This window comes from Mesorhizobium sp., from assembly GCF_004963255.1.
In the GTDB taxonomy this organism is placed as follows: Bacteria; Pseudomonadota; Alphaproteobacteria; order Rhizobiales; family Rhizobiaceae; genus Mesorhizobium.
In genome coordinates, this window is sequence record NZ_SUGA01000005.1 from 99,144 (window position 1) to 156,814 (window position 57,671).

Annotated in this window: 49 protein-coding genes and 1 tRNA gene (1 of these 50 only partly in view); 28 read left to right on the plus strand and 22 right to left on the minus strand. The window is 63.1% G+C overall.

All coding sequences use genetic code 11. The annotated features are described in order from the left end of the window. On the plus strand, nt 1-1,650 hold a 1,650-nt coding region (locus tag E5X34_RS08415), incomplete at its 5' end, for a chromosome segregation SMC family protein (protein ID WP_292562995.1). Between the two features lie 28 nt (nt 1,651-1,678). On the opposite strand, the gene E5X34_RS08420 is transcribed toward E5X34_RS08415, so the two are convergent. Beyond that, nucleotides 1,679-3,391, minus strand: a complete 1,713-nt coding sequence (locus E5X34_RS08420; RefSeq protein WP_292562997.1) for an HAD family hydrolase — start codon at nt 3,389-3,391, stop codon at nt 1,679-1,681. Nucleotides 3,392-3,620: 229 nt separating this feature from the next. Between E5X34_RS08420 and E5X34_RS08425 the strand changes: the two genes are divergently transcribed. Beyond that, nucleotides 3,621-4,544 carry an acetamidase/formamidase family protein gene (locus E5X34_RS08425; RefSeq protein WP_292563282.1) on the plus strand — a complete coding sequence of 308 codons (924 nt, stop codon included), beginning with the start codon at nt 3,621-3,623 and terminating at the stop codon, nt 4,542-4,544. Between the two features lie 52 nt (nt 4,545-4,596). Here E5X34_RS08425 and E5X34_RS08430 read toward each other — a convergent pair whose 3' ends face one another. Next, nucleotides 4,597-5,514, minus strand: coding sequence for an aldose 1-epimerase (locus tag E5X34_RS08430; protein ID WP_292562999.1), 918 nt, complete (start codon nt 5,512-5,514; stop codon nt 4,597-4,599). Between the two features lie 51 nt (nt 5,515-5,565). Here E5X34_RS08430 and E5X34_RS08435 point away from each other — a divergent pair, with 51 nt between their 5' ends. The 8 genes from E5X34_RS08435 to E5X34_RS08470 all read left to right on the plus strand — a co-directional run bounded on the left by E5X34_RS08435 (nt 5,566) and on the right by E5X34_RS08470 (nt 13,817). Beyond that, nucleotides 5,566-6,360 (plus strand): FadR/GntR family transcriptional regulator, encoded by a 795-nt coding sequence (locus E5X34_RS08435; RefSeq protein ID WP_292563001.1) that lies wholly within the window; start codon nt 5,566-5,568, stop codon nt 6,358-6,360. After that, nucleotides 6,354-8,081: an IlvD/Edd family dehydratase gene (locus tag E5X34_RS08440; RefSeq protein ID WP_292563285.1), complete on the plus strand. Its 1,728-nt coding sequence runs from the start codon at nt 6,354-6,356 to the stop codon at nt 8,079-8,081. The genes E5X34_RS08435 and E5X34_RS08440 overlap by 7 nt, the downstream gene beginning before the upstream one ends. 8 nt (nt 8,082-8,089) lie before the next feature. Next, the gene (locus tag E5X34_RS08445; protein WP_292563003.1) at nt 8,090-8,869 is read left to right on the plus strand and encodes an SDR family oxidoreductase; all 780 of its coding nucleotides are present in this window, start codon (nt 8,090-8,092) and stop codon (nt 8,867-8,869) included. A gap of 27 nt (nt 8,870-8,896) precedes the next feature. Next, nucleotides 8,897-9,895, plus strand: coding sequence for an AraD1 family protein (gene araD1, locus E5X34_RS08450; RefSeq protein ID WP_292563005.1), 999 nt, complete (start codon nt 8,897-8,899; stop codon nt 9,893-9,895). Nucleotides 9,896-9,947: 52 nt separating this feature from the next. Then, complete coding sequence (locus E5X34_RS08455) at nt 9,948-10,973, plus strand: ABC transporter substrate-binding protein (RefSeq protein ID WP_292563006.1); 1,026 nt, start codon at nt 9,948-9,950, stop codon at nt 10,971-10,973. 77 nt (nt 10,974-11,050) lie between these two features. Further along, a complete protein-coding gene (locus tag E5X34_RS08460; protein ID WP_292563008.1) occupies nt 11,051-12,151 on the plus strand; it encodes an ABC transporter ATP-binding protein in 1,101 nt (366 codons plus the stop codon). Then, complete coding sequence (locus E5X34_RS08465; protein ID WP_292563010.1) at nt 12,148-13,020, plus strand: ABC transporter permease; 873 nt, start codon at nt 12,148-12,150, stop codon at nt 13,018-13,020. Before E5X34_RS08460 ends, E5X34_RS08465 begins: the two co-directional genes overlap by 4 nt. Further along, on the plus strand, nt 13,017-13,817 hold the full coding sequence (locus E5X34_RS08470; protein ID WP_292563012.1) for an ABC transporter permease: 801 nt from the start codon (nt 13,017-13,019) through the stop codon (nt 13,815-13,817). The genes E5X34_RS08465 and E5X34_RS08470 overlap by 4 nt, the downstream gene beginning before the upstream one ends. Nucleotides 13,818-13,877: 60 nt before the next feature. Here the strand turns inward: E5X34_RS08470 and E5X34_RS08475 are convergent. The 5 genes from E5X34_RS08475 to E5X34_RS08495 form a co-directional block, all read right to left on the minus strand. Then, nucleotides 13,878-13,952, minus strand: a tRNA-Gln gene (locus E5X34_RS08475). A gap of 226 nt (nt 13,953-14,178) precedes the next feature. Then, complete coding sequence (locus E5X34_RS08480) at nt 14,179-15,135, minus strand: GDP-mannose 4,6-dehydratase (protein ID WP_292563013.1); 957 nt, start codon at nt 15,133-15,135, stop codon at nt 14,179-14,181. A 75-nt stretch (nt 15,136-15,210) separates the two neighbouring features. Beyond that, entirely contained in the window at nt 15,211-16,194 is a 984-nt protein-coding gene (gmd, locus tag E5X34_RS08485; protein ID WP_292563014.1) for a GDP-mannose 4,6-dehydratase, read from the minus strand. 99 nt (nt 16,195-16,293) lie between these two features. Then, complete coding sequence (locus E5X34_RS08490) at nt 16,294-17,718, minus strand: phosphomannomutase (RefSeq protein ID WP_292563015.1); 1,425 nt, start codon at nt 17,716-17,718, stop codon at nt 16,294-16,296. Nucleotides 17,719-17,816: 98 nt separating this feature from the next. Then, nucleotides 17,817-18,161 (minus strand): VOC family protein, encoded by a 345-nt coding sequence (locus E5X34_RS08495; RefSeq protein ID WP_042641814.1) that lies wholly within the window; start codon nt 18,159-18,161, stop codon nt 17,817-17,819. 215 nt (nt 18,162-18,376) lie between these two features. Here E5X34_RS08495 and ppdK point away from each other — a divergent pair, with 215 nt between their 5' ends. The 4 genes from ppdK to E5X34_RS08515 all read left to right on the plus strand — a co-directional run bounded on the left by ppdK (nt 18,377) and on the right by E5X34_RS08515 (nt 24,537). Next, nucleotides 18,377-21,061, plus strand: a complete 2,685-nt coding sequence (gene ppdK, locus E5X34_RS08500) for a pyruvate, phosphate dikinase (RefSeq protein WP_292563017.1) — start codon at nt 18,377-18,379, stop codon at nt 21,059-21,061. Between the two features lie 141 nt (nt 21,062-21,202). Next, entirely contained in the window at nt 21,203-22,369 is a 1,167-nt protein-coding gene (locus tag E5X34_RS08505; protein ID WP_292563019.1) for a glycosyltransferase family 9 protein, read from the plus strand. Between the two features lie 129 nt (nt 22,370-22,498). Next, entirely contained in the window at nt 22,499-23,659 is a 1,161-nt protein-coding gene (locus E5X34_RS08510) for a glycosyltransferase family 9 protein (protein ID WP_292563021.1), read from the plus strand. 134 nt (nt 23,660-23,793) lie between these two features. After that, nucleotides 23,794-24,537 (plus strand): polysaccharide deacetylase family protein, encoded by a 744-nt coding sequence (locus E5X34_RS08515; protein WP_292563023.1) that lies wholly within the window; start codon nt 23,794-23,796, stop codon nt 24,535-24,537. Nucleotides 24,538-24,674: 137 nt separating this feature from the next. Here the strand turns inward: E5X34_RS08515 and E5X34_RS08520 are convergent, their stop codons facing one another. Together E5X34_RS08520 and E5X34_RS08525 are read right to left on the minus strand one after the other, a co-directional pair. Further along, complete coding sequence (locus tag E5X34_RS08520) at nt 24,675-25,064, minus strand: DUF427 domain-containing protein (protein ID WP_292563025.1); 390 nt, start codon at nt 25,062-25,064, stop codon at nt 24,675-24,677. Nucleotides 25,065-25,267: 203 nt separating this feature from the next. After that, on the minus strand, nt 25,268-25,624 hold the full coding sequence (locus E5X34_RS08525) for a hypothetical protein (protein WP_292563027.1): 357 nt from the start codon (nt 25,622-25,624) through the stop codon (nt 25,268-25,270). Nucleotides 25,625-25,814: 190 nt separating this feature from the next. Between E5X34_RS08525 and E5X34_RS08530 the strand changes: the two genes are divergently transcribed. Together E5X34_RS08530 and E5X34_RS08535 are read left to right on the plus strand one after the other, a co-directional pair. Further along, complete coding sequence (locus tag E5X34_RS08530) at nt 25,815-27,443, plus strand: fatty-acid--CoA ligase (RefSeq protein ID WP_292563028.1); 1,629 nt, start codon at nt 25,815-25,817, stop codon at nt 27,441-27,443. Nucleotides 27,444-27,524: 81 nt separating this feature from the next. After that, entirely contained in the window at nt 27,525-28,310 is a 786-nt protein-coding gene (locus tag E5X34_RS08535; protein WP_292563030.1) for a DUF1499 domain-containing protein, read from the plus strand. Here the strand turns inward: E5X34_RS08535 and E5X34_RS08540 are convergent, their stop codons facing one another. Beyond that, the gene (locus tag E5X34_RS08540; RefSeq protein WP_292563032.1) at nt 28,311-29,219 is read right to left on the minus strand and encodes an MBL fold metallo-hydrolase; all 909 of its coding nucleotides are present in this window, start codon (nt 29,217-29,219) and stop codon (nt 28,311-28,313) included. Between the two features lie 238 nt (nt 29,220-29,457). Between E5X34_RS08540 and E5X34_RS08545 the strand changes: the two genes are divergently transcribed. The 6 genes from E5X34_RS08545 to E5X34_RS08570 all read left to right on the plus strand — a co-directional run bounded on the left by E5X34_RS08545 (nt 29,458) and on the right by E5X34_RS08570 (nt 37,126). Further along, nucleotides 29,458-30,048 carry a biotin transporter BioY gene (locus E5X34_RS08545; protein WP_292563035.1) on the plus strand — a complete coding sequence of 197 codons (591 nt, stop codon included), beginning with the start codon at nt 29,458-29,460 and terminating at the stop codon, nt 30,046-30,048. A 219-nt stretch (nt 30,049-30,267) separates the two neighbouring features. Further along, nucleotides 30,268-31,158: a glucose-1-phosphate thymidylyltransferase RfbA gene (rfbA, locus tag E5X34_RS08550; RefSeq protein ID WP_292563037.1), complete on the plus strand. Its 891-nt coding sequence runs from the start codon at nt 30,268-30,270 to the stop codon at nt 31,156-31,158. Then, nucleotides 31,151-31,723: a dTDP-4-dehydrorhamnose 3,5-epimerase gene (rfbC, locus tag E5X34_RS08555; protein WP_292563039.1), complete on the plus strand. Its 573-nt coding sequence runs from the start codon at nt 31,151-31,153 to the stop codon at nt 31,721-31,723. The genes rfbA and rfbC overlap by 8 nt, the downstream gene beginning before the upstream one ends. Then, nucleotides 31,720-32,838, plus strand: a complete 1,119-nt coding sequence (rfbB, locus tag E5X34_RS08560; protein ID WP_292563041.1) for a dTDP-glucose 4,6-dehydratase — start codon at nt 31,720-31,722, stop codon at nt 32,836-32,838. The genes rfbC and rfbB overlap by 4 nt, the downstream gene beginning before the upstream one ends. After that, nucleotides 32,835-33,782, plus strand: a complete 948-nt coding sequence (rfbD, locus tag E5X34_RS08565; RefSeq protein WP_292563043.1) for a dTDP-4-dehydrorhamnose reductase — start codon at nt 32,835-32,837, stop codon at nt 33,780-33,782. The genes rfbB and rfbD overlap by 4 nt, the downstream gene beginning before the upstream one ends. A gap of 74 nt (nt 33,783-33,856) precedes the next feature. Continuing rightward, entirely contained in the window at nt 33,857-37,126 is a 3,270-nt protein-coding gene (locus E5X34_RS08570) for a glycosyltransferase (protein ID WP_292563044.1), read from the plus strand. Between the two features lie 84 nt (nt 37,127-37,210). Here the strand turns inward: E5X34_RS08570 and E5X34_RS08575 are convergent, their stop codons facing one another. The 8 genes from E5X34_RS08575 to E5X34_RS08610 all read right to left on the minus strand — a co-directional run bounded on the left by E5X34_RS08575 (nt 37,211) and on the right by E5X34_RS08610 (nt 45,406). Continuing rightward, nucleotides 37,211-38,056 carry a hypothetical protein gene (locus E5X34_RS08575; RefSeq protein ID WP_292563046.1) on the minus strand — a complete coding sequence of 282 codons (846 nt, stop codon included), beginning with the start codon at nt 38,054-38,056 and terminating at the stop codon, nt 37,211-37,213. A 301-nt stretch (nt 38,057-38,357) separates the two neighbouring features. Beyond that, the gene (locus E5X34_RS08580; protein WP_292563048.1) at nt 38,358-40,286 is read right to left on the minus strand and encodes a hypothetical protein; all 1,929 of its coding nucleotides are present in this window, start codon (nt 40,284-40,286) and stop codon (nt 38,358-38,360) included. After that, entirely contained in the window at nt 40,286-40,663 is a 378-nt protein-coding gene (locus tag E5X34_RS08585) for a GtrA family protein (protein ID WP_292563050.1), read from the minus strand. Before E5X34_RS08585 ends, E5X34_RS08580 begins: the two co-directional genes overlap by 1 nt. Further along, nucleotides 40,653-41,603 carry a WxcM-like domain-containing protein gene (locus tag E5X34_RS08590; RefSeq protein WP_292563052.1) on the minus strand — a complete coding sequence of 317 codons (951 nt, stop codon included), beginning with the start codon at nt 41,601-41,603 and terminating at the stop codon, nt 40,653-40,655. Before E5X34_RS08590 ends, E5X34_RS08585 begins: the two co-directional genes overlap by 11 nt. After that, nucleotides 41,600-42,538: a glycosyltransferase family 2 protein gene (locus E5X34_RS08595; protein ID WP_292563054.1), complete on the minus strand. Its 939-nt coding sequence runs from the start codon at nt 42,536-42,538 to the stop codon at nt 41,600-41,602. Before E5X34_RS08595 ends, E5X34_RS08590 begins: the two co-directional genes overlap by 4 nt. Next, nucleotides 42,535-43,665 carry a DegT/DnrJ/EryC1/StrS family aminotransferase gene (locus E5X34_RS08600; protein ID WP_292563056.1) on the minus strand — a complete coding sequence of 377 codons (1,131 nt, stop codon included), beginning with the start codon at nt 43,663-43,665 and terminating at the stop codon, nt 42,535-42,537. Before E5X34_RS08600 ends, E5X34_RS08595 begins: the two co-directional genes overlap by 4 nt. Nucleotides 43,666-43,863: 198 nt before the next feature. Next, nucleotides 43,864-44,607, minus strand: coding sequence for an ABC transporter ATP-binding protein (locus tag E5X34_RS08605; RefSeq protein ID WP_292563058.1), 744 nt, complete (start codon nt 44,605-44,607; stop codon nt 43,864-43,866). A 7-nt stretch (nt 44,608-44,614) separates the two neighbouring features. After that, nucleotides 44,615-45,406: an ABC transporter permease gene (locus E5X34_RS08610; RefSeq protein WP_292563059.1), complete on the minus strand. Its 792-nt coding sequence runs from the start codon at nt 45,404-45,406 to the stop codon at nt 44,615-44,617. A gap of 395 nt (nt 45,407-45,801) precedes the next feature. Between E5X34_RS08610 and E5X34_RS08615 the strand changes: the two genes are divergently transcribed. From E5X34_RS08615 to E5X34_RS08625, 3 genes are all read left to right on the plus strand, one after another. Further along, the gene (locus E5X34_RS08615) at nt 45,802-47,829 is read left to right on the plus strand and encodes a nucleoside-diphosphate sugar epimerase/dehydratase (RefSeq protein ID WP_292563061.1); all 2,028 of its coding nucleotides are present in this window, start codon (nt 45,802-45,804) and stop codon (nt 47,827-47,829) included. 66 nt (nt 47,830-47,895) lie between these two features. Next, nucleotides 47,896-48,828: a glycosyltransferase family 2 protein gene (locus tag E5X34_RS08620; RefSeq protein ID WP_292563063.1), complete on the plus strand. Its 933-nt coding sequence runs from the start codon at nt 47,896-47,898 to the stop codon at nt 48,826-48,828. Nucleotides 48,829-48,831: 3 nt separating this feature from the next. After that, nucleotides 48,832-49,368 (plus strand): sugar transferase, encoded by a 537-nt coding sequence (locus E5X34_RS08625; protein WP_292563065.1) that lies wholly within the window; start codon nt 48,832-48,834, stop codon nt 49,366-49,368. A 59-nt stretch (nt 49,369-49,427) separates the two neighbouring features. Here E5X34_RS08625 and E5X34_RS08630 read toward each other — a convergent pair whose 3' ends face one another. Continuing rightward, nucleotides 49,428-50,357: an NAD-dependent epimerase/dehydratase family protein gene (locus E5X34_RS08630; protein WP_292563067.1), complete on the minus strand. Its 930-nt coding sequence runs from the start codon at nt 50,355-50,357 to the stop codon at nt 49,428-49,430. Continuing rightward, nucleotides 50,354-51,646: an O-antigen ligase family protein gene (locus E5X34_RS08635; protein ID WP_292563069.1), complete on the minus strand. Its 1,293-nt coding sequence runs from the start codon at nt 51,644-51,646 to the stop codon at nt 50,354-50,356. The genes E5X34_RS08630 and E5X34_RS08635 overlap by 4 nt, the downstream gene beginning before the upstream one ends. A 439-nt stretch (nt 51,647-52,085) precedes the next feature. Here E5X34_RS08635 and cysD point away from each other — a divergent pair, with 439 nt between their 5' ends. From cysD to cysQ, 3 genes are read left to right on the plus strand one after another with little or no spacing between them, the layout of a single operon-like run. Then, entirely contained in the window at nt 52,086-52,991 is a 906-nt protein-coding gene (gene cysD / locus E5X34_RS08640) for a sulfate adenylyltransferase subunit CysD (protein WP_292563071.1), read from the plus strand. Nucleotides 52,992-52,993: 2 nt separating this feature from the next. Beyond that, nucleotides 52,994-54,931: a sulfate adenylyltransferase subunit CysN gene (gene cysN / locus E5X34_RS08645; protein WP_292563072.1), complete on the plus strand. Its 1,938-nt coding sequence runs from the start codon at nt 52,994-52,996 to the stop codon at nt 54,929-54,931. Nucleotides 54,932-54,941: 10 nt separating this feature from the next. Next, the gene (cysQ, locus tag E5X34_RS08650) at nt 54,942-55,724 is read left to right on the plus strand and encodes a 3'(2'),5'-bisphosphate nucleotidase CysQ (protein ID WP_292563289.1); all 783 of its coding nucleotides are present in this window, start codon (nt 54,942-54,944) and stop codon (nt 55,722-55,724) included. Between the two features lie 201 nt (nt 55,725-55,925). Here the strand turns inward: cysQ and E5X34_RS08655 are convergent, their stop codons facing one another. Beyond that, the gene (locus E5X34_RS08655; RefSeq protein ID WP_292563074.1) at nt 55,926-57,068 is read right to left on the minus strand and encodes a DegT/DnrJ/EryC1/StrS aminotransferase family protein; all 1,143 of its coding nucleotides are present in this window, start codon (nt 57,066-57,068) and stop codon (nt 55,926-55,928) included. 242 nt (nt 57,069-57,310) lie between these two features. Further along, nucleotides 57,311-57,671, minus strand: partial view of a carbohydrate kinase gene (locus E5X34_RS08660; protein WP_292563076.1) — the 3' end only. It continues 563 nt past the right edge of the window; the window shows 361 of its 924 coding nt (coding positions 564-924); the start codon falls outside the window, past its right edge; the stop codon is at nt 57,311-57,313.

The window sequence follows — 57,671 nt, forward strand, 5'->3', positions numbered from 1 at the left end:
CTGGTCAGCCGCGATGGCGCGCTCTGGCGTTGGGACGGCCTGACGGCCAGCGCCGACGCCCCGACCCCCGCCGCGCTGCGGCTGGCGCAGAAGAACCGCCTGGCCGAGCTTGATGCCGAAGCCGTGCAGGCGACGCGCGTCGTGCGCGAGGCGGAGGATGCGCTGGCGCATGCGGAGCAGGCGATGCGCCTCGCAAGCGAGGCCGAGCGCAATGCGCGCCAGGCCGCCCGCGACGCCCAGCATGCGCTCGATGCCGCCCGCAATGCGCTGGCCGAGGCCGAGAAGGCCGGCGGCGAGTTGGTGAGCCGCCGCGCTGCCTTGGACGACGCCCGCGCGCGCATCGTCGAAAGCCATGAGGAGACGCAGGCTGCCTTCCTCGAAGCCGAGGAGATGCTGAAGGACGCGCCCGATCTCGGCGATCTTCAGCTGCAGCTCGAACAGGCCTCGGCCAATGTCTCGCGCGACCGCGCCACGCTTGCCGACGCGCGCGCCGTGCATGAGGGGCTTCGCCGCGAGGCCGAGGCGCGCATGCGCCGGCTCGACGCCATCGGCGCCGAGCGCAGGAACTGGGTGGAGCGCGCCGAGAACGCCTCGACGCAGATCGCCGCGCTTGGCGAGCGCAAGGCGGAGGCCGAAGCCGAGCGCGAGCGGCTGGCGGATGCGCCGGACGAGATCGACGCCAAGCGCCGCGCTTTGCTGACGCAGCTTTCCGAGGCGGAGGCGCTGCGCCAGACGGCGAGCGACCGCCTGCAGGAGGCGGAAAACAAGCAGGCCGAGCTCGACAAGGCGGCCACCGCCGCGATCCAGTCGCTTGCCGAGGCGCGCGAGACCCGCGTGCGCGCCGAGGAGCGGCTCACCGCTGCCGACGAGCGCCGCGCCGAGGTCGAGGCGCGCATCCAGGAAGCGCTGAACACGCCGCCGCACCTCGTCATCAAGCATACTGGCCTCGAAGCCGACGATCCGATGCCCGACATGGCCGAGATCGAACGCCAGCTCGACCGGCTGAAGATCGAGCGCGAGCGGCTCGGCGCCGTCAATCTGCGCGCCGAGGAAGAGCAGCGGGAGCTATCGGAGCGGCTGGAGACCATCGTTTCCGAGCGCGAGGACATCATCGAGGCGATCAGGAAACTGCGCCAGGCAATCCAGAGCCTCAACCGTGAAGGCCGCGAGCGGCTGCTCTCCGCCTTCGAGGTGGTCAACGGTCATTTCCAGCGGCTGTTCTCGCATCTGTTCGGCGGCGGCACGGCCGAATTGCAGCTGATCGAGTCGGAAGATCCGCTGGAAGCGGGCCTGGAAATCCTCGCCCGTCCGCCCGGCAAGAAGCCGCAGACCATGACGCTGCTCTCCGGCGGCGAGCAGGCGCTGACGGCGATGTCGCTGATCTTCGCCGTCTTCCTCACCAATCCGGCGCCGATCTGCGTGCTAGACGAAGTCGACGCGCCGCTCGACGACCATAATGTCGAGCGCTTCTGCAACCTGATGGAGGAGATGGCGAAGACGACGGAGACCCGTTTCGTCATCATCACCCACAACCCGATCACCATGGCCCGCATGGACCGCCTGTTCGGCGTCACCATGGCCGAGCAGGGCGTCAGTCAGCTGGTCTCGGTTGACCTGCAGGCCGCCGAGGCGATGCGCGAGGCGAGCTGAGCTCACCTCTCAGGTTCGACGACCAATCCTACTTTTCCGGAGCTGTCGCCGGAGCAGTATATCTGCGCCGCACGGCGTCGATCACCAGCTTGCGGCTTTCCTCGGCCGACAACGCCTTGTTCTTCTCCGCCTCCGCCGTTTCTCGGGCGAGGTCCTTGTCCCTGATCTGCTGGCGGAACCATTTCGAATAATCGCCGGCGCGCAAATGGTGTTCCCATGTCTTGTCGTCGATGCCTTCCGCCATCTGCGCGAAGATGATGAGGTTGTGGGCTCTGAGGTTCATCGCCTTCTTCGGTCCGGTGAAATAGAAGCTGCCCGCCTCGTCGAGCTCGCCCTCGGCATATTTGCGGCTGTGCCGCTTCAGCGACTGGGCGGGCTCGATCGCCTTGACCGTGACCGGCGTCTTGCCGTTATGCGGCCGCCAGAACAGCACGCGGTCGCCCTTGGGCGATGAAATGTCTTTCGGCGCCTGGAGCCCTGTTTCCTTGCAGAAGGTCTTGATCACGCCCTTGGCCTTGGGACCAAGCGCAATTACCGCCGTTACCAGGCCGAGCGCGTCAGTGGAGATTGCTTCGGGATGGACGGTGATCAGCACCGTGCCGGGCAGCTCGATCGAAAGCACGGATCGCGTGTCCCCGCGCCGCTTCGGCATCAGATGATGCGCCTCGTCGAAGATCAGCCAGTGCGGCCTTGCCGTTCGGTAGCGGACATTGCCGAGGCCGGGCAGCAATTCGGCGAAGAAATCGGGCCGCTCATCGACCTTCAGCGCCAGGCCGTTGACCACGACATTGGTCTGCGGCTTCTCGATCAGTTCCAGCAATTGCTCCTTGTTAGGCGCGGTCGTGCCGTTGCCGAGCGGCACCGCGCCGTTCAGCCCGTCATAGTCGCCCTCGGGGTCGAAAATGCAGAACTGCAGACCCTTCTCGACCAGCCGCTCGGTGAGCGCCGTGGCCAGGGTCGATTTGCCGATGCCTGAGCTGCCGGCGATCAGCACTGTTTCCATTGGCGACAGATAGATGTCCTTGCCGCGCGACGTTCCGAGCAGCACGCCGCCCAAGCGCTTCTTGGCAATGAGGTGGTCGTGCTTGATCAGCTTGCGGATCAGTTCCTCGACGCCCTTGCCGCGCGCCTCCTTGGTGATGAGATCCGCGGTTTCCTTGACGGCGGGCAGCGCGTTGGCCACCGCGACGCTGCAGCCGGAAGCCCTGAGGAAGGCGTGGTCGTTCTCGGCGTCGCCGACCGCCACGACATTGTGCGGCGACAGCTTCAGGTCTTCGAGCGCCGCCGCCAGCCCGGTCGCCTTGTTGACGCCCGAGGGCAGGATCATCACCGCGCCCTTGTTGAAGATGATCTCCAGCTCCAGCCCGAGCTTCTTGATGACGTCGAGCACGGTGGCTTGGTGCGGCTCCCAGGTGGCGACGATCGAGCGGCCGACCGAGAGCGGCTTGACCCCACGCTTCTTCAGCCTGTCGACAAGATCCTTGGAAGGCGAAGGCGAGATTGTGCGCTCCTCCTCGCTGGCCGGCGTGTAGATCAACGCGCCGTTCTCGGCGACCACCTTGTCGAACAGGGAAAGTTCGGGAAAGACTTCCTTCAGATCGGGCAACTCGCGCCCGGTGACCAGGATGAGCTTTCGCCCGGATTTCTTCAGCTTCTCCAGCGCCGAGATCGTGCTCGCGGTGACCAGCCCGTCATGCGCAAGCGTGCCGTCATAGTCAGTGGCCAATGCCATGAAATACATTGGTTGAGCCTCTCCATCGTCCGTTTTGCCGGTCGCCTGGAAAAACCAGCCGGGTGGACAACAACGCCTGTTGGCGGAAAAGGTTTAGGCTGGGCACTGGATTTGTCGGGCTGGCGCCAGGTCCGTCCTGCATCGTGGCGGTCAACTCGCCGATACCATGGAACGATCGGGCGCCAGGATCTCGATCGGCCCACTTGCCGCGCGGCAACGCCTTCGCTACTGCCATTCCATGGCAACGCACAAGCTCATCAACACCACGTGGCACAATGTCCTCGGGACGGTCGCGCCGGCGCTCACAATTGCGTCCGGCGATGTCGTGATCACGGAGACGCTCGACGCTAGGGGCTTCGACAAGAACGGTGCGCGACCGGCTCATGGTCCAAACCCGATGAACGGCCCGGTCTTCGTGACGGGAGCCGAACCGGGCGACGCGCTCCGCGTGGACATCCTGAGCATGGATCCTATCCGCCCCTCCGGCTGGACGATCTCGTCGCTGGCCGCGAACGTTGTCGATCCCGAGGCTGCTCGCCAATTACCGGCGCGGGACAGAGCCGACTGGCTGATCGATCTGGAATCGCGAACAGTGAAGCTGCAGGAGCCGCCGCCAGGCCTTGAGAACTTCGTGCTGCCGCTCGAACCGATGATCGGCTGCTTTGGCGTGGCGCCCGCGATGGGCCAGGCTTTCTCCACGGCGACAAGCGCGGAGAATGGCGGGAACATGGATTATCGCGGCTTTCGGCCCGGCGCGACCGTTTGGTTTCCCGTTGCGGTGGAGGGTGCGCTCTTCTTCGCGGGCGATTGCCATGCAACGCAGGGCGATGGGGAGATCGTCGGAACCGGGATCGAGACCTGTTTTGAAGTGCAGCTACGCCTTAGCGTGGAAAAGAACAGGCAATTGACATGGCCTCGCGGTGAAAACGAAACGCACATTTTCTCGGTCGGCAACGCTCGGCCGCTCGATCAGGCCCTTCAGCATGCGACCACGGACATGCTCAACTGGCTGACCAGCGATTATGGATTGTCCGCCGCCGCCGCATCGCATCTGATGGGACAGGTTGTCCGGTATCACGTCGGAAACGTCTTTGATCCTGCCTACACGATGGTCTGCCTTGTCGAAAAGCGATGGCTTCCGACACCGGCATCCGTCGGCTGAGGAGCGCACTGTCCAAGGTGCGCCAACCGGCACCCGCTGCGGGCGGCATGCATCAGATTGTCTGTGACGGCATGAAGCGGACGCTTGCCGAGCGGCTCTCGCCAGGCGCGAGCACCATGCAGCCTGTGTCTTCGTCCAACCGGTTGAAGGCGTCGGTGATGTTGCTGACCGGCTCGGCGCAGAAGAAAGGCTCGCCTGGCGGTGTGTAAAGCACCAGGAAATCGAGTGGTGGTTCGGCCTCGATGTCCAGCAGCCGATCTTCATCCGGCCAGGTGGTGCGCGCCCGGCGTGTCCATCCGGTGAAGACGGTGTCGAATGCGGCCTCGGCGACGTCGAAGCCCGTGGTCGGATTGGCACCCGCCGGCGGCGAAACATGGCGCGTCGGCAGAACCTCGGCGTCGGTTTCCCACATGCCAGCGACATCGGCCTGGATATGCGTCCACGGCGTGGCGGGAAAATAGGGATGAAGTCCGAACCCGGCCGGCATGGGCGTGTCCGAGAGGTTGCGCAATGAGATCCGGATGCTCAGGCAACCCCGCACGAGTCCGATCCTCTGCTCGGCCTCGTAGCTCCAAGGCCAGGAATCGGCATCGTGGCGATAGCGCAGGATCACCACCCTGCCTTGCTGGTGTCCTTCCAGCGTCCACGGCCGTCGCCAGCCATGGCCGTGCTCATAATGCGGGTCGTCTGGGCGCGTCGGCAACTCGATGGTCCGGCCGGCGAAGCTGAAGCGGCCGCCCCTTACGCGATTGGAGTAGGGGACCAGCGGAAAGCAGGCCATCGCGCCCGCGTCGCGGCTGTCGAGCGCGGCGGGCAGGGCGGGACGTAGCCAATCGACGGCATGCCCATTTTTCCGCCAGCGATATGACGCCAGCGCGCCGCCGGCGGCCGGGGCGATCTCGAGCGTCGCCACCCCGTCGGTGATCGTGACCAGGCCGTCCGCGCCCCTAGTCTCAAAATTTCCGTCCATCCTCTCTCCAGCGGCTTGACTCTCATCGATGGCTGGATAAAGACATATCATATGAATAGTATGAAGAATACAAAATCCTTCAGCACCGCCCGCACGTCGCGGGTCGTCGCGGCGGTCGCCAGCGGCTCGACGGCGCTGCATGCGACGGTCGTCGAGCAGATCGGGCTGCGCATCGTCCAAGGCGATTTCCTGCCAGGCGAGGCGCTCCCCAATGCGGATGATTCCAGTGAGATGCTGGGCGTCAGCCGCACCGTGCTGCGCGAGGCCATCAAGGTCCTGGCGGGCAAGGGGCTGGTCGAGTCGCGGCCGAAGACCGGCACCCGGGTGCGCCCACGCTCCGACTGGAATTTCCTCGATCCGGACGTCCTTTCATGGCGCTACGCGGCGGGCGTTAGCGCCGAGGACGTCACGGCCCTTTTCGAGCTGCGCCGGGCGATCGAGCCGATGTCGGCCGCGCTCGCGGCCAAGCGCGCGACGCCGGCGCAGCTTGCCGACCTCAACGCCGCGCTTGCCGAAATGGAAGCCGTGGGCGACGACGGCGACCGCTTTGCCAAGCCCGACCTCATCTTCCACCAGACCATCCTGCGCATGACGGGCAACGAGCTGATCGGCTCGCTGGCGGCGCTGGTGGAAACGGCCCTGGTGATGAGCTTCCGTCTCTCCAACGACAATCCGGAAGGGCAGCGTCACTCGCTGCCGCTGCATCGCGAGGTGGCCGAGAAGATCGCCGCCGGCGATGGAAGCGGCGCGCAGCAGGCGCTTCTCGTCCTCATCGACAATGCCGAGGAAGACGTTCGCCGCAGCGTCGAGAACCGCAACAGGCGCCGGAAGGAGCAGAGATCGTGAGCGAAAGACGAAAGCTGCGGTCGACAGCTTGGTTCGGCGGTGAAGGCAAGAACGCCTTCATGCACCGCAGCTGGATGAAGAACCAGGGCATTCCGGACGATGCGTTCGACGGTCGCCCGGTGATCGGCATCTGCAACACTTGGTCGGAGCTGACTCCGTGCAATGCGCATTTGCGGGCGCTCGCCGATCACGTCAAGCGTGGCGTCTATGAGGCCGGCGGCCTGCCGGTCGAATTTCCCGTGACATCGCTCGGCGAAAGCAACATGCGCCCGACCGCGATGCTGTTCCGCAATCTGGCGAGCATGGACGTCGAAGAGTCCATTCGCGGCAACCCCATCGACGGCGTCGTGCTCATGGTCGGCTGCGACAAGACCACGCCGTCGCTGCTGATGGGGGCGGCGTCCTGCAACCTGCCGACCATCGCCGTGTCGGGCGGCCCAATGCTGAACGGCAAGTTCCGCGGCCAGGACATCGGCTCAGGCACCCATGTCTGGAAATTCGCGGAGGACGTGAAGGCGGGGCGCATGAAGGTCGAGGACTTCCTCGCCGCGGAGCAGGGCCAGAGCCGGTCGGCCGGCAGCTGCATGACCATGGGCACCGCGTCCACCATGGCCAGCATGGTCGAGGCGCTGGGCATCGGCATGCCGGACAATGCCGCCATACCGGCGGTCGACTCGCGCCGTGGCGTGCTTGCGCAGCTTGCCGGACGGCAGATCGTCGACCTTGTGCACAAGGACGTGACGATATCGCAGATCCTCACCCGGCAGGCCTTCGAGAACGCCATCCGGGTCAACGGCGCCATCGGCGGATCGACCAACGCCGTGCTGCACCTCATAGCGATCGCGCATCGCGTCGGCGTCGATCTCAGCCTCGACGACTGGGATCGCCTCGGCCGCGATGTGCCGACGATCGTCGATCTGATGCCGTCGGGCCGGTTCCTGATGGAAGATTTCTACTACGCCGGGGGGCTGGCTGCGGTCATGGCGTCGCTGGATGGGGCGGGGTTTCTCCATCGCGACGCCATGACCGTCAGTGGAAAGACGATCGGCGAGCTGGTCGACGGCGCGCCGAACTACAACAGCGAGGTGATCCGGCCGCTTGACCGGCCGCTGACCAGGGAAGGCGGCATATCGGTGCTGCGCGGCAACCTTGCGCCCAACGGCGCCGTCATAAAGCCGTCGGCGGCGACGCCGGCGCTGATGCAGCACCGGGGCAGGGCGGTGGTCTTCGAGAACATCGAGCACTACTACGCCCGCATCGACGACCCGGACCTCGACATCGACGCCTCGTCGGTGATGGTGCTCAAGAATTGCGGGCCGCGCGGCTATCCGGGCATGGCCGAGGTCGGCAACATGCCGCTGCCGGCGAAGCTCCTGAAACAGGGCGTTTCCGACATGGTCCGCATCTCCGATGCGCGCATGAGCGGCACCGCATACGGCACCGTGGTCCTGCATGTTGCTCCGGAGGCTGCGGCGGGTGGCGCGCTTGCCCTGGTTCGCGACGGCGATCTCATCGATCTCGACGTGGCCGGCAGGCGTCTCGAGTTGCTGGTTTCCGAAGAGGAGCTTGCCGCCCGCCGCCGCGACTGGAAGCCGCCGGCGCCGCCCGAGGGCGGCTACCAGAGCCTCTATGTCGAGCGCGTCCTGCAGGCCGATCAGGGCTGCGATTTCGATTTCCTTGTCGGGCGCCGCGATGCCGGCATCCCCCGCCATTCGCATTAGGTGCCGCAATGAGCGACGAGACCGGGAGCTATGCGATCTACCCCAGCCTGCGGGGCCGCAGCGTCTTCATAACCGGCGGCGGCAGCGGCATCGGCGAGAGCCTCGTGCGCCATTTCTGCGCGCAAGGCAGCCGCGTCGCCTTCGTCGACATGGCGGTGGAGCCGTCCCGGCAGTTGGTGGCGGCGATCGCGGCGCAAGGCCATCCCGAACCGCTCTTCATTCCCTGCGATTTGCGCAATGTCGAGGCCCTGCAGGCGGCCGTCGAGCAGGCGAGGGACCGCAACGGCCCCATCCAGGCTCTCTGCAACAATGCCGGCAATGACGACCGCCACCAGACCGCCGATGTCAGCGTCGCCTATTGGGACGACCGCATGGCCGTCAACCTGCGCCACCAGTTCTTCGCCGCGCAGGCCGTGCGTGCGCAGATGAAGGCGCTTGGCGGCGGCTCGATCATCAATTTCGGCTCGATCACCTGGATGGTCGGCGACCCGGATTGTCCCGCCTATGTGACGGCGAAGGCGGCCGTCTACGGCATGACGCGGGCGCTTGCCCGCGAACTCGGCCCCGAGCGCATCCGCGTCAACTGCATGGTGCCGGGCTGGGTGATGACGGAGCGCCAGATGCGTCTGTGGCTGACGCCGGCCGGCGAGCGCCAGATCGAGGAAAGGCAGTGCCTGCCCGACCGGCTGCAGCCTTCCGACATTGCGCGCATGGCGCTGTTTCTGGCCGCCGATGACAGCCGCATGTGCTCGAGCCAGCAATTCATCGTCGATGGCGGCTGGGTGTGACCCGGCGAGAAGGAAAAAGGTAGGTTCATGCGTCTCGTTCAGTTCAACTTGCCCGATGGCAGCCGTCATGTGGGCCGCGTCAGCGTCGACGGCGATCAGCTCCACATCCTTCCCGGCACCAGCACGGTTCTCGAACTTGCCACTGCGGCTATTGCCGAGGGCAGGTCCATCGCGTCGCTCGTCGAGGAGCGGACCGGCGGCGAGAAAGTCGATTACGACCAGCTGCTGCGCGAAGGCCGGGTTCTCGCTCCGGTCGATCATCCGGAGCCGGCGCGCTTCCTCATCACCGGCACCGGCCTGACGCACACGGGAAGCGCTGCCGCGCGCGACAAGATGCATGTGCTGGCCCATGGCGAGGACGCCGCCGAATCCGATTCGCTGAAGATCTTCCGCATGGGGCTGGAGGGTGGCAAACCCGCGCCGGGAGAGCTGGGCGTCCAGCCGGAGTGGTTCTTCAAGGGCGTCGGCACCTGCGTCGTCCCGCCTGGTGCCGCGCTGCCGCTGCCGGCCTTCGCCAAGGCGGGTGCCGAGGAGGCTGAGATCGTCGGCCTCTACCTCAATGGACCGGACGGCCGTCCCTATCGCATCGGCTACGCGCTGGGCAACGAATATTCCGACCACGTGACCGAGGCCGAGAACTATCTCTATCTCGCGCACTCGAAACTCCGCTCCTGCTCGATCGGTCCAGAGTTGCTGATCGGCGAATTGCCGCCGGAGGTTCGCGGGCATTCCCGCATCCGGCGGGACGGCGCCGTCATCTGGGAACAGGAATTCCTGTCCGGCGAGACGCACATGTCGCACTCGATCGCCAATCTCGAGCACTACCATTTCCGCTACCCGATGCACCGCCGTCCAGGCGATCTGCATGCCTATTTCTTCGGCGCGGCGGTGATGAGCTACGCCTCCGGCATCAAGACGGCGCCGGGCGACGAATACGAAATCCAGGCGCCGCAATTCGGCAAGCCGTTGCGCAACCGGATGCAGGCGGTGCCGGACGAGGGGCTGGTGGCCGTCACCCCGCTGTGACGGCAAGATCCGCGGACTGAGATCATCACAAACAACAAATGGGAGAATGATCATGCTACTGAAGAGACTGCTTCTAGGGATAGCGGGTGTCGGCCTCGGCATCGGCCTGATGGCGTCGTCGGCGCTCGCGGCGAACCTGCGCGTGCTGGCCTGGGATGGCTATGCAGACGCCGATTGGGTCAAGGAGTTCACCGCCGAGACCGGCATCGGCGTCGATGTCGTCTTCATCGGCAGCGACGACGAGATCTGGGCCAAGATCAAGGGCAGCGAGGGGCAGGACTTCGATGTCTTCGCCGTCAACACCGCGCAGCTGCAGCGCTACATCAAGGCCGACCTCGTCACGCCGATCGACCTGTCGAAGCTTCCCAACCAGAAGGACACGCTGCCGCGCTTCCGCGACATCACCAAGGTCAGCGGCGACACCAAGGACGGCAAGGTCTACGGCATCCCGTTCTGCTTCGATTCCATTGGCCTGATCTACGATACCGACAAGGTGAAGCCGGCGCCGACATCGATGTCCGTGCTGTGGGATCCGGCTTACAAGGGCAAGGTGCTGGCCTATGACAATGGCGAGCACAATTTCTCCTTCACCGCGCTGACGCTGGGCTACAAGGACCCGTTCAACCTCAGCGCCGAGCAGATGGCGGCGGTCAAGGCCAAGCTCGTCGAGCTGAAGGGCAATGTGCTCAGCTTCTACACCACCGCCGACGAGGCCCAGCAGATCTACCAGAACAACGACGTCGCCCTGATCTGGGCCAATTACGGCCAGCAGCAGGTCAAGGCCTTGCAGAAGATCGGTGCCCACGTCGCCTACATCAATCAGAGCGAAGGCGCGCTCGCCTGGCTCGACAACTGGGTCATCTCGAAGGGCGTTCGCGACAAGGACGCGGCCGAGAAGTGGATCGACTTCATGCTGAGCAAGAAGGTGAGCGGCGCCTTGTCCGAGCGCACCGGCTTCGGCAACACCGTGGTCGAATCGAGCAGCGCCGGCAGCAACGACAAGCTGGTCTGGCTCAACAATGTCGAGGACCCGACCAAGCGCTCCGACCTGTGGAACGAGATCAAGGCGGCGCCTTGACCCGCCCTCGCCATCCTTGAGGACCTGGCGGTCCGGACCGGACCGGACCGCCGACACGGTATTCTTGAAAGTCAGCCATGAACCAGACCAGCGACCTTCTCACGCTGCGCTCCGTCTCGAAGTCCTATGGCACCGTTCCCGTGCTCTACGACATCGACCTTGCGATCCGCGATGGCGAGTTCTTGACCGTGCTGGGACCGTCCGGTTCGGGCAAGACCACGGTGCTCAGGCTGATCGGCGGCCTGGAGCCGCTGACTTCGGGCGAGATCCGCCTCGACGGCCAGGACATCAGCGGCATGCCGATCAACCGGCGGCCCTTCAACACCGTGTTCCAGGACTACGCGCTGTTCCCGCATCTTACCGTCGCCGGCAATGTCGGCTACGGCCTGTCGGTTCGCCACGTGGCGCGCAAGGAGATCGCGCGCCGCGTCGCCGAGGCTCTGGAATTGGTCCAGCTCGGGCGGTTCGCCGACCGTTTTCCAGCCCAGCTTTCCGGCGGCCAGCGGCAGCGCGTGGCGCTCGCCCGCGCCCTGATCTGCCAGCCCCGGCTCGTCCTGCTCGACGAGCCGCTCGCGGCCCTCGACCTCGAACTGCGCCGGCAGATGCAGGATTTCCTGAAATCCATCCAGCGCGAGGTCAAGACTACCTTCTTGTTCGTCACCCACGACCAGGAGGAAGCCATCGGCATGGCCGACCGGATCTGCGTCATGCAGGCCGGCCATATCCGCCAGCTCGGCAGCCCGCACGAGCTCTATTACAAGCCGAACTGCGAGTTCGTGGCGCGGTTCTTTGGCGAGAACAATCTCGTGGCGGGCACGCTTGGTGAGACGCAGGGCGAATTCCGCGCGATCGAGACGGCGCTCGGCCGGCTGGTCTGTTCGGTCGCCGGCCAGCCGCATCTCAAGGCCGCCGCGACCGGCGCCAGCGGTTTCGCCGCCTTCCGCCCGGAAGCGCTGCGCCTTGCCGGCGACAGCGACGCCGGGAATCGTCTTTCCGGCATCGTCGCCGATCTTGCCTTTGCCGGCTCCTCGACCGTCGCCACCATCACGGCCGCTGGCGATGCCGCGCAGCGCCTGAGGCTGCGCTTTCCGAGCCGGGTGGACGGCAGTGCGCTCAGGACCGGCGAGACCGTGGCGCTTTCCTTCGCGCCGCACGAAGGCCATCTGGTGCTGGCATGAAGAGCGCTGGCCTGGCGCGTCCCGTCGCAATCCGCTGGTCGCCGCTGGTCACCGCGCTTGCCTTCGCGCTGCCGGTGGTGTTCGTCCTGGTGCCGCTCGCGATCTTCCTGGTCTACAGCTTCTTCAGCGTCGACCAGGGCCAGATCGTCTATGTGCCGACGCTTGCCAACTATCTCCGCTTCTTCACCGACCCGGTCTTCCTCCCGGTGTTCTGGCGCACCATCGTGCTCTGCCTCTCGGTGGCGGTGATCTCGATCCTGCTCGCCTATCCGACAGCCTATTTCCTGACGACGCTGCGCGGCCGCTGGCGTTACGCGCTGCTGATGCTGCTCATGGTGCCGCTCTTGATGAGCTACGTCATCAAGATCTACGCGATCCGCAGCATTCTCGGCCTCAATGGTTTTCTCAACAAGGCGCTGGTCGGACTTGGCATTCTCGCCGAGCCGTCGACGCTCTTCGTCTTCAACATGAACGCCATCCTGCTCACGCTGACGCTGCTTTTGATTCCCTTCGCGATCCTGCCGATCTTCCTGGCGCTGGAGCGCATCCCGCAGGTGCTCTTGCGCGCCTCCGACGATCTCGGAGCAAGCAGCCTGCAGACTTTCCTGCGCATCACCTTGCCGCTTTCCATGCCCGGCGTCGCCTCGGCGGCGAGCTTCGTCTTCGTGCTGGCGATCGGCGATTTCCTCACGCCGCAGATGGTCGGCGGCATCAGCGGCTTCACCTTCGGCCGCATCCTCTACAGCCAGTTCGGCACCGCCTATAACTGGCCCTTCGGCGCCGCTCTGTCGGTGGCGCTGGCCGTCGTGGTGATCGTCGCGATCCTTCTCGGCGAGCGCTTCGGGCGCAATCGGGGGGCCTCGCTTTGATCGCCACGCCGCGCCTGTCCAGCATCCTTCTCGCCGCGATAACCGTCCTGGTCGCGGCGCTGCTCTACAGCCCGCTTTTCGTGCCCATCGCGTCGTCCTTCTTTCCCATGGCGCGCGGCGAGGTCGACTGGTCGTCACCGACGGTCGATACCTATGTCGCATTGGTTGGGAATCACGAGATTCTTTTCGCCCTCCGCACCACGCTCGTCGTCGGCGCCTGCACGGTCGTCCTCTCCGTCGTCAGCGGCACATTGCTGGCCCTCTATTATCATGGCCGCCGCGCCGGCCGCTCGCTGCTGCAGTTCATCATCTTCCTGCCGTTCCTGATGCCGCCCATCATCAGCGGCCTGGCGCTGCTGATCTTCTTCCGCGAGATCGGGCTCGAACGCTCGCTGCTGACGGTGGTCATAGGCCATACGGTCTTCGTGCTCGCCATCGTCTATCGCACGGTGCTGACGCGCCTGCAGTCGATGAGCCGCACGCTGGTCGAGGCCTCCTACGACCTCGGCGCGACCAAATGGCAGACGTTCTGGCGCGTCATCCTGCCCAACCTGTCGAGCGCGATGGTGGGCGGCGCCATCCTGGCTTTCGCCCTGTCATTCGACGAGACCATGATCACCATCCTGGTCACCGGCACCCAGACGACGCTGCCGGTACGCCTGTGGGCGATGATGCGACTGGGTTTCTCGCCGGATATCAACGCGCTGGTGGCGCTGATCCTGATGTTCACCGTCTTGCTCTGCGCCCTTGCGGCCAGGTTCCTCATTCCGAAGCAGATCGCCACGCAGCGCAGTTGAAACAGCGCTGATCCTGCGCTGGGCGATGCCCGGGGCGGAGCTGGTTGGCAATGTGAGGGATGGCTGGGGCGCCAGGATTCGAACCTGGGAATGTCGGTACCAAAAACCGATGCCTTACCGCTTGGCGACGCCCCAGCACGCGGGGCATGCCCGCTTGCGCGCGGCCTTATAGGACGGGGCGGCGCAAAGCTCAATGCCGCAACATCAACTAAAAGCAGCTGCGATGCAGGTCGCAATTCGCCGGCAGTACGTCGCTGATCGCCAGCGGCCTGTCCCGGACCACCACGGCCGCGCACCTGCTTCGCCCGCCTGGCCGACATCGGAGCAATCAGCTTGCGCGAAGCCGGCGATGCTGCGTTGCTCACGCCTGCGCCACACGCGCGCGGGAATCCTGCAGGACCGCCGCAAGCGTCTCCTCGAAGGAATGCTCGGGCGCCCAGCCAAGCAGGGTCCGGGCGCGGGTCGCATCGCCGACAATGCATGGCAGGTCGCTCGGCCGCATCCGCAGGGGATCCTGCTCCACGACGATCTTGACGCGGCTTTGCGCCAGCAGCAGATCCAGAATGTCTGCCATGCGCCAGGAGAGGCCGGACGCAAGGTTGAAGATGGTGTTCGGCGCAAGCTTGTTGCTGTTCAAGACGGCGCGCGCATAGGCATTGGCGATGTCGCGCGCATCCAGGAAGTCGCGCCTGGCGTCGAGATTGCCGACACGGATGACCGGCGGGGCCAGGCCTGCTTCGATCCGCGCGATCTGCATGGCGAAGGCCGGCACCGCGAATGCCTCGGTCTGGCCCGGTCCCGTATGATTGAAGGGACGCATCCGAACGCATTTCAACCCACGGTATGACAGCGCGCCGAGCGCGAGGTCGGCCGCGGCCTTGGTCGCGGCGTAGTCGTCGATCGGGGCAAGCAGCGTGCTTTCGTCGAGCGGTCGCCCGATCTTCGCGCTTTCGCCATAGACCAGACCCGATCCGATATGGACGAGCCAGCAGTCCGGCGCCTTTTCGAGGATGGCATTGGCCACGTTGAGCGCGCCGCCCACATGGATGCGCCAGGTGTTCTGCGGATCCGCCCGGGCGGCATCGAGGGCTGCGAGCGCCGCCATGTGGATGACATGCGTTGGCCGGTGGCGGGCAATGGCGTCCTGGACGGCGGCCGCGTCCGTCACATCCAGTTCCTCGACCTCGCCGAAAGCGGGGTGCGGGCCCCCATCCTTGGAGGTCGCGGCAATGACGACCTGAGGGCCGCAGATCTTGCGCAATGCGTCGCCGACATAGGGGCCGACGAAACCATTGGCGCCGGTCATCAAAACGCGCATGCCGGCCTCACGAACCATGAAGCATTGTCCGGATGCGGGTGCGTGGCGGAACGCGGCGTCACAACGGCTGCCCTTTCAACGCCTGGCGGCTGCGTGGCGCGCGAGATCGGCGTCCACCATCTCGCGGATCATCTCTTCCAGGGAGATCGTCGCTTCCCATCCGAGCTTCGCCTTTGCCTTGGCCGGATTGCCGAGCAGGATTGCGACTTCCGCCGGCCTGAACAGGTCTGGATCGATGACAAGATGGTCGTCCATCTTCAACCCGACATGCTCGAAGGCGATGCTGCACATGTCGCGCACCGTCGTCGTCCTGCCGGTGGCGACCACATAGTCGTCGGGCTCTCCCTGCTGCAGCATCAGCCACATGGCGCGGACATAATCCCTGGAATGGCCCCAGTCGCGCCTGGCGTCGATGTTGCCCAGGCGCAGCTCCCTCGCCAATCCCATCTTGATGCGCGCGACGGCATCCGTGACTTTGCGTGTCACGAATTCGATGCCGCGAAGCGGCGATTCGTGATTGAACAGGATGCCGCTCGAGGCATGCAGGCCGAAGCTCTCGCGATAATTGACGGTGATCCAATGGCCGTAGGCCTTGGCCACCGCATAAGGCGAGCGGGGATGGAAAGGCGTGGTCTCCGACTGCATCGGCTCCTGGATAAGGCCGTACATCTCCGACGACGAAGCCTGATAGAAACGCGCCCCGGGCACTTCAAGACGCAGCGCCTCCAGCACATTGGTGACGCCGATGCCGGTGACGTTGCTCGTCAGGATAGGCTGCTGCCATGACGATTTGACGAAAGACTGCGCGGCAAGGTTGTAGACCTCGTCAGGCCTTACGTCGCGCATGGTTCGGGTCAGGCCCGACAGGTCCGTGATGTCGCCATCCACGATCCGCACGTCGTCCTCGATGCCCAGCCATTTCAGCCGCATCGTGTTGACGTCGGCCGTGCTCGACCGTCGCGCCAATCCGTGGACCTCGTAACCCTTCGAAAGCAGGAGCTGCGCCAGATAGGCGCCGTCCTGCCCGGTGATCCCGGTTATCAATGCTGTCTTCGTCATCAATGGTCTCGGTGATCGAGCGAGATGCGGGGCGCAAGTCCCCATCATTGCTGAATTGCCCGCGCTCCAAACCAGCGGCAACCGCCGGTACCGCTGTCATTATACGGCCTCGGTCTTATCCGCCAGTGTGGCGACCCGCACCCGTTCCAGCGCCATTGCCACGATTTCGCTTGCCCTTTCATGGCTGGCGGCCTCGGCATAGCAGCGAAATTCGGGAGCGTTGCCGGAGGGTCGCAGATGGATGATCTCGCCGCTGGTCATTAGCGCTCTCAGACCGTCGGTCTCATCTACATCCGCCACCATGCCGAAGGGCGCCAGGAACCGCTGCAACGCGTCGCGGTCGGCGAGCTTGCGCATCAAGCCGCGCGATGTCTCGACCGGGAAGTTCTCGAGCCGCTCGCTGGCGCAGACCGGAAGGTTCCAGGTTTCACGCAGGTTGGACAGCGATTTCCCCGTCGATGCCACCGTGCCCAGCACCGCCAGGATCGGCAAGAATGAATCCCGTGTCGGCAGCGCCGACAATATTTTGCCATTCACCAGGCAGTCGGATCCCAGCAGAACTCCGCCATTGGCTTCGAAGCCGACGATGATGCCGCCTGCCTGCCGCGCGGCGTCCATTCCCTCGATGACGAAAGGCGACCCGACCTTCGTTCTCCTGACGCTGAACCCGAACGCTGCGGCTATGCCCGAGTTGGAGGTGACCGGCGTCACCACGACATCGGCCTTGAGGAAGAGCGCCGTGGCCAGCCCGATCAGGTCACCGCGGAACAACTCGCCGTTTTCGTCGATGACAAGAGGGCGGTCGGCATCGGCATCGGCCGAGACCACCGCGTCGAATTTGAACTCGCGCACCCAGTCCCGAACCTTCGCCATCGTTTCCTGGCCGACGGCCTCGGTATCGACAGGCACGAAAGTGTCTGATTTGCCGACAGGGATCACATCGGCGCCGAGGGATCGCAGGACCTCGACCAGCAGCTCCGCCGCAACGGTGCTGTGCTGGTAGACGCCGAGCCTCATTCCCGAAAGGGCGCCAGGGGGCAGGATGCCGCCGACACGGTCTCGAAAGGCCGCGAGCGCCTGTTCATGGCCGGCTTGCCAGTCCGCATAGGTCGGCGGCCAGGGATATTGATCCGACAGCTCGGCGACATGAGCGGTGATCGCGGCCTCATCCGCCTTGTCGATCTCACCCTTCGGTCCATAGAACTTGATGCCGTTGCGGTCGGCGGGGATATGCGAGCCGGTCACCATCAGCGCCGCGGCGCCCTGCCGGCGGGCATAAAAGGCCAGCGCCGGTGTGGGGATCGGACCGCAATCGACCGGCTGGAAGCCGGCCGCGGCCAGCGCCGCCATGCAGTCGTGCGCGATTGCCGGGCTGCTGTCGCGCAAGTCCCGCCCCACGAAGACCTTGCCTTGCTCAAATCCGGTCGCCCGCAAGCGCCGGGCAAAACCTTCCGTATAGAGTCCGCTTGCCCTTCCGGCCAAATCGGAAGCCAGACCCCGAACACCGCTTGAGCCGAATTTCATCAGTCTGCTTTTGCTGTTGGACGTTGTCGCTGTTCACTGGAAAGAGCCCGGCTGCCTCCGGCTGTCAACAGCAAACAACTCGAAATCCGCGTCTTTTTCTAATGTCCCCACACCGCCAGTTCATTGCCGGCCGGATCGGTGAAGTGGAACCGTCTGCCGCCGGGGAAGGAAAAGATCGGCTTGACGATGGTCCCTCCGGCGCTCTCGACTGCGTCCAGCGTTTCCTCGAGGTTTTCGGAGTAAAGCACGGGCAGCGGTTTGGCCGGCGCTTCCCCGGCATCGGCCTGGAAGCCACCATCGAGCCCTTCGGCGAAAGCGGAATAGGTCGGGCCGTAGTCGGTGAACGACCACGAAAAGGCGGCGCTGTAGAAGGATTTGACGCTGTCCAGCGTGCCGCCCGTTGCCGGCAGTTCCAGATAGTCGAGTTTTCCGTTGAGTTTCATCACGCTACTCCACTATGTTCCTGTTATGTTCTATAACGCGCCATACCCTCCGGCAAGTCTTTTTGACGCAGCTTTTGCTTAATCGATTGTAGTGCCTGGGAGCGCTGGCCGGTGCCTTGCCTTTCGCACTGCAGCATCCTATCGCTCGGATTGCGAAGGCGGGGAACCGGGCCATGGTCCGGCTGTTTCTATCTTCCTCGAACTGGAGGGCAAGCATGACCAAGTGGGTTTACACCTTCGGCGACGGCGCCGCCGAAGGCCGTGCCGGCGACCGCAATCTTCTCGGCGGCAAGGGTGCCAATCTGGCCGAGATGTGCAGCCTCGGCCTGCCCGTGCCGCCCGGTTTCACCATCACCACGGAAGTCTGCAACGCCTTTTACGCCAACGGCCGGGCCTATCCTGATGGGCTCGAGGCGGATGTCGTCGCCGCTCTCGACCATATCGGCCGCATCACCGGCCGCCGGTTCGGCGATCCGTCGAAGCTGCTTCTGGTCTCCGTCCGCTCCGGCGCCCGGGCGTCGATGCCCGGCATGATGGACACGGTGCTCAATCTCGGCCTCAACGACGAGACGGTCGAGGCCCTGGCCGCCGATTCCGGCGATGCCCGCTTCGCCTATGACAGCTACCGCCGTTTCATCCAGATGTATTCGGACGTCGTCATGGGCCTCGACCACGAAGTGTTCGAGGAAATCCTCGAGGACCAGAAGGCGAGCCTCGGCCACGAGCTCGACACCGAGCTGACGGCCGCGGAATGGCAGGGCGTCATTTCGCTCTACAAGGCCAAGGTCGAGGAAGAGCTTGGCAAGCCGTTCCCGCAGGACCCGCACGAGCAGCTCTGGGGCGCGATCGGCGCCGTGTTCTCGAGTTGGATGAACAGCCGCGCCATCACCTATCGCCGCCTGCACGACATCCCGGAAAGCTGGGGCACGGCGGTCAACGTCCAGGCCATGGTATTCGGCAATATGGGCGACACCTCCGCGACCGGCGTCGCATTCACCCGCAATCCCTCGACCGGCGACAGGCAGCTTTATGGCGAATTCCTGGTCAATGCCCAGGGCGAGGACGTGGTGGCCGGCATCCGCACGCCGCAGAACATCACCGAGGCGGCGCGTATTGCCGCCGGCTCCGACAAGCCGTCGCTTCAGAAGCTGATGCCCGACGCCTTCCAGGCCTTCGTCGACATTTCCGACCGGCTGGAAAAGCACTACCGCGACATGCAGGACCTCGAATTCACCATCGAGCGCGGCAAGTTGTGGATGCTGCAGACCCGCTCCGGCAAACGCACCGCCAAGGCGGCGCTGAAGATCGCCGTCGAGATGGCGAGGGATGGCCTGATCACCAAGGAGGAGGCGGTCACCCGCATCGATCCGGCATCGCTCGACCAGCTCCTGCACCCGACCATCGATCCGAAGGCGGCGCGTGATGTCATCGGCATGGGCCTGCCGGCCTCGCCCGGCGCCGCCACGGGCGAGATCGTCTTCTCGTCCGCAGACGCCGAGGACGCCAGGGCTCAGGGACGCAAGGCGATCCTGGTGCGCATCGAGACCAGCCCGGAGGACATTCACGGCATGCATGCCGCCGAAGGCATCCTCACCACGCGTGGCGGCATGACCAGCCACGCCGCGGTGGTGGCGCGCGGCATGGGCAAGCCCTGCGTGTCGGGCGCCGGCTCGCTGCGCGTCGACTACAAGGCCGGCACGCTGGTCTCGATGGGCCAGACCTTCCGCAAGGGCGACGTCATCACCATCGATGGCGGCAACGGACAGGTGCTGAAGGGCGCGGTCGCCATGCTGCAGCCGGAGCTTTCCGGCGATTTCGCTGCCATCATGGAATGGGCCGACGCCGCGCGCCGCATGAAGGTGCGCACCAATGCCGAGACGCCGCTCGACGCGCGCATGGCGCGCTCCTTCGGAGCCGAGGGCATCGGGCTTTGCCGCACCGAGCACATGTTCTTCGACGGCGACCGCATCGTCGCCATGCGCGAGATGATCCTGGCCGATACCGAAAAGGACAGGCGCTCAGCACTCGATAAGCTGCTGCCGATGCAGCGCTCGGACTTCCTCGAGCTGTTCGAGATCATGGCCGGCCTGCCGGTGACGATCCGCCTGCTCGACCCGCCGCTGCATGAATTCCTGCCCAAGACCGAGGCCGAGCTTGCCGAGGTGGCGAGCGCCATGAATGTCTCGGCCGACAAGCTGCGGCAACGCACCGAGGCGTTGCACGAGTTCAATCCGATGCTCGGCCATCGCGGCTGCCGGCTCGCCGTCTCCTATCCGGAGATCGCCGAGATGCAGGCGCGCGCCATCTTCGAGGCAGCCGTCGAGGCCGGCCGCAAGGCCGGCGCGCTGGTGGTGCCGGAAATCATGGTGCCGCTGGTGGGCCTGGTGAAGGAGCTGGAATACGTCAAGGCGCGCATCGACGCGGTGGCGCAAAGCGTCATGCAGGAGACCGGCACCAAGATCGACTATCTCACCGGCACGATGATCGAACTGCCGCGCGCGGCGATTCGCGCCCATGTCATTGCCGAAGCCGCCGAATTCTTCTCCTTCGGCACCAACGACCTCACCCAGACGACCTTCGGCATCTCGCGCGACGACGCGGCGTCCTTCCTTGAAACCTACCGGCAAAAGGGCATCATCGAGCAGGATCCGTTCGTGTCGCTCGATGTCCACGGCGTCGGCGAACTGGTGCGGATCGCTGCTGAAAAGGGCAAGGCGACCCGGCCCGGCATCAAGCTCGGCATCTGCGGCGAGCATGGTGGCGATCCGGCTTCGATTCGCTTCTGCGAGGAGGTCGGGCTCGACTATGTATCGTGCTCGCCCTACCGTGTGCCGATCGCCAGGCTGGCGGCCGCGCAAGCGGCCGTGGCGGCGGCGAAAGGCGCCGCCAGACGCGCCTGAGACGGGCATCCCGGGGAGCGGCACTCGCAGGGACCTTACGGTTTTGTATGGAATGTCACGCGAACGTGCGCGTCACGGCCCTGAATCTCGACACCGTTTCGAGGGAGTTTCCGACACCGAACTTTTTGGTGTCAGAAACCCATGTTGCAGATTGCCCCCACTGCTTTCCGGTCGGTCCTTGTCCTGCAGACCAAATTCATCGGCGACATCGTGCTTGCCTCGGCGCTGGCGAACAACCTGCAGCTCGCATATCCGGGCGTCAGGATCGTGTTTCTCTGTGAAACGCATTTGGCCGGCTTCCTGACGGCCCACGGCATTGCCGCCGAGGCTATCCCCCTCAGCCGCGCCAGGATGCGTGGCTCGCCGATCGAGCGGGGACGCGAGCTCTTCCGCGTGGTGCGGGAATTGCGGCGGCATCGCTTCGACATGACCATCGATATCACCGACTCGAAAACCTCGCGTCTTATTTCCGGGCTGGTCAATGCTCCGGTCCGGGTCGGCTATTCTCCGACGGAGCGGCCTCTGCGCTGGCATGAACGCCAGCCCGCCACTGTCAGGATGAAGCCCTTCGGATTTGGCAAGAAGCACTTTCTCTACCGCTATCTGTCTCCGTTGGAGGCGCTCGGCGTAGACCTGCGCGTCAAGGCCCCGGCCATTCGACCGCTGCCATTCGAGACGACCCGCGTCCTGGCTTTGCTGGCCCGGCACCACATCCTCCCAAACGCCTTTGTAGCGGTTCACGCCGGAGCAAGTTTCGCCGGGCGCCGCTGGCAGCCGGAGCGCTTTGCCGAGGCAATCGACAGGATTGCCGGCGAGACAGGCTTGCGCGTCGTCCTGGTCGGCGGGCTGGACGAAAACGAGGCGACCGAGAGGATTGTGGCCGCGGCGAAGACGCCTGTCGTCAATCTGGCGGGCGCGTTGCGGCTGGAAACCCTGCTTGCGCTGCTCAGGCAGGCGCGGCTGTTTCTCGGCAACGAAAGCGGGCCGATGCATATGGCGGCCGCGGCCGGCACGCCGGTTGTCGGCCTGTTCGGCCTGACCAATCCGGTCCGCTGGGCACCGGTCGGCGTGCCCAGCATCTCGTTGCGGCCATCCATGCCCTGCGACTGCGTCGGTGGCGACCTGTGCCGCCGGACCGATCCGAGCAAGGCCTGCTGCGTCTGGCGCCTGGAGGTTGATCCGGTGGTCGAGGCGGTGCTGGAGCTCCTGGCGCGTACCGAGGTGGTCCTGGAAGCCGCGGTCCGACATCCGCGGGAAAGCCGCCCGTCGGCCGCGTCGCCTCTTGGAGCAATTCCAGGAGAGGTCTGAAACGTCGCGCTCGGCGCATCCGCCTTTCGGTGAGACGGGAAGCCCTTTTCGGCGCGCGAGTCGCTCTGGTCCACAATCTTGCAGTCTTGTATATGAGAGCCACGTGAAACACGCGCATGGCGGCTCCACATGTCGACGTCTCAGCCCAGCTTCGTGGACTCCGATCCGTCCGGCGCCCGGACGCGGACGTCGCAGCGTCGCTCCGGCCCTATCCGCTCGATCCTGATCCTGCAAACGAAGCAGATTGGCGATCTCGTTCTTTCTTCCGCTCTGGCCAAGAACCTGCAGCTCGAATATCCCGGCGTCCGCATCGTCTTCCTCTGCGACGCCCGCTTCGCCAGTCTCCTCACCGCCAACGACATCGCCTCTGAGGTCGTGACCTTCCGCCGTTCCCATATGCGCGGCACGCCGTTGCGGCGCGCGCAGGAGCTCATTCTCACGCTGGTCAGATTGCGCCGTCACCATTTCGACATGACCATCGACATCACCGACACGCGGACGTCGCGGTTCATCTCAGGACTGGTTGGCGCGCGGCTTCGCGTGGGATACCACCCGTCCGAAAGCCCCCTGCGTTGGCTCGGGCGCCGGTCCGCCAATGTCAAGGCAAAGCCGTTCGGCTATGGCGGGCAGCACTTTCTCCATCGTTATCTTTCGCCGCTGGAGGCGCTTGGCATAGAGCTGCGCGTGCGGGATCCCGATATCCGGCCGCTGCCGTTGCAGACGACGAAAGCCCTGATGCTGCTGGAGAGATTCCACCTTCGGCCGAACGGCTTTGTCGCGGTGCATGCCGGAGCAAGCTTCCCTGGGCGCCGCTGGCAGCCGGAGCGCTTTGCCGCCGCGATCGACCGGATATCGGCCGAAACCGGTCTGGACGTCGCCCTGGTCGGCAGCCCGGACGAGAGCGACGTTGCCGAAAAGATCCTGGCGGCTGCGAAGACACCGATCGTCAGCCTGGTCGGAGCGCTCCCGCTTGAGACCTTGCCGGCGTTGTTCAAGCAAGCGCGTATGTTCCTCGGCAACGACAGCGGCCCCATGCATATGGCAGCCGCGGTCGGCACTCCCGTCGTCGGCCTGTTCGGCCTGCAGAGCCCGGTCCGTTGGGGACCGGTCGGCGTGCCGAGCATCGCGGTGCGCCCGCCCATGCCCTGCGACTGCGTCGGCGGGGACCTGTGCGAACGGCCTGACCCCAACAAGGCGTGCTGCGTGTGGCGCTTGGAGGTCGATGCGGTTGCCGATGCCGTGCTCCAGCTGCTGGCGCGGACAGAGGTGGGCTTGGAAGCCGCGGTGTAGGGCGAAAGCAAATTTTCGCGACTGCCGCTTCTGGCGCTGTTTGTCGTCCCGATTTTTGCCTAGATGCCGGTTTTGTTGAGAAGAAGTTTGTTGGCGGCACGACGATGGCCGTGCGCGGCGGGTTTGGATGGATGATGGGTCTGCTTCGAAATTCTCTTTGCGTGCTTGCGCTGTCGCTCTTGGCGGCGTCTGCCGGCAATGCCGCGACGCTTCTCGAGCCGACGCTGCATCTGAAGACCCAAGGCTCGGAAGGGGGTGGGCGAGTCGCCCTGACGCTCGACGCTTGCGGGGGAAAGACCGACACAAGAATACTTTCGGCTCTTGTCGACAATCGCATACCGGCGACCATCTTCGTTACTGGCATCTGGCTCAAGCGCAATGCCGCGGCCGTCGAGATCATGCGAGCCCATCCTGATCTGTTCGAGCTGGAAAACCATGGCGGCCGCCACATTCCCGCGGTCGATACGCCGCGCAAGATTTACGGCATAAGCAGCGCCGGCAGCCCGGACGCCGTGCAGGCCGAGGTTGAATCCGGCGCCGCGGCGCTCGCCAGCGCGGGCGGACCGGCGCCCAAATGGTTTCGCGGCGCCACCGCGGAATACAGCCCATCGGCGATCGCCATGATCCGCAAGCTGGGCTTCAAGATCGCCGGCTTCTCGGTCAATGGCGACGGCGGCTCGCTGCTCGGCGCCAAGGAAACGGCGCGCCGCATCGGCGCCGCCAAGGACGGCGACGTCATCATCGCCCACATCAACCAGCCGACGCATGCGGCCGGCGAGGGCGTGGTTCAAGGGCTGCTCGCCTTGAAGCAGAAAGGCATCACCTTCGTGCGCCTGGACGATGCCGACGGTATAGGCAACGACGGCACCACCGATTGAGCTTGCGGTGCGGCGGCTGAATTTTGGCAGCCACATCCTTCCGAGATTGACGTGAACGCCCATCCTCCGCCCTGGGACGACGACGCTTGGGCTTCGTCTGTCTCGGGTCGCAGCGACGGCCCAGCCCAATCGAAAACTCAGCCCGGTTCGGCTTCGACCGTTACCTTGCTCGTGTAGAACGCGCCGTGGTTGCGGATCTCGGTCATTTCGTCGAACGGATGTTCATAAGCCCACATGGCGTTCGTGCCGGCTTCGCCGGCCGCCTGGACGCTCCAGTAGCTGGCATCGCCCTTGTAGGGGCAATGCGTCGAGTGCTCGGTGCCGGCGAGCTTGCCGAAGTCGATATCGTCGAACGGGATGTAGAAGGCCGCCGGGTAGGGTGGTTCTGAAAGCACCTTGGCCCGGGTGGATATTGCGATGACGGTATCGCCGGCGCGCACGGTGACACTGCCGCGATAGGGTTCGACGGTGATCACCTTGTCGGGATTGCGCTGGAAGCCGGGGGCAGGGTTGGCGGGCTTGTCCATGAATGGTCTCCTGGAGCAATTCCAGCAAAAGTGCGAAGCGGTTTCCGTCCGGAATTGCGTCAAAACAAAGAGAACGGTTTGCCGTTTCCATGAAACGGTGAAACGTTCTCGCGGCAGACTTACATGTGTCGGGTGAGCGCGTCGCGCAAGCCCGCGCGGCGCGAGGCTCCATCACCATTCATTGAACGTCTGTTGGCCAGCCGTCAGGCGGCTGTCTTGAAGGCATCCATGAGGCCGGCATAGGCGGCGGCAATGCCGGCCACCGGATTGGTGCTTCTTGCCGCGGTTTCGACCTTGAGCGCGCCGCCGCTGGTCGGCAGCGTCAGCAGCAGGAACTGGCGGTTGCCCGCGTCGCCGATGCAGGCGGCGGCGACGTGCTCGCCGTTCTCGCCGTTTTCGACGCGCATCTTGAACAGCAGCGTCCCGCCGACGGCTTCAAGCGCGCCGCCGACGACTTCGGCAAATTCATCTTCGGAAACGGTCTTGGTGTCCGGCGCCAGATCGTCCAGACTTTCGGCAAGCGTGCTTTCGAGGGCTTTTTCGTCGAGCTGCGCGTCCATGCGAACCACTCCATTCGCCAATCTCACCCAGCCCGTTAACGAAACTTAACGGCGAGGATGGCCGGATTATGGCGGTTTTCCCGGTTCTTCGATCCATCCACGGGCTTCGACTTATGGCGGCTGGACAATCCGCCGGTTCGTTCCACAATGTGCGGAACAAACGACGCGAATGCGCAAAGGGGAGGAATAGATGCTCGGATTGATGCAGGAATGGCCGCTGCTTTGCCACAAGCTGATCGACCATGCCGAACGCCAGCACGGCAGCCGGGAAATCGTGTCGCGCTCGATCGAAGGCCCGATCGTGCGCACGACCTTCGCCGAAATCCATCACCGGTCGCTCAAGGTGGCGCAGCGGCTGGAGCGTGACGGCTTCAGGCTCGGCGATCGCATCGCGACCCTTGCCTGGAACACGGCCCGCCATATCGAAGCCTGGTACGGCATCATGGGCATCGGCGCGATCTACCACACGCTCAATCCGAGGCTTTTTCCCGAGCAGATCGCCTGGATCATGAACAATGCCGAGGACAAGGCGATCTTCGTCGACCTCACCTTCGTGCCGCTCCTGGAAAAGATCGCGGGCGCGGTGAAATCGCTGCGACGGGTGATCGTGCTGACCGACCAGGCGCATATGCCGCAAACGTCGCTGGCCAATGCCGTCGCCTACGAGAAATGGCTGGCCGAGGCCGACGGCGATTTCGCCTGGAAGACGTTCGACGAGAACACCGCCGCCGGCATGTGCTACACCTCCGGAACGACGGGCGACCCGAAAGGTGTGCTTTACAGCCACCGCTCCAACGTCCTTCACGCCATGATAGCCGCCATGCCCGACGCCATGGGCCTGTCGACGCGCGATGTCGTCCTGCCCGTCGTGCCGATGTTTCACGCCAATGCCTGGGGTCTCGGCCAGAGCGGACCGATGATCGGCGCCAAGCTGGTGATGCCCGGCTGCAAGATGGACGGCGCTTCAATCTACGAATTGCTCGACACCGAAAAGGTGACGTTCAGCGCCGCGGTGCCGACCGTCTGGATGATGCTGCTGCAATATCTGGAAGAGACCGGCAAGAAGCTGCCCTATCTGAACAAGGTCGTGATCGGCGGGGCGTCCTGTCCGCGCGCCATCACCGCAAAGTTCCAGGATGATTACGATGTGCAGGTGGTGCATGCCTGGGGCATGACCGAGATGTCGCCGCTGGGCACGCTCTGCACGCTGAAGCCGCAATATCAGACGCTGACCGGCGAGGCGCGGCTGGATGTCCAGGGCAAGCAGGGTTTTCCGCCCTTCGGCGTCGAGATGAAAGTGACCGACGACGATAACAACGCGCTGCCCTGGGACGGCAAGACCTTCGGGCATCTCAAGGTGCGCGGTCCCGCAGTGGCCCGCGCCTATTATGGCGGCGCCGGCGCCGAGCAGTTCGATGCCGACGGCTGGTTCGACACGGGCGATGTCGCCCATATCGACGCCAGCGGCTACATGCAGATCACCGACCGCGCCAAGGATGTCATCAAGTCCGGCGGCGAATGGATATCGACCATCGACCTGGAGAATCTCGCCGTCGGCCACCCGGACGTGGCGGAGGCGGCGGCGATCGGCATCCCGCATTCGAAATGGGGCGAGCGGCCCTTGCTGGTCGTCGTCAGCAAGCCCGGTCGGGAGCCGAGCAAGGGCGACATCCTCACCTTCATGAGCGGCAAGGTGGCGAAATGGTGGATGCCCGACGACGTCGCCTTCGTCGGCGAAATTCCGCACACCGCCACCGGCAAGATCCAGAAGACCAGTCTGCGCGCCCAGTTCAAGGATTACCGCCTGCCGACGGATTGACGAAAATGTTCGATCTTCCGGCTTCAAGCCCGCGCCAAAAACCGCTAACTCTCGGCCCGGGTTGGGACGGTACGGCGAAGAATGGCATCTATTCCTGAACGGCAGACGTCAAGGGCGGCCGGCTGGTCGCGGCGGATCGGGGCATTTTCACTCGTCCTTCTGCTCACCGCCGTTGCCGGTTACCGGCTCGGATTCGTCGAGACGCCGCCTTTCCTGTGGGTGCTTGCGGTCGTCGCGCTGCTGGCGGCGCTCGCCCTGTTGCTGGCGGGTCTCGGCCTGTCAAGGGTCTGGAGCTTCGGCGATCGCGGCGGCCGCGATCTCAGCGTCGGCGCGCTGCTGGCGCTGCTGGTTCTGGCGCCCTATGGCGTCGCCGCCTACTGGGCCACGATCTACCCGCCGCTGCGCGACATCTCGACCGATCTCGACGACCCGCCGGTTCTGGACACCAGCGACCGTACAAGCGACATGAACGAGCTGTCGCCGCCGACCCCTGGCGAACAGAGCCTGCAGGCCGACGCCTATCCGCTGGTCAGCGGCCACAGCTACAATCTGCCTTTCGAAACCGTCGTCGATGCTGTCGAAACCGTGCTCGACCGCCGCGACTGGCAGCTGACGGCGCCTTATCCCGATATCAACGGGCAGAGCGAGGCGACGATCAATGCGCTGGCCAAGGGCTTTGTGCTGGGGCTGCCGGCCGATGTCGCCATCCGCGTCACCGACGATGGCGAGCAGGTCATCGTCGACATGCGGTCGGCCTCGCGCTACGGCCGTTACGACCTCGGCGACAACGCCGCCCGCATCACGGATTTCCTCGGCGAGCTCGACCAGGAAGTCGCCGGCCAGGTCGGCGCGGCGCCGGCCGAGTGATCAGCCGGCGGGACTGAAAATGCCGTCGATCGCCGGGTCGCCTTCGGTGGCGATCAGGCCGCGCGCGACCAGATCCTCGAGATGGGCGAGCACCGACAATCCTGCTGCGCCGTGCAGCCGGGGGTCGGTGTCGCGATAGATTGCTGCGACCATCTCCCTGATCGTCCGGTCGCCGGCGCGGATGCGCTCCAGGATCGCCCTTTCACGCATCTTGCGATGCGTCTTCAGGCCGCGCATGAACCTTTGGGGCGCGGTCACGGGCCCGCCATGGCCCGGCAGCAGAAGACGATCCTCGCGCGCCAGCAGCCTGTCGAGGGAGCTCATATAGTCGGCCATGGCGCCGTCCGGCGGCGCGACGATTGAGGTCGACCAGGCCATGACATGGTCGGCCGAAAACAGGGTGCCGGTTCCCTCGAGCGCAAACACGGCATGGTTGGCGGTGTGGCCGGGCGTCAGCACGGTGCGGATCGCCCAGCCGTCGCCCTCGGTCAGCGCGTCGTCGGCCAGCGCGATATCGGGCACGAAGGCCAGGTCGGCGCTGGCGTCGAGCGGATTGACCTCGCCGATGCGCAAGGGCCGCGCCGGCCGGTGCGGGCCTTCGGCAAGCGTCGGCGCGCCGGTGCGCTCCTTCAGCCGTGCCGCCAGCGGCGAATGGTCGCGATGGGTGTGGCTGACGAAGATGTGGCTGACCGGCCGGCCAGCGATCGCCGTGAGCAGCGTATCGAGATGCGCGTCGTCTTCCGGCCCCGGATCGATCACCGCCAGCGTGTCGCGGCCGACGAGATAGCTGTTGGTGCCGTGGAAGGTGAACGGACTCGGATTTCCGGCGGTGATGCGCAGCACATCCGGCGCAACCGTGACCGCCCGGCCGTAGGCCGGGTCGAAGCTGGTATCGAATTCAAGCGCCATGCCGGATTCCTTTGCAATGCCGCAAAATGATTGCCGCCCGATACGGAAGCCAATATAGGAAATTCAATGCATGTCGCCCAAAAGTGCGCAGCGGTTTTGGGACAAGGACATGCATCAAGAAAGTTTTTGAGCATGTCGCCCAAAAGTGCGCAGCGGTTTAGGACAACGACATGCATCAAGAGAGTTTTTGAAGCCAGCAAATCAGCCACCCGATGAATCAGCCAGAATGAGGAAGACCATGGCAATTGCAACCACGATGCGTCCGCTCGTTTCTCTCACTCTGCCGGAGCGGGGCGCCGCGCGGCTCGCGACCCAGCTCTTCCTGGCGCTTGCCGGAACCCTGCTGCTCACGATTTCGGCCAAGACCAAAGTGGTGCTCGGTCCGGTCGACATTTCGCTGCAGACGCTGGCCGTGCTCCTGATCGCCTCGGCCTTCGGCCTGCGGCTGGCCGTCGCGACGCTGCTTCTCTACCTCGCCGAAGGCGCGTTCGGCTTGCCGGTGTTCCAGGGCACGCCGGAAAAGGGCATCGGCATCGCCTATATGCTGGGCTCGACGGGCGGCTATCTCGCCGGCTTCGTCGTCATGGCGGCGATTGCCGGCTGGGCCGCGGACCGCGGCTGGGACCGCAGCCCGTTCAAGCTGTTCGGCGCCATGCTGACGGCGGAAGTCGTCATGATGGCCATGGGCTTTGCCTGGCTGGCGATGCTCATCGGACCGGAAAAGTCCTGGCAGTTCGGCGTCCTGCCCTTCATTGCCGGCGACCTGATCAAGGTGGCTTTGGCGGCCAGCCTGGTGCCGGCCGTGTGGGCATTGCTCAAGCGCGGCTGATCGCGATCGACGAAAGAAGGGCCGGCGGGCAACAGGCGCCCGCCGGCCCTTTTTCATGCCGCAGTCGGATTTCGCTCGAAACCAATGCGTGCCGGATGATAGAAAGTGGAACCAGCGTCAGGAAGGAAGCAAACCCGACATTGACAAGCCGGTGCCCGAAACCTAAGCACGGGCAACTTGGCGTCGAGGCGGGGGCCGCGGTAGTTCAAGGAGAGCTTGTTGAAAGGAATTATCCTTGCGGGCGGCAGCGGAACACGTCTTTATCCGCTAACATTAGCTGTATCTAAGCAAATACTGCCGATCTACGACAAGCCGATGATCTATTACCCGCTGAGCGTGCTGATGCTCGCGGGAATCCGCGAGATCCTGGTCATTTCAACTCCGCGCGACTTGCCGGTCTTCCAGGCTTTGCTGGGCGACGGTTCCGAATTCGGCCTGGAGCTCTCCTATGCCGAGCAGCCGCAGCCCAATGGTCTCGCCGAAGCCTTCATCATCGGTCGCGACTTCGTCGGCAAGGACAGCGTGTCGATGATTCTCGGCGACAACATCTATTTCGGCGGCGGCCTGTCGCGGCTCTGCGGCGAGGCGGCTGCGCGCGACGGCGGCGCCTCCGTCTTCGCCTACTATGTCGACGATCCCGAGCGCTATGGCGTGGTCTCCTTCGACAAGGTCACCGGCAGGGCTTTGACGATCGAGGAGAAGCCGCAAAAGCCGAAGTCCAACTGGGCCGTGACCGGTCTTTATTTCTACGACAACAACGTGGTCGACATAGCTTCGAACATCCGCCCTTCGGCGCGCGGCGAGCTCGAGATCACGGCGGTCAACAACGTCTATCTCGAGCGCGGCGAATTGCATGTCCACCGCCTCGGCCGCGGCTATGCCTGGCTCGACACCGGCACGCATGACAGCCTGCTCGAGGCCTCGTCCTTCGTGCGCACGATCGAGCATCGCCAGGGCATCAAGATCGCATGCCCCGAGGAGATTGCGCTGGAGCAGCGCTGGATCAGCGCCGACAAGGTTCTGGATCGCGCGGCGCGGCTCGGCAAGAACGAATATGCCGCCTATCTGCGCCGGCGGGTGGCCGATCTGATGGAGGAACAGGGTGCTTGAGGTCAGGCCGCTCGGCCTCGACGGCGTGCTGGAGATCGTGCCGAAGCGGCATGGCGACGCGCGCGGTTTTTTCAGCGAGACCTGGAATGCCGAACGCTTCGCCGAGGCCGGCATCCATCTCGCCTTCGTGCAGGACAACCATTCCTACTCCGCCGCGGCCGGCGTGTTGCGCGGGCTGCATTACCAGCTGCCGCCGCGCGCCCAGGACAAGTTGCTGCGCGTCGTCAGGGGCAGCGTGTTCGATGTCGTGGTCGACATCCGCCGCGCCTCGCCGACTTTCGGCAAATGGGAGGGGCTGGAGGTGTCGGCGCAGAAGGGCAACCAGATCCTCGTGCCGAAAGGTTTCGCGCATGGCTTCGTCACGCTCGTGCCGGATACGGAGGTGATCTACAAGGTGACCGACACCTATTCGCCCGGGCACGACCGGTCGATCCGTTTCGACGACCTCGCAATCGGCATCGAGTGGCCGGCGCTTGCCGGCGGATTCCAGCTTTCGGACAAGGACCAAAAGGCGCCAACGCTGGCCATGGCGGAGGTGTTTGAGTCCGCGGAGGGGGTGGCATGAATTTCCTGGTCACCGGCGGCGCCGGTTTCATCGGCTCGGCCGTATGCCGGCATCTGTGCGCCAACCCGGCCTACCGCGTCACCAATCTCGACAAGCTCACCTATGCCGGCAATCTCGCGTCGCTGCGGCCGATCGAGAACGCGCACAATTACCGTTTCGAGCGGGGTGACATCTGCGACGAGCGCGCGGTTCTGGAGATCTTGCGCCGCGACGACATCGACATCGTCATGAACCTTGCCGCCGAAAGCCATGTCGACCGCTCGATCGACGGCCCCGGCGCCTTCATCGAGACCAACATCGTCGGCACCTACCGCATCCTCAATGCGACGCTGGAATACTGGCGCGGCCTGTCCGAGGAGCGCAAGGCGGGCTTCCGCTTCCACCATGTCTCGACCGACGAGGTCTTCGGCGACCTGCCTTTCGACGGCGGCATGTTCGTCGAGGAAACGCCTTATGCGCCGTCCTCGCCCTATTCGGCCTCGAAGGCGGCGTCGGATCACCTGGTGCGGGCCTGGCACGAGACCTACGGCCTGCCGGTGGTGCTCTCCAACTGCTCGAACAATTACGGCCCCTACCATTTCCCCGAAAAGCTGATCCCGCTGGTCATCCTCAACGCGCTCGACGAGAAGCCGCTGCCGGTCTACGGCGCCGGCGCCAATGTGCGCGACTGGCTGTTCGTCGAGGATCACGCGCGGGCGCTGGAGCTGGTCGCCACCAAGGGGCGGCCGGGCGAGAGCTACAATGTCGGCGGCAATTCCGAGCGCACCAATCTCGGCGTCGTCGAGGCGATCTGCGATCTGCTCGACGCGAGGCGGCCGCGCGCGGGAGGCAAGCGCTATCGCGACCTGATCAGCTTCGTCACCGATCGTCCCGGACATGACCGCCGCTATGCGATCGACGCCTCCAAGATCGCGCGCGATCTCGGCTGGACGCCGCGCGAGAATTTCGACAGCGGCCTGGCCAGGACCGTCGACTGGTATCTCGACAACAAATGGTGGTGGGGCCCGATCCGCGAGCAGCGCTACGCCGGCGAGCGGCTGGGCCACGCTGCGGCGGCAAAACAAAACAGTCCGGTTGCAGGCAACCCGGCCGAGAGCAGGAAGGTGACGACGTGAGGCTTGCCGTCACCGGACGCGAGGGCCAGGTCGCCGCCAGCCTGGTCGAGGCGGCGCGGGGCCGCGACGATCTCGAGATCGTCGCCGTCGGCCGCCCGGCGCTAGACCTTGCGCGGCCCGACACGGTGCTAGCCGCACTCGAAGCGGCAAGGCCCGACATCGTCGTTTCCGCCGCCGCCTACACCGCCGTTGACCAGGCCGAGGACGAGAAGGATCTGGCCTTCGGGGTGAACGCCACCGGCGCCGGCAAGGTGGCCGAGGCCGCGGCAAGGCTCGGCGTCCCCGTCATCCATCTGTCGACCGACTATGTCTTCGACGGCGCCAAGGACGGCGCCTATGTCGAGACCGACCCGACTGCGCCCCTCGGCGTCTACGGCGCTTCCAAGCTCGCCGGCGAGGAGGCGGTGGCCGCCGCCAATCCGCGCCACATCATCTTGCGCACGGCCTGGGTCTACAGCCCTTTCGGCAAGAACTTCGTCAAGACGATGCTGCGGCTGGCCAGCGACCGCGACGAGATTGCCGTCGTCGCCGATCAATGGGGCAATCCGACCTCGGCGCTCGACATCGCCGACGCCATCCTGAATGCGGCGGCGAGGCTGCGGGACGACAGGAATTTCGCCGCCTTCGGTGTCTACCACCTGGCGGGCGAGGGCGACACCAACTGGAGCGGCTTTGCCCGTCACATCCTCGACACAAGCCGGGCGTTTGGTGGCCCGCACGCGAAAGTGCGCGATATCGCGACGGCGGATTATCCGACCAAGGCGAGGCGCCCGCAAAATTCGCGGCTTTCGAGCGCGAAGTTTGAGAGTGTGTTCGGGTGGCGGGCGCCGCACTGGCGGGAGGCGACGGAGAGGGTGGTCAGCAGGCTCCTGCACGATCGAATAGATAATTGCTGTCCGCTTGTTGGGACGGCGAACTTGTCTGGCAGTGCGACGCAGCGATGATCCCTTTTACGTCGACGACGTTTCGGTTCCCTGACCTTGTAGCTCCATCTGCGTGGGTCGAGCATGTCCCGTTCATGTTCTGGCTCGTCGACGCGCTTCGTCCGCGTCGGTTCGTCGAGCTTGGCACACACACCGGGGTCTCTTACTGCGCTGCCTGTCAGGCTATCGAACTGCTGCATCTTTCTTGCAGCAGCTACGCAATCGACACCTGGAAGGGTGATGAGCATGCGGGCTTTTATGGCGAGGAGATCTATTCCGCTTTAGCCGCCTATCATGCGCAAAAATATGCGGCCTTTTCGTCTCTCGTGCGGTCGACTTTCGATGAAGCAGTCAGCCATTTCGAGGATGAAAGCATCGATCTGCTGCATATTGATGGCCTGCACAGTTATGAGGCTGTCCGCCATGACTTCGTGACTTGGCGGTCGAAGTTGACACAAAACGCCATTGTGCTCTTTCACGACACGAATGTGCGTGAGCGTGATTTCGGCGTCTTTCGCTTTTGGAGCGAGGTGTCCGAAGGCCGGCCGCATTTCGAATTCCTGCATGGACACGGCTTGGGCGTTCTGGCGCTTGGCGAGAACTATCCGAAGGCGGTGGAGGCGCTCTTCGCCGCTGACAGACACGAGAGCGGCACAGAGGCCGTACGAGCTGCGTTCGCCTATCTTGGCCAGGCAGTCGCGCAGCGCGACAATGCGGCCCGTTCGGCCGAGCAGGCGCAGGCACAGCTCGCGCGAAGCCGCGAAGAGTGGCGGCAACAGGTCGAGCAGCGCGACAGTGAGATCGCAGCGCTGACAGTCGAGCGTGAGAAGATCCGCGCCGTCGCTCAAGCGTTTGAATCGGCCAACACAAAGCTTGCGGCAAAGAACGATGAGATCGTGGCGTTGGAACAGACCGTGACGCGCGCTCTCGAATTGGCCGATACAAACCTCGCGGCAAGGGACAATAGCATCGCGATGCTTGAGCGTCAGGTGCAAGACCGCGATCACCAGATGATCGCGTTGAAGCGCGAGATGGAATTGGTTCGTATCAGCCGGGTCTGGCGCTATCGATCGCTACTGCGAAGGCTTGCTTCGTTTCCCGACAGGATGGCTTTCTATCTCGGGCGGCCCATCGTGCCGCGCGCGCTCTATCACTTGGAAAGTGTGACGCCTGGGAAGCAGGCCACGGAGTGGACGGTAACGGGCGATGATCCGCAGCTCGAGCTTCTTTGGTCGGGTTCCTTGCCGCTTGCCCCTGGACACTACCGGCTTACCCTCCGTGGACCGGCCGATGCGGAAACGTTCGCGGACACTCGCCTCTACATAGACAGCGGCAGAGGATATAACGAAGTCGAGCGGATCGATTTGCGATTTCATTCGAACGGCGGAGGCTTGGCCGAGACGATCTTTCCACTCTACGCGCAAGCCGCAAAACTTCGGTTCGATCCGAGCGACCGTTCCCGCCAGATCACGATCGATCACGCGCGGCTGCGCAAGGTCGGGCGGCTCGAATACTATGCGCGGCTCATCGCGAGGCTTGCGCTTCGCCACCTGAAGAGCCCCAGCGCTCTGAGACGGTCTGCCAAACGCGCCGCGAACATATTGAGGGAAGGCGGCCTGTCGGGGTTTGCAGCCACTCTGCGTTCGGCGGAGGCGCGAGGCGCTCTGGGCAGCATTACCTATGAAGGGTGGATTGCTCTCAATGACACGCCGACGGAAGACGACATTTCGGATCTTCGCCGCCGCCTGGCCGAGCTCAAGGTGAAACCCCTCATTTCAGTGCTCATGCCGGTCTACGACACGCCCGAAGGGCTCCTTCGGGAAGCAATCGAAAGCGTACGTGCCCAGATCTATCAGAACTGGGAGCTCTGTATTGCGGACGACTGCTCGACGAAGCCGCACATGCGGCTCATTCTGAACGACTATGCAAAACGCGATCCTCGTATCAAGATCGTGCTTCGCGAGGAGAATGGCCACATCTCCCGGGCGTCCAATTCCGCGCTGGAACTCGTCACCGGCGAGTGGGTTGCCATGCTCGACCATGACGATGTTCTGCGCCCGCACGCGCTTGCCGAGGTAGCGCTGGAACTCGATCGCCATCCCGACTCAGAGTTGATCTACAGCGATGAGGACAAGATCGATTCGGAAGGGAGGCGTTACGATCCCTGCTTCAAGCCGGATTTCTCGCGTGAGCTGTTCCGGTCCCAGAACTATCTCAACCATCTTACCTTGCATCGCGCCGAAAATATTCGCGCCGTCGGTGGTTGGCGCTCCGGTTTCGAGGGCAGCCAGGATTATGACCTCAATCTGCGTATCTTTGAGCGTATAGACGCTCGGAAAATCCGGCATATTCCGAAGGTGCTGTACCATTGGCGCGCCGTGGAGGGCTCGACCGCGCTTGATGGTTCGCAAAAGAACTACGCTCACATGGCCGGATTGCGCGCTCTGGAAGAGCATGTCGAACGCATGAGGCTGCCGGCAAGGGTCGAGGAAGCGCCGGGCACACCTTATTATCGCCTTCGGTTCTCGGTGCCTGAACCGCAACCGCTTGTCAGCCTTGTCATTCCAACCCGGGACAAGGTGGACCTCTTGCGAAATTGCGTGAATTCCATTCGCGAGAAAACCACTTACGGCAACTACGAAATTCTCGTGGTCGACAATGGGTCGGTGGAGCAGGAAACGCTTGCCTATTTCAGCGACTTGAAAAAGGCGGAGAATATACGCGTGCTCCGCTACGACAAACCGTTCAATTATTCGGCGATCAACAACTTTGGAGTGCTGAACGCGAAAGGGTCGATCATCGGATTGATCAATAACGATATCGAAGTGATCTCACCCGACTGGCTGACGGAGATGGTTTCCTGGGCGATACAGCCGGATATCGGCTGCGTCGGCGCGAAGCTCTATTATGCCGATGACACCATTCAGCATGCTGGAGTCATTGTCGGCGTGGGCGGAGTTGCTGGGCATTCACACAAATACTTCCCCCGCCATCACCCCGGCTACTTTGCCAGGTTAAAGGTTTTGCAGAACCTTTCCGCCGTTACGGCAGCTTGCCTCCTGATCCGCAAGAATGTGTTCGAAGAAGTGGGTGGTCTCAATGAGGTCGACCTGACTGTCGCCTTCAACGATGTCGATCTTTGTCTGAAAGCGCAGGAAGCCGGATATTTAAACGTCTGGACGCCGTATGCCGAGCTTTACCATCTGGAAAGTATCTCTCGCGGTGCGGAGGACGCGCCAGAAAAAGTTGAGAGGTTCAAAAATGAAATTAATTTTATGAAGGAGGAATGGAAAAAGGTTATTGAGCGTGACCCATTTTACTCTCCGAATTTGACTAAGGCGCGTGAAGATTTCTCGCTGAGCTGATCTCTATAAACTAGTAGAAAAAGAGAAATTTCCATTGGATAGAATAGCCAATGGGCGGTGAGATAATAAAAGAAATTGAAATATCTATTTGGCGTTGCTAAGTCTTTTGCGCTGCGCTTCTCGAATTATCTGTTCAACATATTGGCTGCTGTTCTCGGGATTAATTGCGTGTTTTGGACCAGTCGGCGCAAAATCGTAACCGAGCAACTGAGCAGTGTTACCGAGTATCTCACGTAGCCATTCGTAGTCGCTTGGATGGAAGAATGCGTGCCAATCATCTTCGCCGCCCGACCGGCGCGTTCTCCGCAGGTCGTCGCCTACATCGCGACTCCCCACAAGCAAGTCACGCAGAGGGTGATCCGTTAAGTTGCCGGAGACGAAATCCTCATACCTCAATACCGTTTTCAATTCCTTTGGCAGGTTTGAAAGGTACTCCGCATATCGGATCGCCGCCGTGGATGACTGCTTGATTTCCTCGGCGCCAAACACGTTGAAGTTGGTAGCTAAGTGATGGGTGATGTCACGAAGGGATACCGCACCAGGGTCGCTTTCCTTGCGGCGGAAGATTTCGAGCCACTTTTGCACGTCAGACTCGGAGGAAGCCCTATTTTCAAAATACGGGTAAGCAACATAATGCAAGCGGCTTATGATTTCTGCTCTAGGGTCGCGAACAATAAAGATGTTTGCTAAAAAATTGGTATTGAATTCATTATATACTATAGAGTTAAACAAATTTGGCCGATCAACCCAGTGATCATATAATACTTTTACTACGCAATCATTTTCACGCGTAGATATTGCTTCGAAGAAGGAGGCGTCTTTTGGTTCCATATAATAGTCATTTATTGACATGGTATTTTGGATAGTTTTTGAGACTACAGTCGTGCCGGTTTTGGCTAGGCCGATCACAAAATATTTGCGAATATTCAATTATGAATCTCCCATATTTTATAGTGTATAAGGCTGTGGGGCTTGGAACTTTACCATGCCAACGGTGGAGCCCGGGTCGGCGATCGCTCACGTCAGCGAATCTTAGATAGCCGAAAAAGGTCCGTGGCTTACGCCGCCGCATCTGAGTTCTTCTTCATAGTTGCGTTGACATTTGACCTGCTGGCTTCCGAGCGGCATAGCGTTTTGTCGGACCTCCTTCAATCTTGTACCGCAGTCTGCGTTCGCGTTTTGTGGTCCGATTCTACTGATTAGGTCGGTTACTGGGGGTGGGCTATGCGATCTACCCGGTGGCACCCGGCTCTCTGAGAACGCAGGAAACATTCAGCTCTTTCACAGTCGAGGGCTGGCTGTCCGAAACCGGGTCGAGCCGAAACTCGTTCCTGAAGCCGTGCGGTTCGATCACCAGGAACCGCACCATGTTTCCGTCGCCGGTGGCGATTTGCTGGGTACGGCTGTTGGCCTGGGAGAAAACCGGAGCGCCCCATGGGCGGTAGAAGAGTTGAACGATCGTGGGGCTTTCAACGCCAATGGTGCTTTCTACGAGGACTGCCAGGCAGTGATGGAGGTCATCCGCTTGGCCGACCGAAAAGGCTATTTGAACATCCCTTCCGGCGGACAGGCTCAGATTGCCAGGACGAATCTCGGTGGTCGCGTTGCTCACCGTGACGCTGTCCATTGGCTTGTCCAGCACGTTCCAGGTCGGGCTGCGGGGAGCGCTTTCGAGCAGGTCGGGCGGAAAGTATCTTATGAATGACGCGCCCATTTTTACCGCGTTGACATATGCGAGTGTCATCTCGCGAGGATAAAGCATCGGACAATCGATAGGCCCTCCGGCGAGCAGCTTCGTGTGCAGACACGCACCGTTTCGAAGGGTTAGATCGGATGTCTGCCGAAAGTAGGAGGCATGGGCAAAAATTCCTGCCGCCATGGTGTAGACGACGACGCAAGCCGCGGACACCACCGCGGCGACACGAATTGCGCTCTCTCTGCGCGGCCACAGCGTCATTGCCATCACGATGGCGCCCGCAAACACCCATGGCCAAATCAGCGTTGCCCAAAAGAAATGAAAGCGTGCGAAGCCAAAGGCGAAGAGTTGCAAAGGCGTGGATATGTTGGCGGGGCGCAAATCGGTTCGACCTGCGGCGACCATCAAAAGGTAGAAAAATACCGATGCGAACAAGAGCAGGCTGATCAATCCCAAGCGGGCGGGAGCCGAATGCCGGGTTTTCGCCGTCATGACATTGCGCAGGCCGGATATCGCGACCGCCACGGCAAGGGCCAAGCAAAGCAAGGCGATCAAAAGAGATCGCAATGGATGCGAGGCCGTCAGCATGAGGCTACGGCCTATCTTGCCGAACATGTAGAACCAGAATTCGGGGCTATTCGGCAAGGCCCAGGGTGTTCCTGAATGCACCTGGCCATGTTGGACGAATACGAGGACGTATCCCTGCACGATAACGGTGATGATCGTTGCGCAAAGCAGCGCGACCGCGTCTGGTATCAATTCGCCGTAAGCGCGTCGGTTACTCGCTATGCAGACAATGAGGGTGGCGGTCAGCGCGAGTAAGGAAAAGGCGCCTGAAGTATAAGCCAATCCGGAGAGAATTCCCAGCGTAAAAAGAATGGAAGAACGAACGGGCCATGACCATCGACTCGCAACCAATACGTAAATCACCGCGAGGGTGAATATAAGTGGCAGGGCCTGATGATAGGCTATATTTTGCCTTCCCCAATAACTATCCGACTGAAGCATAAATAAAGAGAGAGAGAAGGCACACGCCGCAAGAAGGTGGTCCTTGACGGCTTTATTGATTAGAATCCATTGAAAAAAAAGGATCAAACCAAGGACGGAAACCATCGAGAGGAATTGGTCGACGACGGAATTTCCTTTGAATACGATGAAAACAAGGGATTCAAGGAGTTTTCCGACAGCGTACATGGTGTCGTTTGCTGGGGTAAAAAGATACCCGATATTTAAAGAGCCGGTGGTGCCATCAAAATAATCGCGCCAGTCGTCAAAATATGGAAGGTCTATCCCGTAGTTTACCCACTGGATTGCCATCCATCCAAGGCAGAACATTGGGAGAGCGATGAACAGGGCGCTGACAATGCGCTCGGCAGATGTCGCCGCATGGCGCGGTAGCCGCGTCGTTTGGGAGCCGGATTCCAGCACGATCCCCGTCGTTTGAGATCCGACAGAATGTTCCATTATTGTCTGCGTAGTATCCATCGAGAAACCAGAAAGTTGAGCATCGTCGTTGCGGCCAGCGTTGCAAAGAATGCCGCTGCATGGCTTTGCAACACCCGCTCGAGAAAATGAAGGACCGCCAACCCCGCTGCAAACACCACCGCGACCGAACCGCCGACCGCCAGCCGATCCGCGAAGCCGGCGCGCCCGCCTGGAAAAACCCGATCCGGATAGAACACCATCACGAATACGAGGCCTGCCAGCCAGGCAATTGTGTAGGAGATTGCTGACGGGAGCACAGTCAAGCCGGCAAAGTAGACGGCGCTCGTCAGCGCGGTGTTCAATCCGCCGGCCACAAGAAAGCGGATTGCGTCTGAGCCTATCCGGTCAATGGCCATCCGGTCTGACCATGGCGAGGAAATCCGAATAATCCCTGATGTAGTCGCTCGCATCATAGGGATGCGAAGCCATGACGAGCAGCGCGGTATCCGGCTGGAATTTGTACTGAATGCCCCACACTCCGGGAGGCAGGTAAAGACCGATCGAGGGATCTGCCAGCGACACTTCCTTTCTGTCGTGCCCGTCATCGACGACCACCGACAGGCGTCCATGGGCGGCAATCAGGAATTGATGGCACTGCCGGTGCGCATGCTCACCCCTGACCTTGTCCGAAGGTACGCCGTAGACAAGAAACGACCGCAAGGGCTTGAAGGGCAGGTTCTGTCCGAACTCAAGCGGGGCCAGTTCGCCGCGCAGATCACTAAAGTGCGGCAACCGCCACAGCTCACATCCGCCAACGCCAAGCGCCATCCTGTCACCGGCAGCGCCAGGGGTCGCCTGCGTCATCACGGGCTCGACCTGCGGACCGGTCTGATAGCCGACGATGACGGCCGGGTTTCCCACCACCACGGCGTTGGCCGGCACGTTCTTGGTCACCACGGCGCCGGCGCCGATCATCGCCTGGCGACCGATCGTTATCCCGGGCAGGATGGTTGCGTTGGCGCCGATCGACGCGCCGTCCTCGACGATCGTCTGGAGAAACGATTCCGGATAGTGTTTCGAACGCGGGAAACGGTCGTTGGTAAAGGAGGCATTCGGACCGACGAACACGCGATTGCCCAGCCGGACGCCGTCCCACAGCTGAACGCCGCTTTTGATCGTGACGTCATCGCCGACCGTCACATCATTTTCGATGAAGACATGATCGCAGATATTGCAGTTCGCGCCGATCACCGCCCCTGGGAGTACATGGGCAAACGCCCACACGCGTGTGCCATTGCCGACGCTCGTGCTTTCGCAGATGCCGTGCTGGTGAACAAAGAAAGTCTTGTCCTTCATGCGGACGTTCCGTCGACAATGCGGCTTATTATCCGCAATGGGCGCGATTTGGTGTTTTCAACGGCTCGCCAGAGGTAACACCCCAGGATGCCTTGCACCGCGAGAATCGCTGACCCAAATCCCACGATAAGCAGCACCAGTGTCGTGTATCCGGCAGAGTCGATCCTGCCCAGCAAGCGGGCGATTACGGTCACTGCGGCAAACACAAGGCTGAGGATGCAGCCCGCGATCCCCACCCATAGTGTAAGCACGATCGGAAAGTCGGAAAACGAGAAGATCGAGTCCATCATATATCTGAGGCGGCGCCCCATGCCCCAGGCGCTTTTTCCGTGCTCCCGTTCGCGACGGTGATACGGCACGAATTCCCGCCTGAAGCCCACCCAGAAGAGTTGCACGACCAGCGAGCTGTTAGGCTCCGCGATCGACAGGATCGCTTCCAGCACCTGGCGGTTGCAGCCAAAAATATCGACGCCGCCGCTGGGCATGCTTGGCAGAATCAGCCTGCGGTAAACGCCCCAAAAAGCCCGGGACAGAAACCGCGTCAAAAACGGATCGTCTCGCCCCACTCTGCGGCCGAAGACGACGTCCGCAGCGTCTTTCTCCAATATCGAAAAGAACTCGACAATCAGTTCCGGCGGCTCTTGAAGGTCGGCCGCCATGGCAGCCACATACTTGCCCGATGCATGCTCAAGCCCTGTCCGAATGGCGGTGAAGGAGCCAAAGTTCCGGCTGTGAAAGATGATCTTGTAGTCGTAGCCGGTATTCTTCAAGGCCGTGACCAGCAGCGCGCCGGATGCATCTGGCGATCCATCAATAACGAAGACAAACTCGATATCGCCCCCATACCTGCCGTGAAAGCCCGCAACTGCCTGCATCAGGGCGGGGATATTCGCCTCGTTTCGATAGATGGGAAAGACGATGGAGCGCGCCGTCACATTGCCTCCCATTCACCGAGAGCCTTGCACACTTGCTCGATCTCGTCGCTCGTCAGGTCTGGGTGGCACGGGAGGGAACAAAGACGACCGATACTTGCCCTGGAGATCGCGAGATTTTGGGTCCCTTTCATGGGCAGGTCAGCCCAGCCAGCCTGATCGCAATCAAGCACGGGATAGTGGACATCGGTATCGACTCCGCGGTCCTTCATGAACACCCGGAATGCATCCCGATCGTCGCAGAGCAGGACCGCAAGGTGCGCGACGGCGCCGCTGCCTCCGTCGACGAATCGGAGCCGGCTCCCGACAGCAGACTTGAATCGGTCGAGGATGGCGCGGCGCTGTTCATTGCGGCTGTTCAAATCCGGAAGAAGGATATCCAAAATCGCGGCCTGGACCTCATCCATGCGTGAGTTGCGCCCTCCGGGCAATCCCACATGATATTTGGAGCTCCAGCCATATTGATGAAGCTGACGAACACGGTCTGCCAGCCTTGGATTGGAGGTTAGGACTGCGCCGCCGTCGCCCATTGCGCCGAGATTCTTGGTCGGATAGAAGCTGAAAGTGGCGACGTCACCAAGTGATCCGACCGTTTCATTCCTGATGCGTGCACCATGTGCCTGGGCGCAATCCTCGATGACCGGTATGTGTGACATGCCGGCATCGATAAGTCCCGCCCGGATGGCGGGAACGTCGACCACACCGCCGTAAAGATGGGTAACGACGATCGCAGCGGTGTCGGTCCCCGCTGCGTCCAGCACCGCTTGGATGCTTGCAAGCTGGCTGGCGGGTTCGATGTCGACATAGTGTGGAACGAGGTCGTTGTGCCAGCAGGCGCAACTGGCATACCCCCCGGCATTAGCCGCCACGATCACCTCGCGCCCATGCGAAGCGTTGAGCCCGACGACCGAGCGCAGAGCGAGTTCGAGGGCGTCTGTTCCGTTGGCGACGAGGATGCAGTCAGAAGCTCCCACGAATTTCGCAAAGTTTGCTGCGAATCGCTTCCCCGCTGCGCCGTTGAGCCACCATCCGGATTGCAACGTGCTCGTTACTTCGCGCGCAATCTTGACCTCATAGCGCTTGTACAGGCGCTTGAGATCGTTCATCGGAACGGCGTTAGGCTTCGTCATCAACAACTCAACAACGTATCTTTATTGATCCCGGTATGCTGGCATTGCAAAACTCTCAGATAATTCAGGTGTTGCTAATATAAAGCGTCCGAGATACTGCCGGCTCGGCCAGAGTGGAAAGCCAGAACCTCAGGCACAACTATTGAGATTCCGGCTTAGCCGCAACAGCTGCGCGCCATTTTGCGAAACACTGCAAGCCTAGGGGCTGGCCGACGCAGCTTCGGCAGGTTTGACCGGCACCGCTGTTAGCGACTCCACTCGGCCGCCTTTGAGCGTCAGCCGCTTCGTGCACACGCTTTGGATAAGACTTTCGCTGTGGCTTGCCAGAACGATGATGCCTGCCTTTTCGGCCAGTTCGTCCATGCGCTTCTTGGCCTTTTCCTGGAAAGAGGCATCCCCCGCCCCGATCCATTCGTCCATGAGCAGGATTTCGGGGTCGAGCGCCGTCGCCACCGAAAAGGCGAGCCGCGCCGCCATACCCTGGCTATAGGCCTTGAAGGGCAGGTCGATGAAATCGCCGAGCTCGCTGAAGGCAATGATGCCCTCCATCTTTTCTTCAATCTCGGCTTCCGACCATCCGTTGATCAAGCCCCGCAACACAATGTTGCGGCGGCCGGTCGCTTCGCGGCGAAACCCTATGTTGATGTTGAAAAGAGCGTCGACCTTACCTTCGATCGCGACGCTCCCTCCGGAAGGCTCGTAAATGCCGTAGAGGACCTTGAGCAGTGTTGTCTTACCGGCTCCGTTCGGGCCGACAAGACCAAGCCGGTCGCCGGCCTTGAGTTCGAAACCGACGCCGTCGAGCGCCTGAACAAACTGCTTTCGGCCGGAGCCTTCTATTCGACCGCCAGTCGCGCCCAAACGCCGATCCGGCGCCGAAAGCGTCAGTTTTTCGTGCAGCTTGTAGATTAGGCTGACGTTGTCCAGCTTTATGGAAACCATCACAAACTCAAATCAAAAAGACGACCTGGCGGCGGTAGCTGCCAAGCAGCAGCAGCGCGATCGTCCACGTGACCAACGCTGTGGCGCCGGTGATGGCGAAGGCGTTACTCGGAAACTCACCCCCGAGGATCGGAATGCGCGCAACGTCCAGGAAGTAAGAGAACGGGTTCCAGAGATAGGAGTATCTCTGTATAGCGTCTTGGCCATTATAGACCCAAAAGACGGGTGTGAAGAACATCCCAACGCGCATCAGATTGCCGACGATGAATTCGCTATCTGGGAAGAATGCGCCCAAAAAAGCGAAGACCGTGATGAGGGCTGGTGTGGTCAACAAGATCAACAGCAGTCCAGCAAGCGACCACAGCCACGCAGGCGTCAGCGACGGACCGCTGATCAGCAGGATAATGATGCATCCGACAACTGCATAGCCGGCCCGGATCACCGACTGTACCGTCAGCCGCATCACATAGACGAACAGCGGCAGCGTCGTACCTTCGATGAAGCTCTCTTCGCGCTTGAAAAGTGGGACGCTCAGGGAGATGATCTCCATGAGGTAAAACCACACCATAAGGCCGATGGCGACGTAGGCGCCATAGCCTGCCGCATCTTTGCCAATCGGTTGAAACACGAAAACGAATGTTCCCGCGAAGGCAAGATAGTTGACGAGAAGCCAAAGTGGTCCGAGCGTGGTGCGCCGATGCTGGTCTCCGATATCCTCATGAGCCAGGGCAATCCATACCCTTCGCAGCTTCATGGTTCGGGAGATGTCGTCAAGGGCGCTATTCAGTACCGAGATCATAGTCGTGGTGTCACAGTTTTTGTTCCGGTGATTCGCCTCTCGCCCCGCACGCCCCCCTACACCTCTTTCATAGCTATTGCGACAAGCTTATGGCAGCGCGCTGCGGCTTAGTGAAGCCGGATCGTCATGCTATGATTTCCATTAGCAGAATCTGTTGGATGCTGCGGAAGTTTTCCTGAAGAATAACAGTCCAGTCTGAGTCGTTGCTGCTTTGAGACAAATCGTCAGCAAGATGATATCCGCCCAAAAAACCTCTGGCCCTCCCGCTCGCTCCGCGCTAAGGCGATAACCGGGTGATGGGGTTGGGGATTTGCAATCCAGAGTGGCGGTGGACGATGTTTTGTCCTGCGCGGTTCTGATAGCATGTCCCTGCGCCTGGAGTTCAGTACTACCCAATGACCGCCTATGTAGAAGCCGTGTCGGAACTCAGACCAAGGATGCGGCGCGCCATCATCATGGTGCAGGATCTCGTCATGGTCCTGGTGGCGGTGGCGCTCAGCCTCACCCTTTCGCAGTCGCGGCTGTCGTTCGAGGCGTTCTCGTTCGCCGGGCTGGTCTGCTGGGCGCTCATCGTGCTCATCGCCCATCTGTTGTTTCGCTCCTGCGGCCTCTACAACACCGTCTGGCGCTTTGCCTCCACGCCCGACTTCTTCAACATCCTCAAGGGCTGCGGCAGCCTCACGGTGGTCCTTTACCTAGCCTCGCTTGGCTTCCGCTTCTTCTTCCAGCCGGTCGCCGGCCTCAACGAGCGCCAGTTCATCGTCTTCTTCCTGGTCTCCTTCACCATCATTTCGGCGCCCAGGCTCTACTATCGCTTCCTGCGCGACGGCGCGTCCTGGCGCATCCTGCGCCGCGCTCCGGGCGACGCGCCGGTCAAGCAGGCGCTGTTCATCGGCCGGCTGAGCGAGGCGGACGTGATCGTGCGCTTCACCCGCACGGCGGTGCCGGCGGAATACGCCATCGCCGGAATCATGGCGACGGAGGCCGATGTGCCGCTCGGCACGCGGATCCAAGGCGTTCCGGTCGTGGCGCTCAGGCCGCGCCTGGTCGAGGTGCTGGAGGACTATGTCAAGGGCACGGAAAACCTCGATCTCCTGATCTTTGGCAATGGCGCCGAGCGCGACATCGAGGACTATGCCGAGCTGGTTCGCGTCGCCCGTCACAGCGGCATCGCCGTCGTCCAGTTCTCCGGCCTGTCGGAGCTGGGGCAGGGCGGCAGGCTGGTTCTCGATACCGTCGAGATGGAAACCATCATGCGCCGTTCGGCGGTTGCCACCGACACGACGCGCATTGGCGCCTTCGTCGCCGGCAAGCGGGTGATGGTCACCGGCGGCGCCGGCTCCATCGGCCGCGTGCTTGTCAAGCGCGCGCTGGAGCTGGGCGCCGAGTCGGTGCTGGTGGCCGACAATTCCGAATTCGGCATCTTCCAGCTCGACCAGCTGATCGACGATCATTACCGCGACCGGCTGACCAGCCGCATCGTGGACGTAACCGACCGGCCTCACATGATGCGTCTCGTCAGCGAGTTCAAACCCGCGATCCTCTTTCATGCCGCGGCGCTGAAGCACGTGCCGCTGCTGGAAGAGAACTGGGAAGCGGCCATCGAGACGAATGTCTTCGGCACGCTCGCGTGCGCCGAGATAGCCGCCGAATGCGGGGTGCCGCAGTTCCTGCTGATTTCCAGCGACAAGGCCGTCGACCCGACTTCCGTGCTCGGCGTCACCAAGCGCGCGGCCGAGCATATCGTCTCGTCGCTGCATGAGATGCACGCCGCGCGTTCATCCGCGTCGCATGGCGGCGGGCGGAACGGCCGTGACACCGTCGGCCGTAATCCCGGCACCAAATTCATCGCCGTGCGCTTCGGCAATGTCTTCGGCTCCAATGGCTCGGTGGCGACCATCTTCCAGGCGCAGATCGAGGCCGGCGGGCCGGTCACCATCACCGACCGGCGCATGACCCGCTATTTCATGACGGTGGCCGAGGCGGTCGATCTGGTCATCATGTCGGCCGCCGATGCCGAGCAGCGCCAGGGCAAGGACGACTACGCCATCTACATGCTCGATATGGGCAAGCCCGTGCCGATCCTCGAAGTCGCCGAGACCATGATCCGCATGGCCGGCAAGAGCCCCTACACCGACATCCCGATCCGCTTCACCGGCATCAGGCCCGGCGAGAAGCTGCACGAGACGCTGCATGGCGAGAATGAAGAGGTCGTCAAGCTCGACATCGCCAAGATCTTCGGCCTCAGGAGCGACGTCGTGCAATGGTCCAGGATCGAGGCCGCGCTGCCGGCGCTGGTGGCCGCGATGCATGATCGGGACAAGGCCGCGGCGCTTGCCGTGCTGGCCGGCCTCTACCAGGCCGAGGCAGACCTCGGCGCGCACGGCCAGGCGGTGCCGAACACGGCCGCACAGATCGGCTAGGCCAGTGCCGCCCGCCCGACATCGGCCGTTGAAGCCCGTTCAAATGCGCCCGCGGGTTCAGAGACCGTGACCGCGAAAGACCAGCGCGTGGCCGTCCTCATGGGCACGAAGGATGGCGCGGCATTCATCGGCGAGCAATTGGAATCGCTTTTCGCGCAGTCCTGGCCCGCGGTCGATCTGTGGGTTTCCGACGATGGCTCGACCGACGCCACGGTCGCAATCGTCGAGGCTTGGCGATCCCGCTGGAACAAGGGCTCCGTTACGCTGGTGGATGGTCCGCGCAAGGGTTTCGCCGCCAATTTCCGCTCGATGATCATCGATCCCCGCATCGATGCCGGTTACTATGCCTTTTGCGACCAGGACGATGTCTGGGAGCCGGATCGGCTGGAGAGCGCCATCCGCTGGATGGAGGGAGAGGATAGCGACATGCCGCTCCTGTTCTGCTCGCGCACGGCGACCATTTCGGAGGCCGGCATCCCAGCAGGCTATTCGCCGCTGTTTCGCCGCCCGCCGTCTTTCCGCAACGCGCTGGTGCAAAGCATCGCCGGCGGCAACACCATGCTCTTCAACCGCAAGGCGCGCGACCTCCTGGCGAAAGCATCGGCAAGGACCGAATTCGTCAGCCATGACTGGTGGGCCTATCTCATCGTCACCGCCGCCGGCGGCAAGGTCCGCTACGAGCCGCGGCCGCTGGTCAGATACCGGCAGCACGCGGCGAACCTCGTCGGCGCCAATGTCTCGTGGAAGGCAAGGCTTTCACGGCTCGGACGGCTGTTCCAGGGCCAGTTCGCCACTTGGACAGACAGCAATCTCAGGGGCCTTGCCGTCAACCGCGACCTCATCGCGCCCGATCCCGCACTCTGCCTTCGCCTGTTCATCAGGGCGCGCAAGGGCAGCACCTTCAGGCGCCTCCGCCTGCTCGGCAAAAGCGGTGTCTACCGGCAGACATTCATGGGCACGCTGGGGCTCTACCTCGCTTTCCTTTCGCGCCGGATCTGAACCGTGACGGCAAAGCGGGTCTTTGATCTGGTTGTCGGGGCGGTGATGCTGGTTCTAACGTCGCCGATCGTGCTGGTCGCGATGCTGGCGATCCGGGCGACGTCGCCGGGCCCCGCCATCTTCTCGCAAATCCGCGTCGGGCGGGAAGGCGCGCTCTTTTCCTGCCGCAAGCTGCGCACGATGCGTCGCGACACCCCCTCCTTGCCGACCCACCAGGCGCCGGCCAATTCGGTCACCGCGGTGGGCAAGGTGCTGCGCGCAACCAAGATCGACGAGTTGCCGCAGCTCTGGAACGTGCTCAAGGGCGAGATGAGCCTGGTGGGACCGCGTCCGTGCCTGCCGACGCAGACGGAACTGATCGAACGGCGCAAGCAACTGGGCGTGCTTGCCGCGCTACCGGGCATAACCGGGCTGGCGCAGATCAAGGGGATCGACATGTCGGATCCGAAACGCTGCGCCGAGACCGACGCGGCCTACGTCCAGGCCGCCACGATTCGCCTGGATATCAGGATATTGCTGGGCACGTTCTACCGCCCATAGAGCGTGACGCCGAAACGATGAAACGCTCCTGGTTTGGGCGAAAACCGCCTGCGCTGGAATCAACCAGCCTGCCGCGCCAGTTCCTCGAGCCGGCAGAGCGTGTCGGCTTCCGGCATCCAGCCTTCCGAGGCCAGCAGCGACGGATCGCAGATCTGCGTCGCCACCAAAGCCTGCCACGACGCCTGTCGGCCACTGAGCGTCGCCAGCAGCCGGAAAGGCCAGGCCGGCATGGGGACCAGCCGGGCTGGCCGGCCGTAGCCGCGCCGGAACGCGGCGATGATTTCAGAGAGCGCAACCGGCGAGGCATCGGCCAGCACATAGGTCGGGCGCGGCGGCGTCGGACGGGCCAGGAGATGCGTCACGGCGCCTGCCACCGCGTCATGGGAGACCAGCGAACGAACCGCGGTCAAGGCGGCTGCGGGCAGCGGCAGGCCGGTGGCTGCGAGACGCATCAGCCCGCGCAGATTTCCCTTCATGCCTTCGCCATAGACCGGCGGCAGCCGCAGCGCCGTCGCGCCTGCATGTCCGGCGGTCGCAAAAGCCTCCAGCATTGCGATTTCGCCTTCGCGCTTGGAGCGCCCGTAGGCGCATTGCGGGGCAGGGGGCGTGGCTGCGTCAATCGTGCCGCTGAAATCGGCCGCCACGACGGCGCGGATCGAGGAGAGATAGATGAAGTGCCCTTCGGTGCGCTTGGCGGCCGCCTGGGCGAGCTGTCCGGTCAGTGTCGCGTTGACAGCCTGCAAGTCGGCCTCGCCGGCGCCGCGATCATTGTTGAGCGCCGCGCAGTGAACGACGTGCGTCACGTCGCGCATCAGCGCCAGATAGGCTTCCTGCGGCGCATCGGCGCCGGGCAGCGCGACGGCATCGTCCTCCCCTGCCAGCCGCTGCGGCAGGCGCGAAGCGGTCCGTATGTCGAATCCGGCTTGGCGCAACCGGCCGACGACCCGGCGCCCGATGAAGCCTGTCGCGCCGGTGACCAGGACCTTCATGGTTGCCGGCTGGCGCCCGGCGCCACCGCAGGCGCGTCCTTGCCGGTCGGCGCCACCGTCCGCCCGGACGCAAGGTAGGTCCCTGAAATCAGGAACACCATCAGCGTCGCGTCGAGAATGTCGTGGCCGACGAGGATGCCTGCCATTCCGCCGATGAGATAGGTGACGACCGCGACGAGAACCATCGTCGCGCCGAACCGCTCGACCGGATCGACGCGGAGACGCAGCGTCCTTGCCGCGTTCCATGCGGCGACGATGAAAATCGAAGCCAGCGCCAGCCCCCCGAGCAGCCCGGCCTCGACCATCGCGGTCAGGAAGCCGTTGTGAAAATGGCTGAAGCCCGCGCTCAGACCGAACTGCTCATGAAAACCCTGCTTCATCAGGGCGCGGCTGGCCGTGATGCCATGGCCGAAAATCGGCATCTCGCGAACCGCGGCAAGGCCGATCTCCCACATTGCCACGCGCAAGCCGAGCGCCGTCGAATGATCGCCATTGGCGTTCAGCGCATCCCAGTCGCTGACCAGGAAGTCGGCTCGATCCATGATGGCGCGAGAGCCGATGGCGGCGATCGCCAGGGCGACCACGACGCCGATCACCGCCAAGCGCGCCATGCTGGCGTTGGTGAACCGACGGCGGTTGACGAGAAGCACGACGATGCCGGCAATCGGCACCGCCACCCAGATCATGCGTGACCCGGAATAGACGATCGCAATCGTTCCGGCGATCGCCGCCAGGACCAGCAGCTTCAAGCGTTTCTCGATGCCTGACAGCGCGCCGGCGAGGCATAGCATTACGGCAAGGCAGGTAACGGTTGCGAAGACGATCGCGTTTCCGGCCCCGCCCTCGGCCCTCGTGCCCAGCCAGTGATACTGGACGATGGCGATCGCCAACGCGCCGAAACTGGCCGCGGCGCTGGCCAGAATGGCGATGCGTGCCAGCGCGATCTTCTCGGTAATGCTCCAGGTCGAATAGGAGATCGGGAAAAGCAGGAAGGTGATCAGCGGCAGGAAGAACCGCAGATCGGCGGCCAGGGTGCCATTGACGATCGAAGCGAGAACCATGGCCGCGCAATAGGCGTAGATCGCCGCGGTCAAGGCGAGCATCGGCCCGTCGATGTTGAAGCGTCTCCGTCTTATGGCGAGCAGCAGCAAGGACCACACGCCGCCGGCATTGAAGGTGATGCTGACGAGCGATCCAAGCACCGGCGGCGAAAAAAAGCAGACGATCGAGAAATAGAGATTGATCTGAGCGGGCGTGAGCTGGCGTCGGAGCTTTGTAAACGGGTTCAATGCTTGCTTCGCAATTTCCAGGTTGCGCCCGGATCCGTGATGCCAGCTGATGGCTGGCTGGACGTACCCGTTTGCCGCGCCTTGCCCGTTCCCCGAGCCCGTATAGCCGCTGGCGCCGTTCCGCGATAGGCCGGTTGACGATGTTCCGACAGAAATCCTTGGTTCGGGCCGGCTGGCATCTTCGGAACTTACGATCCTTTCCACGCTTCCGCGTTTCAAGCGCCCTGGTAGGATTTTCCGCCTTCCAGGCCTCGCTTGGAAAATTCGTTCCCTAATCATCATGCGGCCGGCGCGTCCTGCATTGTTATGAACGGCGCCGATCTGTTAGAACGCACGCACGAAACAGTTTGTCCAAGTGAAATTTGCGCCCGGGCGGCATGGAATTGCGCCCGCAATGCAAGATTTCCGCTCGACGGCACGAGAGAACGCTCGACAGTCCATGAATATCGCGCTCACGCATCTGCAGCGGCTCGAGGCCGAGTCCATCCACATCTTCCGCGAGGTCGCGGCCTCTTTCTCCAAGCCGGTGATGCTCTATTCGGTCGGCAAGGATTCCTCGGTGCTGATGCATCTGGCGATGAAGGCCTTCTATCCCGCCAAGCCGCCTTTCCCGTTTCTGCATGTCGACACCACCTGGAAGTTCCGCGAGATGATCGCCTTTCGCGACCAGATGGCGCAGAAGCTCGGCTTCGACCTGCTCGTCCATGTCAACGAGGATGGCGTGCGCGACGGCATCAATCCCTTCGACCATGGCTCCAACACCCATACCCATGTGATGAAGACGGTGGCGCTGCGCCAGGCGCTCGACAAATACGGTTTCGATGCGGCCTTCGGCGGCGCGCGCCGCGACGAGGAGAAGTCGCGCGCCAAGGAGCGCATCTTCTCCTTCCGCAACGCGCAGCATTCCTGGGACCCCAAGAACCAGCGGCCGGAAATGTGGAAGATCTTCAACACCCGCATCGCGCCGGGCGAGTCGATCCGCGTCTTTCCGCTGTCCAACTGGACCGAGCTCGACATCTGGCAGTACATCCTGCAGGAAAACATCCCGATCGTGCCGCTCTATTTCGCCAAGGAACGGCCGGTGGTCGAGCGCGACGGCATGCTGATCATGAAGGATGATGACCGCATGCAGCTGCGTCCCGGAGAGGCGGTCGAGAATCGCCTGGTGCGCTTCCGCACGCTGGGCTGCTACCCTCTGACCGGCGCCATCGAATCGGGAGCCGACACGCTGGAGGCCATCGTCGGCGAGATGCTGACCGCCCGCACCTCCGAGCGCCAGGGCCGCCTCATCGACCGCGACGAGGCGGGCTCGATGGAAAAGAAGAAGCGCGAGGGTTATTTCTGATCATGCGCCACATCATGGCCAAGAGCCTCGCCCCGACCGATTCGATCCGCGACTACATGGCCGCGCAGGAAAAGAAGTCGCTCCTGCGCTTCCTCACCTGCGGCTCCGTCGATGACGGCAAGTCGACTCTCATCGGCCGCCTGCTCTCCGACACCAAGCAGATATTCGAGGACCAGCTTGCCGCGCTCGAGAAGGATTCGCGCAAGCACGGCACCACCGGCGACGATATCGACTTTGCGCTGCTGGTCGACGGGCTGGAGGCGGAGCGCGAGCAGGGGATCACCATCGACGTCGCCTACCGCTTCTTCGCTACGCCGAAGCGCAAGTTCATCGTCGCGGACACGCCCGGCCATGAGCAGTACACGCGCAACATGGCGACTGGCGCCTCGACCGCGGATCTTGCCATCGTGCTGATCGATGCCCGCCAGGGCGTCCTGCGCCAGACCCGGCGTCATTCGATCATCGCCTCGCTGCTGGGCATCCGTCACATCGTGCTGGCGGTCAACAAGATCGACCTCATCGGCTTCGACAAGGCTGCGTTCGACCAGATCGTCGCCGACTATGGCGAGTTCGCAAAACAACTAGGCTTCGTCAGCGTTGTGCCGATCCCTATGTCGGCGCGATTCGGCGACAACGTCACCAGCCGATCCGAGCGCACGCCCTGGTATTCCGGTCCGTCGCTCATCGAGCATCTGGAAACCGTGTCGGTCGACGAAGCCGCCGTCGAGCTGCCGTTCCGTTTCCCCGTCCAATATGTGAACCGTCCGAACCTCGATTTCCGCGGCTTTGCCGGCACCATTGCGTCGGGCACCGTTTCGCAGGGAGACGAGGTCGTCGTCGCGAAGTCCGGCAAGGCCTCCCGGGTCAAGCGCATCGTCGCGCAAGGCGGCGACCTCGAGCAGGCGGTCGCCGGCCAGGCGATCACGCTGGTCCTCGAGGATGAAGTGGAGGTGTCGCGCGGCAACATGCTGGTGTCGCCTGCGGCACGGCCGCAGGTCGCCGACCAGTTCGCCGCCAACATCGTCTGGTTCGACGAGCAGGCGCTGCTGCCCGGCCGCTCCTACATCCTGCGCACCGAGACCGATCAGGTCAGCGCCACCGTCACCGACCTCAAATACCGGGTCAACGTCAACGATTTCGCGCATGAGGCGGCGAAGTCGCTCGACATGAACGAGGTCGGCGTCTGCAATCTCTCGACCCGCGCGCCGATCGCTTTTGATCCCTTCGCCGAGAACCGCACCACCGGCGCCTTCATCCTGATCGACCGCATCGCCAATGCCACCGTCGGCGCCGGCATGATCCTGCATTCGCTGCGGCGCGCGGAAAACATCCACTGGCAGTCGCTCGATGTCGGCAAGCGCGGCCGCTCCGACCTGAAGAACCAGCGCCCGGCGGTGTTCTGGTTCACCGGGCTCTCCGGTTCCGGCAAGTCGACCATTGCCAACCTGTTCGAAAAGAAGCTGTTCGCCTCCGGCCGTCACACCTACATCCTCGACGGCGACAATGTCCGCCACGGGTTGAACCGCGATCTCGGCTTCACCGACGCCGACCGCGTCGAAAACATCCGCCGCGTCGCCGAAGTGGCCAAGCTGATGGCCGATGCCGGGTTGATCGTCATCGTCTCCTTCATCTCGCCCTTCGCCGCCGAGCGCCGCATGGCGCGCGAGCTGATGGCCGAGGGCGAGTTCGTCGAAGTGTTCGTCGATACCCCGTTCGAGGAATGCGCCCGCCGTGACCCGAAGGGCCTTTATGCGCGCGCCCTGAGCGGCGAGATCAAGAACTTCACAGGTGTCGATTCTCCCTATGAGGCGCCGGAGAATCCGGAAATTCATCTCAAGACCCTCGGCAGGAGCCCGCAGGAGATGGCGGAAGCCCTCGAACACTGGCTGATCGAGCGCGACATTGCCGAGGAGCAGTATGACAATGGCGGCGGTATCTGACGACGAGACGATGCTGGGCGTCTTCGAGCGCCTGGCGCTGGAAGCGGGGCGCGAGGTGATGCGCGTCTTCCATGACGGCTGCGCCGTCGACAGCAAGGCGGACTCTTCGCCGGTGACGGAAGCCGACCGCGAAAGCGAGAAGATCATCCTTGCCGGCCTGCGCGCCGCCTATCCGGATATCCCATGCGTGGCCGAGGAAGAGGTGGCGGCGGGCATCGCCACGCCCGACCTCGACGGCGCCTTCTTTCTGGTCGATCCGCTCGACGGCACCAAGGAATTCGTCAACCGCCGCACCGATTTCACCGTCAACATCGCGTTGGTGCGCCATGGCGTTCCGGAAGTGGGCGTTGTCTACGCGCCCTGCACCGGACGCTTCTTCAGTGGACGGCCTGGCAAGGCCGAGGCGCTGGAGGTCGATGCCGATTATCGCATTACCGGCCGCCGGCCGATCACCGTGCGGGCAGGGGGCACGCCACTCGCCGTCGTCGCCAGCCGGTCGCACAACACGCCTGAAACCGACGCCTTCATCCGCGACCTCGGTCCCGCCGAGATTGTCTCGATCGGCTCGTCATTGAAATTCTGCCTGCTTGCCGCGGCGGAGGCGGACGTCTATCCGCGCTTCGGCCGCACCATGGAGTGGGACACGGCAGCGGGCGACGCGGTGCTGCGCGCCGCAGGCGGCATGACGCGCACACTCGACGGCCGGCCGCTCGTCTACGGCAAGCGCAACCAGGCGACTGACAGCGATTTCGCCAATCCGCATTTCATTGCGAGCGGGAAGAGCGCGGCTTAGAGCGTTGACGATTGGCAGCCGCCAATTGTCGCGTCGTCATCCTAGGGCGGAGCAAGGAGCGAAGCGACGCGCGCAGGCCCTAGGATCCATGCCGTTACGCTAAAGCATTGCGGCGGTTACAGAATTCTGCGCCATTATGCTCGACGTCGAAGGTCACGGCATGGATCCTCGGGTCAAGCCCGAGGATGACGAAGGTGCTGTTCAAGCCGCCGCGACATGCGCCGAGTTCGACCCAATATAATTGCGGATCGTCTCGATGATGCGGTCCTGGTCGGCTTCGCCTAGATAGGCGTGCATCGGCAGGCAGAGGATCTGCTTCGGCAGCGTTTCGGAGACGGCAAGACCGGTCGGCGTGCGCGGATAATCCTTGTAGGCCACTTGCTCATGCAACGGCTTCACATAATAGATCACCGAAGGGATGCCCTTTTCGCCGAGATGAGCCTTGAGCCCGTCGCGCTTCGGGGTCTCGATGGCGTATTGCGCCCAGGCCGAACGGCCGTGGCCCAGATTGCGCGACGCCTTGACGATGTCGCCGAGGCCCTTGGCGTAGCGGTCGGCGACGATCTGGCGCGCCACCATTTCCTCTTCGAGGATGGCGAGCTTCTCGATCAGGATCGCCGCCTGCAGTGTGTCGAGGCGCGAATTGATGCCGACGCGGACATTGTCATATTGCGTCTCGCCCTTGCCGTGGAAGGCAAAGGAACGAAGCTTGTCGGCCATCGCGCCGTCATCGGTGAACATCGCGCCGCCATCGCCGTAGCAGCCAAGCGGCTTCGCCGGATAAAAGCTGGTCGAGCCGACATGGCCGAAGGCGCCGCACATCTTGGCGTCGGCGGAACCGCCCATCGACTGCGCGGCGTCCTCGATCACCAGGAGGTTCTCGCGCTTGGCGATCGCCATGATCGCCTCATAGTCGGCGGCGAGCCCGAACAGGTCGACCGGGATGATCGCCTTCGGCTTGAGGCGGCCTTCCTTCTTGATCATCTCGATCGCCGCCTCGAGGCTGGCGATGTCGATGTTGTACGTATCGCGATCGACGTCGACGAAGACCGGCTCGGCCTTGGCCAGCGCCACCACCTCGGCGGTCGCGGCGAAGGTGAAGCTCGGCACGAACACCGCGTCGCCCAGGCCGATTCCGGCGGCAAACAGCGGCAGGAGCAGCGCATCGGTGCCGTTGGCGCAGGCGACGACATGCTTGACGCCGATATAGGCGGCGAGCTTGTTCTCGAATTCGGTGACCTGGGGTCCCAGGATGTAGCGGCCGTCCTCGACGACGTGGTCGATCGCGGCCTTCAGCCGGTCGCGGATACGTTCGCGCTGCGCGCCAAGATCGATGAACTGCATGTCGGCCTCGAAAATGCCTGTAAAACCGGCCCGCTGGTAACAGACTTGAACCGGCTGAGAAAGCCGGTGGCGGCCGGCGCGAATTGCTTAGGTGTCGCAGCCTGTTACCGACTTCGCCGGCGCAATGCCTGAAAAGGCCAGAAATCCGAGCTTTGAGAGGCGTTTTCGGGCCTCTCTTATCGCGCCGTTTCGTCGTTGGGAAACATAAAGTGATCGGCCGGAAAGGGCGATCCGGCAGCGGATCAGCCGATTTCATGCCGCCAGGGCGGGTTGGCGCCGGCCCGCGACACCGTTACCGCCGCCGCCCTGGCGCCGAGTTCCAGCGCCTTGCGGATGGCGTCCTCGGAGAGGTGGCTGATCGCCGCCTTGGTGAGCAGGCCCTGCTCATGCAGCGAGGCCAGGATGCCGGCGTTGAAGGTGTCGCCGGCGCCGACCGTGTCGACCACCTTCACCTTCTGCGGCATGACCGTGACCTTATGCGCCTTGCTGTAGCCGACCGCGCCTTCGCTGCCATGGGTGACGACGATCAGCTTCGGTCCGCGATCCAGCCAGTTGCGCACGACATCCTCATGCGAGCCCGCCTCGTCGAACCATTTGAGGTCC

What these genes read in the sequence shown, in the direction of transcription:
- E5X34_RS08420 (WP_292562997.1), bottom strand. Translation starts at nt 3,391, where the DNA reads ATGTATTTCATGGCATTGGCCACTGACTATGACGGCACGCTTGCGCAT.
- E5X34_RS08425 (WP_292563282.1), top strand. Translation starts at nt 3,621, where the DNA reads ATGGCAACGCACAAGCTCATCAACACCACGTGGCACAATGTCCTCGGG.
- E5X34_RS08430 (WP_292562999.1), bottom strand. Translation starts at nt 5,514, where the DNA reads ATGGACGGAAATTTTGAGACTAGGGGCGCGGACGGCCTGGTCACGATC.
- E5X34_RS08435 (WP_292563001.1), top strand. Translation starts at nt 5,566, where the DNA reads ATGAATAGTATGAAGAATACAAAATCCTTCAGCACCGCCCGCACGTCG.
- E5X34_RS08445 (WP_292563003.1), top strand. Translation starts at nt 8,090, where the DNA reads ATGAGCGACGAGACCGGGAGCTATGCGATCTACCCCAGCCTGCGGGGC.
- araD1 (WP_292563005.1), top strand. Translation starts at nt 8,897, where the DNA reads ATGCGTCTCGTTCAGTTCAACTTGCCCGATGGCAGCCGTCATGTGGGC.
- E5X34_RS08455 (WP_292563006.1), top strand. Translation starts at nt 9,948, where the DNA reads ATGCTACTGAAGAGACTGCTTCTAGGGATAGCGGGTGTCGGCCTCGGC.
- E5X34_RS08460 (WP_292563008.1), top strand. Translation starts at nt 11,051, where the DNA reads ATGAACCAGACCAGCGACCTTCTCACGCTGCGCTCCGTCTCGAAGTCC.
- E5X34_RS08465 (WP_292563010.1), top strand. Translation starts at nt 12,148, where the DNA reads ATGAAGAGCGCTGGCCTGGCGCGTCCCGTCGCAATCCGCTGGTCGCCG.
- E5X34_RS08480 (WP_292563013.1), bottom strand. Translation starts at nt 15,135, where the DNA reads ATGCGCGTTTTGATGACCGGCGCCAATGGTTTCGTCGGCCCCTATGTC.
- gmd (WP_292563014.1), bottom strand. Translation starts at nt 16,194, where the DNA reads ATGACGAAGACAGCATTGATAACCGGGATCACCGGGCAGGACGGCGCC.
- E5X34_RS08490 (WP_292563015.1), bottom strand. Translation starts at nt 17,718, where the DNA reads ATGAAATTCGGCTCAAGCGGTGTTCGGGGTCTGGCTTCCGATTTGGCC.
- E5X34_RS08495 (WP_042641814.1), bottom strand. Translation starts at nt 18,161, where the DNA reads ATGAAACTCAACGGAAAACTCGACTATCTGGAACTGCCGGCAACGGGC.
- ppdK (WP_292563017.1), top strand. Translation starts at nt 18,377, where the DNA reads ATGACCAAGTGGGTTTACACCTTCGGCGACGGCGCCGCCGAAGGCCGT.
- E5X34_RS08505 (WP_292563019.1), top strand. Translation starts at nt 21,203, where the DNA reads ATGTTGCAGATTGCCCCCACTGCTTTCCGGTCGGTCCTTGTCCTGCAG.
- E5X34_RS08510 (WP_292563021.1), top strand. Translation starts at nt 22,499, where the DNA reads ATGTCGACGTCTCAGCCCAGCTTCGTGGACTCCGATCCGTCCGGCGCC.
- E5X34_RS08515 (WP_292563023.1), top strand. Translation starts at nt 23,794, where the DNA reads ATGGGTCTGCTTCGAAATTCTCTTTGCGTGCTTGCGCTGTCGCTCTTG.
- E5X34_RS08520 (WP_292563025.1), bottom strand. Translation starts at nt 25,064, where the DNA reads ATGGACAAGCCCGCCAACCCTGCCCCCGGCTTCCAGCGCAATCCCGAC.
- E5X34_RS08525 (WP_292563027.1), bottom strand. Translation starts at nt 25,624, where the DNA reads ATGGACGCGCAGCTCGACGAAAAAGCCCTCGAAAGCACGCTTGCCGAA.
- E5X34_RS08530 (WP_292563028.1), top strand. Translation starts at nt 25,815, where the DNA reads ATGCTCGGATTGATGCAGGAATGGCCGCTGCTTTGCCACAAGCTGATC.
- E5X34_RS08535 (WP_292563030.1), top strand. Translation starts at nt 27,525, where the DNA reads ATGGCATCTATTCCTGAACGGCAGACGTCAAGGGCGGCCGGCTGGTCG.
- E5X34_RS08540 (WP_292563032.1), bottom strand. Translation starts at nt 29,219, where the DNA reads ATGGCGCTTGAATTCGATACCAGCTTCGACCCGGCCTACGGCCGGGCG.
- E5X34_RS08545 (WP_292563035.1), top strand. Translation starts at nt 29,458, where the DNA reads ATGGCAATTGCAACCACGATGCGTCCGCTCGTTTCTCTCACTCTGCCG.
- rfbB (WP_292563041.1), top strand. Translation starts at nt 31,720, where the DNA reads ATGAATTTCCTGGTCACCGGCGGCGCCGGTTTCATCGGCTCGGCCGTA.
- E5X34_RS08570 (WP_292563044.1), top strand. Translation starts at nt 33,857, where the DNA reads ATGTTCTGGCTCGTCGACGCGCTTCGTCCGCGTCGGTTCGTCGAGCTT.
- E5X34_RS08580 (WP_292563048.1), bottom strand. Translation starts at nt 40,286, where the DNA reads ATGGAACATTCTGTCGGATCTCAAACGACGGGGATCGTGCTGGAATCC.
- E5X34_RS08585 (WP_292563050.1), bottom strand. Translation starts at nt 40,663, where the DNA reads ATGGCCATTGACCGGATAGGCTCAGACGCAATCCGCTTTCTTGTGGCC.
- E5X34_RS08590 (WP_292563052.1), bottom strand. Translation starts at nt 41,603, where the DNA reads ATGAAGGACAAGACTTTCTTTGTTCACCAGCACGGCATCTGCGAAAGC.
- E5X34_RS08600 (WP_292563056.1), bottom strand. Translation starts at nt 43,665, where the DNA reads ATGACGAAGCCTAACGCCGTTCCGATGAACGATCTCAAGCGCCTGTAC.
- E5X34_RS08605 (WP_292563058.1), bottom strand. Translation starts at nt 44,607, where the DNA reads ATGGTTTCCATAAAGCTGGACAACGTCAGCCTAATCTACAAGCTGCAC.
- E5X34_RS08610 (WP_292563059.1), bottom strand. Translation starts at nt 45,406, where the DNA reads ATGATCTCGGTACTGAATAGCGCCCTTGACGACATCTCCCGAACCATG.
- E5X34_RS08615 (WP_292563061.1), top strand. Translation starts at nt 45,802, where the DNA reads ATGACCGCCTATGTAGAAGCCGTGTCGGAACTCAGACCAAGGATGCGG.
- E5X34_RS08630 (WP_292563067.1), bottom strand. Translation starts at nt 50,357, where the DNA reads ATGAAGGTCCTGGTCACCGGCGCGACAGGCTTCATCGGGCGCCGGGTC.
- cysD (WP_292563071.1), top strand. Translation starts at nt 52,086, where the DNA reads ATGAATATCGCGCTCACGCATCTGCAGCGGCTCGAGGCCGAGTCCATC.
- cysN (WP_292563072.1), top strand. Translation starts at nt 52,994, where the DNA reads ATGCGCCACATCATGGCCAAGAGCCTCGCCCCGACCGATTCGATCCGC.
- cysQ (WP_292563289.1), top strand. Translation starts at nt 54,942, where the DNA reads ATGCTGGGCGTCTTCGAGCGCCTGGCGCTGGAAGCGGGGCGCGAGGTG.
- E5X34_RS08655 (WP_292563074.1), bottom strand. Translation starts at nt 57,068, where the DNA reads ATGCAGTTCATCGATCTTGGCGCGCAGCGCGAACGTATCCGCGACCGG.